Below are 57,671 nucleotides of genomic sequence, written 5' to 3' on the forward strand. Positions count from 1 at the left end.
CAGCTTGTTGCTCAGATTGTTCTTTGTCTGTGAAATTTAGAATGATGCTTATTATGTATTATAGATATGAAAGGAGAGAGTAGCGTGAGGAGTTTAAGGTGAGTACTAGACAGCATTTTTTTAGGTATATTATCCCTGCTGGACTTTTTGAATCAAACGTGAGGTGATGAGAACACCGGATTCATAGGCTTTATCCCACTGGCTGGCTCTTGGACCTGCAACATTGAGCACCCTAACCTGGTGGGTTTCCAGAAAACGGAACAAATCTTCGAGAGTATTTTCAATAAAAAAAGGAGATACCTGAAATAGGAAAACAGGATGATGATTTGATTTAGCAATGGAGTAGGTGAGCAAGCTGCCTCCTGTTAGCTTGTGGTTATACAGGATGAGCGTTGCATTGGCGCTTTCAATATTCTGACGGGTACGATCGTCATAATAAAGGCTGTGAGTTTCCTGCAAAGGATAGCGTGCCGGAATCGGGCCATCTTCAGCTCTTCGTCCTGCAGGGCACCAGCCTCCACAGTCAAATTTCAGATTCAGGCAAGCATCCAAAGCACCGCGATCGACACCGGTTTGGCCTCCGCTAATTATTTTCTGAAGAATCATCTTCTAAAATAAACAATTGTGGAAAAACAGAATGTTGTTTAGGCTTATTTTAAACCGGCTTTTGTTTGAAATATTCAATCGAGCCATCTTGCGCTTTGTTGCTGACTTTTTCAATTAGAGCTAACCGTTCAGTATCTGATAATTTGACAAATGATTTGGCTAAGTCAATCTTTTCTCGAATGTAGCTTGCTTTCTCCGCCCCGGTTATCAAGGAGCTCACCGGAAGTGACCAAACAAAGTGTAAAGCTTCTTTAATGCTCAGGTAATTGGGAATTAACGGATCATCCGTTTTCCAGTTAGCACGTTCTTTTGTTGCAAAGAATCGACCATCGGCCAAGGTTTTCATGGCAAGTACGCCAATATTATTTTCAAGTAGCAGGGGCATTACTTCCTGGGTAAAGCTGAAATAAGATTGGTCAAGCAAATTGACTGGCATTTGAACGGTGTCAAACGGATTGTTTTCTTGAGTTTGTTCGAGCATGCGCCGATGGGCAAATGGATTTTGATGACCGGTAAAACCGATGTGCCGCACTTGGCCTTTTTCTTTGGCTTTTATTAGAACTTCTAACACGCCATTGCTTAATCGCTCATCAGCATCAGCTGGTGTTGTTAGTGAATGCATCTGCCACAGATCAAGGTAGTCGGTATTCAGTCTGCGTAGCGAATCTTCAAGATGCTGTTGTGCCTCTTTTGCAGTTCGTGCCAAGGTTTTGGTCATTAAAAATACAAGATCCCGGTATTTTGGCATAAGGTATTTTCCATAACGTTTTTCGCTGGTCCCCGGCCCATATTGCTCGGCCGTATCAAAGAAGCGAACGCCTCCTTCCAGCGCCGTTTCAATAACCTCTTGGGCATCTCGCTCACTGGTCCAACCAATATGGTATCCTCCAACTCCAAGCATGGTGACTTGCTGTCCTGTTTTTCCTAACAGTCGTGTTGGAAGAATCTCACCCAAGCGGTCTTGTGCAGCTGATTGTCCATGTAAAAGGGAGGGAACAGAAATAGCCGCGGTCATCGCAGCCATGGTCTTTAGAAAGTCTCGTCTGTCAGTCATGATTTAGTTTTTTTATTCATTGACAAATGGCAAGGTGTTTTTGTTCAGATGATTAGAGCTGTGTGGCAAAATAGAGTCGTTCCGTTTTTGATTCAAATTTTGATGAATGAAAGCGCTTGGATAATTTTCTTGCTTTTCAGCCGTTAAAATTCGAACTTTAAGCTTCTCTAAAATGTGTAAACAAATAACTAAAACCAAGCTTAAGGGTGATATATGATGAACCTGCGACTAAAATTACTTGCACTAACCTTTTTATCGATTATTTCTGTTTCGGCTCAAGATGATTTTATATCCTTATTTAATGGGAAGAATTTGGATGGTTGGGTTGAAAAGAAGGCTCATCGTGACCGCTATTACCATTTCTTTCGGGTCATTGATGGGACGATCATGGCCAATTCTTTGAATAATCCGGAACATGATTATGCCTGGTTATATTCAGAAAAAGAATACAGCGATTTTGAATTGAAGTTTAAGTTCCGGGCATTTAAAACCAGCACCGGAAATAGCGGTGTTCAGGTGCGGTCCCGTTATGATGATGAGGCTTATTGGATGAATGGGCCTCAAATTGATATTCATCCTCCAGGTCCTTGGCGTACGGGGATGATTTGGGATGAAACAAAAGGGAACCAGCGTTGGATTTTTCCCAATATTCCTAAAAATGCCTGGGTGAATGAGTCGATGCAACGCAAGAAATTGATGTTTTACTATGCCGAGGAAACCAACCAGTGGAATGTGATGCGGATTCGATGTGTGGGAACCTCTATTGAAGCTTGGCTCAATGGAATGAAAATTACAAACTACGAAGGAGCTGGCGTGTTGAATGACGAAACACATCGTAGTCTTGGCGTTGGCATGAAAGGGCACATTGCTTTCCAAATTCATGAAAAAGATGCACTGATTCTCCAGCTAAAAGAGATTTTCATTAAAGAGTTGTAAGCGTTTGGGACAGACTTTTTTGTGGATTATCGAGCTAACAGTTCAATAGCTTTAATCAAGCGTGTTTTTGGCTAGCTAGAAAGTTTGTAATCTTTCTAGCTAGTTGATTGCCCGCCTTTTTTGAGTGATGTCGTGTGAGCTATTCTGAAAAGGAAATAGATCGTCTTTGGATTGGTTTTTACCTCATCCTATAAGATTGGTGTTTCTATTGGAAGATCCTTGTGATACTTCTTCAAGAAATAGCAGAGTCGGAATCTAGCTCGATTTGGAATGAAAGGATCTTCTTAATCTTTTGCTTCGGATAAGCAGCAAAGGAAAGTTTAGGACATAAAAAAAGCAGGCTGATTAGCCTGCTTCCTTATATTTTGACTGGAAATCCGATTAATAGAACTTCGCACGTTTGTCTTCAATTTCAATGGCATTTCTTTGAGCTTCGTAAGCTTGGTAAGCTGCACGATAACCCATGGCTTGGTTCAAGCGTGATTGCTCAGCCAATACATCTTCGTCTGATCCTTCAGAGATCGAAACAACTTTGGCTAGGTAAACTCCGTTGTTACCTACGATTGGAGCAGAAACCTGATCTTGTTTTAGGTTGGCTACTGTACCAATAACGGCAGGTTCCATGCCTACTGCAGGTATTGAAGTAGAATTGAACGTTAAGCCATTGGCATCTTTCACGTCAACATTCAGTTTTGTTGCTGCAACTTGTAGGTCGTTTCCTTGAATGGCTTCGGCCATCTTAGTTTTTAAAGCTTCACCTTTCTTTTGTTTCTTCACAGCCAACTCAACGCGAGGACGAACTTCTTCAAAGCTAGCAGTTCCTTCTTCGGTTGCTCCGGCCAAGGCCGCAATTACAAAGCTATCACCCAATTCGAAAATAGCAGAACCTTCGTTGTTGTGAAGAATATCTTCCATATCGGCTTGGTAAGCAGCGCGAATTAAAGAACGCGATTGTTCCAAACCTCTAACTTCACGGTCATTTTCACCTACAGTTGCAATCTTTTTAGTCAATTTTTCGTTGGCTATTGCTTCATTGAATGCTTCGTAGTTTTGGTTCTCTGCTACAAATTTACTAGCCAAAGAGTAGACATTTTGGTAGGTTTGAGTACTTGGTTCAACAGCACGTGATAAAATTGCCAAGCGAACATTTTTGACTTCTTTTCCACGTTTTGTTGGTTGAATCAAGTGAACACCAAACTGAGATGTTGTCGTATAAAGTTCATTAACTTCTCCGTTGAAAGCAGCATCTTCGAAAGGTTTTACCATTTGATTTCTTTTGAACCAACCAAGGTCTCCTCCTTTGCGAGCCGAACCTGGATCTTCAGAATACTGCTCAGCCAAGGTTGCAAATTTAGTTCCGTTCTCAATCAATCCTTTCAGGCTGTCGGCTAAGGCCATGGCAGCAGGGTAGCTACCTACAGTTTCTGGCTTAATCAGGATATGACGAGCTTGAACTGAATCTGGCAGGTCTTTGAAATCATCAATTTTTACCAATTGATAAGCGTTGCCTTCTTTGTAAGGGCCATAAACATCACCAACTTTTCCTTCAAAAGCAAAGTCTGCCAAGTTTGCAGGCAGTTCACTTTTCTTTTGGTAAAGGTCTTCGAAGCGAATGTCTGAATTTACGTTTACGTACTGTTCGTTGTCAGCAACGTTGGCAAATTCAGTTTTTACATCTTCAACCCATTTTAGGGTGTTGGCGTCATCAGCTTCTGATGCTTTTACATCGAAGGTAATGTATTCGATGGTGCGGCTTTCCGCTTGTTTGTAATCGTCAAGGTGCTCGTTGTAATAGTCTTTCAGTTCTTTGTCTGTTACCGCAATTGCGCTATCAGGCATGGCGCTAAAAGGCAAACGAACGTACTGCATATTCACTTGGTGATTTTTAGCAGTCAGGCTGTTTTTAGCTTCAGCACTGGTTGTATAAAGTCCTTGGCGAACCAAATTGGTGTATTTGGTTTGAATACGCTCTTCTTTAATTTGTTGCTCAATATATAGCCAATAAGCTTTTTGTTGGGCTGTAGCATTGGTCTCCAACGATTTCAGGAATTGCAGAACAGCAGTTTTATCCACTTGTCCGGTTTGAGGGTTACGGAAAAGTTGTTGGATGATTGGGTGCAGGTTAGATCCCTGAACCATATCGAAAAGCTCATCCGAAGTTACTGTTAAACCTAAATCGTCATAAACTTCGCTCATTACGATTTCACGAACTAAATTTTGCCAAGCTTGCTCACGCACCTGAACCCAAGCGTTATCATCAAGCTGTGTGCTCCCGGTGTTCATTTTGTAAATTTCGGCAATTTCTTCAATCCGCTTTTGGAAATCAGGATACTGCACAGATTCACCATTAATATCGGCCACTTCAAGCTGTTGTGGTCTTAATAATGAACTACCTGAGCGAAGCATGTCACCTAAAATAAAGGCAACCAATGCGAGACCAATAATGATCGCTACCAATAATCCGGCACGATTTCTTATTCTCTGTAGTGTAGCCATTGACTAAATAATTATTGAATTATGATTCTACTTATTTTTTTCGAGCTACGAAGATAGCAATTTTAAGAATTAATCCTTAAGATTCATTTTTTATTTTAGGTGTTGTCCAATATCTTAAGGTTTACCAGCTCGATCTTGGTATTTGTAGCTTTTAATATCTTAAAACGGTAGTGCTCAATGTCTATGACGGTATTTATTTTGGGAATACTCTCGTGATGGAAAAGGATAAATCCAGCAAGCGTTTCAAAATTTTCTTCAACGGGGAATCCGAGGTTGTATTTTTCGTTTAGATCATCCAACTCTATTCGAGCTGAAAGAATGTATTCGTTTTCACTCAGTTTACGTTCTACAAAATCAATGGTGTCGTGCTCATCTTCAATTTCACCAAAAATTTCTTCCAAAATATCTTCGCTGGTAACCATGCCAGAGGTTCCTCCAAATTCATCGACAACAATGGCGATACTGCGGTGTTGCTGGATAAATTTACTCAGCAATTTGCTTGCAGGCATTGTTTCGGGAACAATGAGCACCTTATTTAGGTTTGAGCGGATTGATCCTGGATTGGAGAATATGGTGGAGTGGTGGATGTATCCAATGATATTGTCGATATTATCCTGGTAGAAAAGGATACGGGAATACCCGGTTTCAATGAATTTTTGGATCAATTCATCCATGGACGAATTAACATCCATAACTTCCATTTCGGTTCGAGGAACCATAACTTCTCGCAGCTTGACTTTGGAGAAGTCTAATGCATTTCGAAATAGTTTTACCTCGTTTTCAACTTCTTCCTCGCCAAATGTTTGATCTTCGTTTTGCTCTTTAACAAAGTGATCAAGGTCGACTCGGTTAAAGACTGTTTTTTTGACTTGTTTGCTGTAGGTGGATTTAAAAAACACTTTTAGCAAAGCACTGGAAATTCCCATGGTTAATTTGGTCACCGGGTAAAAAAGAAAGTAGAAAAAGGCCAAAGGGATGGAAAAAAAACGCAAAAAGGTATTGGGATTGATTCGGAATAATGTTTTGGGTAAAAACTCAGCTGTCACCAGAATCAATAAGGTTGAGCTGATGGTTTGTAACAGTAAGACGAGACTGTCAGTCTGAACCCACCGAAAGAAAAAGGGTTCCAGAAGTTTAGCAAAGGCAATCCCGTAAATTACCAAAGCAATATTGTTCCCGACCAACATGGTGGCAATGTATTGCCCCGGATGCTGCGTAAATAGCGATAAAATACGAGCGCTAACAAAATTTTGTTGTTTGTCGAGTTCAAGCCGGAGTTTATTGGCTGAAACGAATGCAATTTCCATCCCGGAAAAAAAAGCTGAAAAGAGAATGGTGACAAAAATCGTGATAATCAGGACTTCCATGGAGTTTTATTCTTCTACTTCGAAATAAAGTGGGCCTCTCGGCTTTTTAATTTGCCAATTGGATAAATTCTGGTCTGACTCAAGGCCAATCCCTGTTAGTACTCCATCTTTACGGATAATTTTGACAAATTGTTCAGAATAAATTTTTCCCTTCTCTTCTTCCCAAATCAACTCTTCTGTTTTTAGCGTGTCTCCTTGAGGGTTGACAGCAACGACATCATTCTGTGCTTCCCAGCGTTGATCTTTTTCGAAGTACCGGGCATAGTTGGATGTGATGCTTGCAATTTGCTCCATCTTTTCATTGTAACGTTGAATGGCTACCCCTTCAGGAAATTCAATGAATGGAGGCTCTGCTTGATCGAAATGAATAAATTTTGGGGTAGTTAACTTGAAGCGAATAATCGATGAGTCAGACTGAATCATTTCATAATTTTCAGCTTCAATGCTTGCCAATTTTTCCCCAGCTGAGAATTCTTTGATCTTCTCAATTTTATTGGCACAAGAAAAGAAAAGCATCGCAATTCCCATTGAGAGAATTGCAATGCTTACTTTTGAATATTGTGTGTGTGCTAACTTACTTCGCACGAGCTTTTGTTGTTTCATTAATCCAGCTACCAATTTTATAGCTTTGTCCATCTTGTAATCCCTGGAAGAACATAGTCTCTTTATCAGGGAAGTAACGTTTGTAAATATTGATCTTTTCGTTTGCCGAAGTAAATACCTCAGGATCTACTCTTTTGGCTTTTTGATAGTAGTCAATAGCTAACCAATACAAAGTCAGGTGCTCGAATTCACTTTCACCATAGTGCTTGCTGTATTGTGCGTAAATGTCGCCAATCAGGATGTAAGAACGGCCAGAATTTGGATTATTGGCAATTGCTTTGCGAGCTAAATTACGAGCTTCCTGGAAGTTGTGTTCTTTAGCAAAAATGAACAAACCTAATTCGTAATAGTATTTAGCTAACAATTCTTTATCTGTTTCTGACTCAATCGCATTTCTATAATATTCTTTGGCACGATCAAATTGATCACGTTTTACGAACAGACGAGCCATGTTGAATGCTGCCTCAGCCGAAGGTTCCATGCTATACAGTTTTTCTGATGCTGAAGCAAATAATTCACTTTCGGTACAGTCTTGACGATCAAGAATACGAAGCATCTTTTTCAGTTCGTCAATATCTTGTGCAATTTCATCAAACTGTGGCTCATAAAGTGCGATTAGTGCTTCACAGTCAGCTGCACCACTGGTTTGGAACAAGCGATCAAGCAATTCTTTCGCAGTCGTGTATTTTTCGCTGTCTGGTTCTTTGCTCAAATAGTTGTTGACAATTTCAGAAGCTGTTTGGTAGTTGGCTGCCACTTTTTCTTTTGGGAATTCACCCATGGCAAATAGACGTCTTGTTGCTTGCATGTATACAACTAATACAGCAACTTCAGTTTCGTTTTTTTCTAACTCAATGGCTTCTTCCAGGTAACCATATCCTTCTTTAAGGATTGATTTAAGTTGATTGTCATCAAGATTTTCATTTCCTAGCTTGTACTTCAATAAATCAGTACCCTGACGTCCACGAACGTAACCTTTTTGGTCAAAGTATTTGATTCGACGGTTATATACAGACATTAACGAGTCAATCATTGCATTTTTCTCATCCCAATTTTCTGTATCATTAACGAATGAGTCATACATGTTAGCTCCATGGATGTATAGGTTAAGTGTCGCTTTTGGGTATTTGCTATACACTTTTCTCCAAGGTGCAAGAGCTGATTTGTAGTCATCCTGTTTGTAAAATTGGTCATACATTGACAGGTTATTCATGAAGTCACGATCTTTAGCCTTAATCAACTCTTGGCTTGTTCTAAGATCAATTCCTCCAGCAACGGTTGGTGTTGCTCCTTTAGCAGGAAGCTCGCCATCAAAACTGAAGTCAATTGAATTACTGGTATTGCCTTCAATGTCCAGTTTGCGGCTATCGTCAATAAACGTAAATTTTAAGTACTTTGACTTATCGCTCGCTTCAATCTCATACTTCCCGTCAAAGCTGGTCATGTATGTGTCGTTCGATTTGTGTGCTTCTACAGTAACCCCGGCAGCAGGTTCCCCTCCCCGGTAAACGGTGCCTTTGATAACTCGTTGTGCAATTGACGCTAAGCTTGTCATTGCTACAAGAGCTACGGTAAGCAAAATAGTTTTGGAAAATAAAGGTTTCATGATCAAGAATATTTTAGTTACACTTTTTTTGATTAGTCAAATTTCTGTTGCATAAACCAGCGATCAGCCAGGTTCAAATATAAACTTATTTTGGTATAGTTTTCACGGATCAAGTTATCTTTAACCGTACCTCGACGACCAAACTCTACAGCCAAATTAATCGTTGATTTAGAACGTGTGACTGGTAATCCTACACCAAAACTCATGCCAGTTTCATTAAGCTGTTGGTTATTAATCTTCAAGTAGGACTTGTCGGTATGTATTCCGGCCCGGTAGCGGATGCGTTTAAAGTAGCTTCTGATGGAAGATCCTTCTGGAATATACTCAGCGCCCAAGCTAAGTCTTGTTTGGTTTGTTAACTCAGGAATTGTGCTTCCGAAGAATTTGGCGTCACTCCATTTTGAGTGATAGAAATCAGCGTTTACTTCGAGTTTGTGAAGTTGCGTATAAGTCACCCCAAAGCCAAAGCTGGTTGGTAGTTGAATGGCGTTCTTGTCATCAACGATTGTACTAATTGAATCGGCAATGGTGTTACTCCCTAGTCTTAAAAGCTTTTGCTGGTTGAGTGAATGGAAGGCTGTAAAATCAGATTTTTTCTCAAAGGTTGCTCCCAGAGTTAGGTGTTTATCGTTTTGCAATGGGATATTGTATTGCATCCCTAGTAAGTAGGCAAAGTCTCTTAAGCGAGTACGTTCCACCTCTTGAAAAGTGTATTGCGAAGCATCGTCCAGAAAATGGATGGAGTTGTTCTGGTCAAGCGTTCCGAAGAGGTAATATACATTTGCTCCAACAGACAAGGATTCGTTGATATTGAATCCGGCGCCAATATAAGCCTTGGAAATTGTTCCAGTTCCGAAGTAGTCCGACTGGACTCTGCCGACTCCGGGAAGTTCTTCTACAACCGATATTTCATAGCCTTTATCTGCAAAAGGAGTGATTCCCATAGTTGCAGCAGCCCACCGTGTAATTGGGAAACTGAAAGAAAAGTAGCGGAAGTTGACATCGTTAGTGGTATACTTTGAATTGGCGGATTTGTACTCAGAAAAGCGTCCGTCTGCTCCAAATTCAAAGATGAAAGACATACTGTCAACGGCAGCATAGGATGCTGGGTTGGCGGTGTTGATTTGCAGTTGATGTCTGCTACCTAATGATGCACCTCCCATGCCAGCAAAACGCCCGTATGAGTAAGAATGAAGATCTCCTAACCCAAAACGAGAAAATGGTGACGAAGTGTTGTTATTTTGCGCGAACGAAGTCAATCCAATTAGAACGAATAATCCGCTGATGAAAATTCCGTTAAGTCTCTTTAACATTGTATTCCAGAATTCTGTTTAAACCGATGAGCGTTAAATTAAAGTTTACAAAGATGGAATTTTTTAACTTCTTATCAAAGAATTTAGCATCACCGCCAGTAATAATGATTTCTAAATTTTCGTAAATAGTGTTAAAGTATTCGATGTATTGTTGTACCTCGAATAATAATCCCATTTGCACCCCTGCCTGAATGGCTGTTGAGGTGTTCGAACCAAGCATTGGAAAATCGTCTGAACTTTCAACCAAAGGTAACTTCCCTGTAAAATGACTTAAAGCTTTAAAACGCGTGCTTAAGCCTGGAGAAATATTGCCGCCTAAATACTCGTTATTGGCTGTCACCAACTCGTAAGTAATGGCTGTTCCGGCATCAATTACCAAAACATTTTTTCCTGGAAAAATTTCGGTAGCTCCAACAGCTGCTGCCAAACGATCCTTTCCCAAGGTGTCTGGTGTTTCATACCGATTGATCAAAGGAACTGGCGTACTAGCATCAAGTTCAATAAAGTACTTGAAGGATTTTTGTAGAAATTGCTTGAGTTCTTTCGGATACTCGCGAACCGAGGAAAGAATCGCATGGTTTAGGTCGGCATGCTCATCGAGCAGTAGCTGCAGGTGTGCAACATTCAGCTCGTCCAATGGCACATTGAACATGAGGTCCCGTTCATTAAACAGGGCCAGTTTGATGCGACTGTTGCCGATGTCGATAACTAAATTCATGCGAGACGTTCTCTTGTTTTTATTCTTCCAGTCGTTGGCTGATGTCCATCGCCTGAACGGAATGCGTAAGTGCGCCAATGGAGATGTAATCAACACCTGTGGCAGCAACCTCTTTTAAGCGTTCGAGCGTCATGTTTCCGGAAGCTTCTACTTTCGCTTTTCCGTTAATCATTGCTACTGCTTTACTCATGGTTGCATTGTCCATATTGTCAAGCATAATGATGTCGGCTCCGGCATTCAAGGCTTCCTGCACTTGCTCAAGCGTTGTCGTTTCAACCTCGATTTTGATCTCTGCTGGAATTTTGGCCTTAATCTGTTCAACTGCTGGCGTAATTCCTCCGGCGACTTCGATGTGGTTATCTTTAATCATTACCATGTCGAAAAGGCCGATCCGATGGTTGGTTGCACCTCCTGTTTTGACGGCATACTTATCCAGCATTCTGAATCCAGGTAAGGTTTTGCGTGTGTCTAAAATAACCGTCTTGGTATCTTTCACGGCTTCGGCATATTTGCCGGCCATTGTGGCAATACCTGAAAGGCGTTGGAAAAAGTTAAGTGCTGTACGTTCAGCGGTAAGTAAAGCCCGGTACGATGCTTCAAAGCGCACCAAGACGGTGCCATTTGTTACTTTAGCTCCTTCTTCAACCTGAGGTTCCCAAACCAAACTTTGGTCAAGCTGACGGAAAACCATCTCAGCGATAGGAAGTCCGGCAATTACGCCATCAGCTTTAGCTACCATGTAGGCTTTGCGTCGGGTTTCGGCCGGAATTAAATTATCAGTGGTAATATCGCCGATGTTGGCTACATCTTCATCTAAAGCCAACCGGATTAATGTTTCTGCTGCTTGCAGTTCTTTTGAATTCATCATTTTTTGATTGGAATAAAAATGGGTTCTTGATTTTTTTGTTGCACAATGTGCAGTCTAAACTCTGGAGATTCTTGTTGAAAATCTTCGCGGATATGCCCACCCCGGCTTTCTTCCCGGAGAAGAGCCGACTGGGTTATTAGTAAACAAATTGCAGTGATTTGTTTTATCTTGAGTTCATTGTAGTCCGAAATTGTGTTGGGGAGCTTTTTCGCTAGGTCTTGTAATTGAGCGATGGCTTCCGCTAATTTTTTACCTTCCCGAACAATTCCTACATTTTCAGACATTAAGTCTGCAATCTCGTTTTTTACTTCCAGGTAGGCTTGTTCGTTTTTCGGATCATTGGTGAATGGCGCAAAGTCTGTTGTTGCTGGCTTTTTATGACTTCTCTTGGCTGCTTTTTCGCTGGCTCTTTTTCCAAAAACCAGGCATTCCAATAAGGAGTTGCTGGCCAGTCGGTTTGCTCCCATAACCCCCGTTGATGCGACTTCCCCACATGCAAAAAGCCCGGGAATATTGGTCTCGCCGTCCAAGTCTGTTTTTATGCCACCAACCATATAGTGTGCGGCAGGAGCGATCGGGAGCAGATCCGACGTCATGTCATAACCATATTCTTTCAATTGCTTGTAAATGTTTGAAAAGCGCTTCTTTATCTTCTCCGCATCCAAATGTTTTAAAGACAAATAAAGGTGTGGCGTTTTCAGCTTCTGCATTTGACGATAAATTGAAAAAGCGACGATGTCTCGCGGAGCAAGCTCAGCCAACGGGTGTACCTCTTTCATAAAGCGCTCTCCTTCGGTATTTAACATCCAGGCTCCTTCTCCGCGAACAGCTTCACTGATCAAAAAGGCATCTTTGTCTTTTAAATACAGCGCTGACGGATGGAATTGAATAAACTCCATATCGGCCAATTGCGCTCCGGCCTCATAAGCTAAAGCGATACCATCTCCTGTGGCCGTGTGAGGGTTAGTCGTTCGACTAAAAATCCGAGAGAGTCCGCCAGTTGCCAGAATACTTGCTTTACCCTTAAATACAAGGTTTTTCCCGGATACAAAGTCAATCGCTTGAGCTCCGGTACATTCACCCTCTTCAATAAGCAGTTGGGTAACAGCCGTATATTCAAAAGAGGTAATGTTGGGCTGCTTTTGAACCTGTTCCAACATAAAACAGGTAAGTGCTTTTCCTGTGGCATCTCCTCCGGCATGCAGAATGCGGCGTTTGCTATGCCCACCTTCCAATCCTAAAACAAACTCATTGTTTTGCTTGTCGAACTGCATTCCAAGCTCAATCAACTCCAAAATTCGGTCTTTTCCTTCGTTGACCAGAATTTCTACCGGGTCTTTTTCGCAAAGCCCTCGCCCTGCAACCATTGTGTCGTCAAAGTGAAGCTTGGGGGAGTCCGCTGCAGAGATGGCTCCGGCAATACCGCCTTGAGCGTAATAAGAATTACTGGTGTCGAGTTGTGATTTGGTGATAATTGCTACTGTTCCGTATTTGGAAGCATGATAAGCAGCCGACAAGCCTGCCAGGCCACTGCCAATTATAATGGTGTCGAAATTTAAAACTTGCATCGAAATGGAAATTCGTGTCAAAATTACGAGGAGCAAAGGTAACTAAAACTGCTATACTGCATACGATTAATTCGTTGTTTTTGTAATGGATTTAAATGACTTTTAACCACGGAAATTATTTTTGTGTATTTAGAAATATTTACATTCTAAGTTTTTTGCGATTGTAATTATATTCGGATATTGCATACCATTGGAAGGTGAAGTCTCATTTTTTTGAGTTTGGTAATGTATTGTTGGGATGTTCACTATCCAGAAACAGCATTAAACCATTGGTTGTGTCTGAAGTCAAAGAAAAGATCGATTATTTTTGCCCTGATCACGAGAAAGAATACGGCTGGTTGTTACAATCCCGCTTGTTGGGCGTTTTGTAGAGAGAAGTAGACCGTTTGCTCAAGAATCACGAAATAACTTGAATCACGACTGAAATAACTTAACTAGAAACTATGAATTGGAGAAAAATTACGTTTGTTGTAGTTGCCCTAATTATTTTACTCGGAGGCTCTGCAGCACTGTCAAAGTTGTTTATATCAATGAAGCCGGAGCCACCCAGTAGACCTGAGTCAGAGGTGAAGCGTTACGTTGCTGCCGAGCAAGTGAAATACCAAAAGATAACATCAGAAGTGAGGGCTGAGGGCCGAGTGATTTCTGGCAACGAAGTGTTGTTGGTTGCTGAGGCGGCAGGAAAAATAGAGCAAGGAGATGTTCCGCTAAAAAAAGGGGCTTCTTTTAAAAAAGGACAGCATCTGGCAACGATTTATAAAGATGAGGCCGAGTTGGCTTTAAAAAGTAAGAAAAGCATCTTTTTAAACCGGCTGACCAATATTTTACCCGACCTAAAGATTGACTTCCCTGATCATTATGAGACTTTTCTGACCTTTTTTGATAAAATTGAATTGAGTCAGTCTTTGCCTGATTTGCCCGATTATGAAAGTGAGAAACTGAAAGTTTTCTTAGCCAGCCAGGGCATTCTGAATGATTTTTATAGCATTCGTCAGGATGAGAAGAAACTGGAGCGCCACTCGATGTATGCTCCTTTTAACGGAACTTTTACTCAAGTAAATTATGAGGTTGGGGGCTATGCCAATACGGGCGGACAAATTGCTCGAATGATTCGGACCGACTTATTGGAGTTGGAAGTTCCGGTGGAAAATAGCTTTTCCAGATGGATTAAAATAGGAGATCGGGTTACCGCTCAAAAAGGAACTCGCAGTGCTCAGGGAATTGTTGTTCGAAAGGCAGCTTTTGTTGATGAAGATACCCAATCGCGAAGCATTTTTGTGAAAATTGATTCGAATTCAGGATCGGAAATGCTTCCCGGAGAATACTGGCCGGTGGTTTTTCCAGGTTTTCCAATCGAGGATGCGATGGAGATACCTCGAAGTGCGGTCTTTAATTCGAATACCGTTTTTACAGTAGAAAATGGGTTCCTGAAAAAGCGTTTGATTGAGGTGATTAAAGTTAACCCATCAACCTTAATTTTTGAGGGATTGGAAGAAGGTACCTATGTGGTTACTGAGGCGCTAATCAACGTGAAAGAACGTACGCCAGTAGAAATTCTGGAAAATCAATCGAATGTGAACTCAGAAAAAGAGGAAGATGAAAAAAATAGTTGAGATTTTTGTACGCTTTCCCTTTTATGCTAATCTGATCATTGTCTTTCTTGTCGTTGTCGGTGGCTTAAGTATGGTTACTATGAAGAAGTCTTTCTTTCCCGAAAGGCCTTCGAGGAACATTTATGTTTCGGTGTTTTATCCCGGAGCTTCGCCGGTTGAAATGGAAGAAGGGGTGACTTCTCGTATTGAAGAAGCAGTAAGAGGAATTCCCGGAATTTATGAGATCACATCGACTTCATCGGAAAATTCAACGCGAGTTCAAATTGAGATTACTGGTGATATTGATATTGATGAGACCCTGATTGAGGTGAAGAATGCTGTTGATGGGATTTCGTCATTTCCAACAGCAGCCGAGCGGCCAATCGTTTATAAGCAACGGACGACCTCAAGAGCTATGTTTTTGCGTATGTCGGGAGATGTCGATCTAATGACCCTGAAAGAGTATGCCCAGCAAGTAGAAGAGGAGTTGTTAGCTTCTGGAAGAGTAAGCCAAGTGGGGATTTATGGTTTTCCTCAGTTGGAGATATCGGTAGAGTCAACGGAGCAAAATTTATTGCGCTATGGGCTGACGTTTACCGATTTGCAAAATGCGATTTCAGCGAATAACCGAGATATCTCGGGAGGCGAAATTCGTTCGATGGAGGAGGAGTTGATTATTCGTATGCGCTCGCGAAGTGCCGATCCTAATAAGATTGGAGATATTGTTTTGCGCGCCAATACCGATGGTAGTTTGATTCGGATTCGTGATGTAGCCGAGGTAAAAAAGAAGTTTGCTGATACGCCGGTGAAGAGTTTGTTGAAAGGGAAGCCGGTGATTACCATTAGCATTTCGAAATTGATTGTTGAAGACCTGGAAGATATTGACAATTACGTTCGTGAGTATGTTGATCAATTTAACGCCGAACATCCTGGCGTTGAAGTTGGGATTACCTTCTCCTTTTTAGAACTACTTCAGAGTCGATTGAAATTACTTTACACCAATGGGCTGCAAGGGTTAATTTTGGTGGTAATTGCTCTTGCCCTGATGTTAAGCACTCGGTTGTCCTTGTGGGTAGCCTGGGGGATTCCATCTTCTTTTTTGGCCATGTTTATTGTGGCTAACCTGATGGGGGTTACAATCAATATGATTTCGCTTTTCGGAATGATTCTGGTGATTGGTATTTTGGTGGATGATGGCATTGTGATCGGTGAAAATATTTTTCAACATTTCGAGATGGGAAAAAGCCCGATGCGCGCAGCAATTGACGGTACCGTTGAGGTGATTCCTGCAGTCATAACTTCGGTAACGACAACTATGGTTGCTTTTTCTCCGCTGTTTTTCATTACGGGTCGAATGGAAATGATGTATGAGATGGCCTTTATTGTTTGTGCCAGCTTATTCTTTTCGTTATTCGAGGCCTTCCTCGTTTTACCGGCTCACATCGGTAATCATGGCGTGTTAAGCGAGCGGACGATCAATGCAAAGGCAAAAGGATTCCGAAAATATGTAGAAAAAGTCTTCGATTGGCTGCGAAATTATGCTTACGACCGGGTTTTGAAACTCATTGTTCAGTGGCGATATCTTGTGCTGGGAGTTCCTTTGGGGATGATTTTAATAACAATTGGCTTACTGGGAGGACAGATTATTAAAACCACCTTTTTCCCGCGGATGGAGTTTGACTCATTCAATATTAATCTTGCTTTTACCCCCGGTCAGGGCGAGCGGCAAACCATGGCTTTCCTTACTCGTTTTGAGGATGCTGTTTGGGAAGTAAATGATGAGCTGAAAGAAGAGTATCAAGATTCCGTAGATATCATCGAAAACGCTTTTCTAAATCTGGGAACTGCTTTTGATGGGCAGGAAACAGGTGCCCATGCAGGGAACATCAATGTATTTCCTCGTAACTCAGAAGAAACGGGCATAAGTACTTATGAGATTATCAATCGGGTAACCAAAAAGGTAGGTCCAGTGCTGGAGGCTGAGAAATTTACCATTGGGGCTCGGGGACGTTTTGGCGATCCGGTATCCATTAGCTTGCTTTCAAGAAATATAAAAGAATTGGAAGCGGGCCGGGATTTTCTAATGGCGAAGTTGGAGGAAATGCCTCAATTAAAGGATGTGGTTGATAACAATGCCTTGGGAAAACAAGAAGTGCGTCTGAAGTTGAAGCCCATCGCTTATATGTTAGGACTTACTGAATCTTCAATTGCCAACCAGGTTCGACAAGGATTTTACGGTGGGCAGGCACAGCGGATTCAGGAAGGGCGTGATGAACTACGGATCTGGGTGCGTTATCCGCGCGAGGATCGGGAAACTATTGGGCAAATGGAACGCATGAAAATTAAAACAGTTGCCGGAGAATATCCGCTGGCCGAGCTGGTGGATTATCACTTGGAACGTGGCCCTGTGAATATTCAGCGTTTCAATGGAAAACGAGAAATTCGGGTAAGCGCTGAAATGGTTGATCCGGATGCTTCTGTAACCGAAGTGTTGGAGTTGATAGGAGCCAATGTAATTCCAGAACTGGAAGCTTTATTGCCCGGCATTGATATTGAATATCAGGGGCAGCAAAAAGAAAGCCAACGAAATATGAGTGATATGATTATCTACTTCCCGTTGGCATTCATGGTTATTGTTTTTATCCTGATGATTAACTTTAAGTCCTTTGAACAGCCCTTGCTAATTCTGATTATGATTCCGTTGGCAGTTTTGGGTTCTATTTGGGGGCATGGGATTCATGGCAAGCCGGTTTCTATTTTGAGTTTGTGGGGAATTGTAGCCCTAACTGGGGTGATTGTGAATGATGCGGTGGTCTTTTTAGCCAAGTATAATTTGTTGATTGCAGAAGGCCGAAAAGTGCGCGAAGCCATCATTGAAGCAGGAAAGAATCGTTTGCGTCCGATTATTTTGACAACATTGACAACCTCTTTTGGGCTGTTTCCTCTAATTCTGGAAAAGAGCTTTCAGGCGCAGTTCCTCATTCCGATGGCCATATCATTGGTTTACGGTGTCGCATTTGGAACTTTGTTTATCTTGCTTTTCTTCCCCGCATTAATTATGGTGCTAAATGATGTTCGACGCGTAGTCCGTCAGTTGTGGACTGGACGTAAGTTTGAGCCCGAAGAGGTTGAAATCGCGTATTTGCATAGTTTACGGAAACTCGACAATGGAGACAAAAAGGAAGATCATCATGAGGGACATTCAAAATAGAAGAAAGATGTATTTTAATCAAGATAAAATAGTCATGTTAGGCCGAATGAGTAAGTTGCTTTTATTGTTCTTGTTGGTCGGATTCAGTGTGCAAGGACAAAATTTGCTTAGCTTGGAAGAGGCAATTGCTAAGTCGTTGGAGAACAATTACGATATCACTTTAATTCGTCGGAATCAGCAAATTGCTGAAATACGTAACAATTGGGGGACTGCGGGACGCTATCCTTATATCTCGGCTTCTTTGGGAGCTGACTATTCCCTTAACGATAACTCCAATGACGACTTCATTCAGAATCGGTACTCTGGGGGCGTTACTGTTAACTGGACTCTGTTTGACGGTTTTGCCGTGAATATCAGTAAACAACGCTTGGTTGAATTGGAGGACTTATCCCAACAAAATACGGCTATTGTGGTTGAAGGAACGATCCAAGCTGTTGTCTTAGCCTACTATGCTGTTTTGTTGGAAAAGGAGCGTTTGGATGTTTTGAAGGAGGTGATGTTGCTGTCCGAAGATCGTTTTGATCGGGTTGATCAGCGCCGGGAATTTGGCTCGGCGGTTACATTCGATGTGTTGCAGGCCCAGAATGCCTTCCTGTCTGATAAGACCAGCTTTTTAAATCAAGAAGTAGCTTATAAAAATGCTTTACGAGATCTGAAGTTTTTGATGGCGGATAATGGCTCAGTGAGTTATGAATTGAATGGAACTTTTGAAGCGATTCCGGTTGAGTATAAGCTAAGTGATTTGCATGGGCAAATGGCAGCTAACAACAAGAGTTTGAAGAATCAGTATATTAATCAGAACTTGTTGGAGAATGCAGTTCTGGAGGCAAAGAGCGCTTACTATCCTAGCTTGAGCTTTGCTGGAGGAGCAACGCATACCCGAACCGGGAATGATTATGAAAGTAGTGGAATATCTTGGGCTAATGTGAATAACATGTATGGAAACTTCACCCTAAGTTATAACCTGTTTAGTGGAGGGAATCGGAAGCGCGCTGTACAAATTGCCAAAATTGAAGAAAGCAATGGAGAGGTGGAACTGACCCAGATGAAGCATGAGCTTTCAAACAAAATGGACAACCTGTATGAGCTTTACCTGGTTCGCAAGGAGTTGCTTGGTATTGCCAATGAGAATATGGAAACGGCTCGTCTTAACTATCAAATAGCTCAAGAAAAGTTTGAAAATGGGGCAATCAACTCCTTCAATTTTCGGGATGTACAGTTGATTTACCTGAATGCATCTTTACAAAAGTTACAGGCCGTTTACAATTTTATCGATACACATACGGCATTGTTGCGGATGGCAGGAACCATCATTCAGCAATATGAATAAGTGATTTCGAGGATGGAAAGAACTAAGGCCTGGCTTTTTTGCCGGGCCTTAGTTCTTATTGTTTTGTGCAGAAGTGCTTAGTGGTTGTTAAAGAGCTTGTTGTGTTTGATTTTCTTTGCCCTCTTGAATCAGTATGCCCAGTGCCACTGCAAGGCCAGTAAATGTAAGTCCCCAGCCGAAGCTGATTAGTTGCCATGCAGTAGAGGTCTTGGTTTGAAATTCGGAGAACTCAGACCAGACAGCCAAAGTCATATAGCAGCTAATGAGCATAAGTGAAATGCCCAATAGCCAATTTAAAACAGGAAGCTGAAACAGTAGCTGAACAAGTAAAATCGGAACTAGAAGGCTGGTGAAAAGAACTTCAAATGTTAATGGTTCCTGAGTTAGTGTGATGTTCAGAATTAGGGCAAAACTTGCGATGAAGCAGAAAATGTGACTAAAAGATACGTTCGGGATGAACGTATTTTACAATTGCTGTTTTCATAAATAAAGTTTTAGCTTATTTGTAAAACGTGTCTTTGCAGAATCGTATTGTCTTTTCTGATTGATTTTTAGAAGTTATAAAGATAGAATGGTATTCCAAACGTCTGGATGAACCGGTATTCCTTTCTGTTGATTTTCGGATCGGGTTTTAAGTACGTGCTGTCCTGGATAGCGAAGCGTGGTCTCAGGAGATATCTTGTCTGCTGCTAAAAAATCGTTTAAAATGTGCTGAATGCTTTGCTCTAATGTTGGAAAATTTTGAAGTTGTGATAGACGGATGGCAATAAATACCTGCGAGACAGAATATTCATCGTGCTTTTGATTCGTTATTTGAGCTGTTGATAGCCCGGCGGAAAGAATGGTGGCAAGCAGGTCGAGCATAAGTGAAAGTCCGGCACCTTTCCAATAGCCAATAGGAAGTGGTCGCCCCGATTTTATAATGTCTCCTGGATTGGAGCTCAGCTCTCCTAGCTCGTTAAATCCTCCTGGTAAGGGGAGTTGTTCTCCAGCCTGATGAGTCGCCTCCAGCTTGCCGTAAGAGTATTGCGATAAAGCCATATCAAGTACAATCGCTTCGTTTTGATGGGGAATGGCAATAACCAACGGATTATTGCCCAGCTTGCACTGGGTAGCTCCCCACGCTGGCAGGTTGGCAATTGTGTTGGTCCAACCAATAAATGCATAGCCTTTTGAGGCACAGTGCCAGCCGTAAGTTCCTCCCCGCATCCAGTGGTTCGTGTTGGCAAGGGCAACTAAGCCCAAACCATGCTTGTTGGCTAATTCCATGGCTCGGTCGGCTGCAATAAGTGCATTGGTTGGCCCGGGGCCCAATTGTCCATCCCATTGTTCAAGGCAGCCCGAGCTGGAAATGTTTTGTGCTTCGGCCTTGGGATTGATGTAGGCTTTTTGGGTGTACTCAATAAAACGGGGAAAGCGATTGATGCCGTGTGAATAAACGCCATCCAGACTATTGTTTGTAAAAATGGATGCGCATGCCTTTGCCTTTTCTTCAGGGAAATGGTGTTGCCGCAAAATCCGAAGAAATTGAGAATACATTTCGTCAAAGGAGATCCGAATGGGTGAATTTGCTGGCATCTTTAACTGTTTTATTGTGCAAAGTCGACAGCAGCTTGCGCATGAATTTGCGTCGTGTTAAACAACGGAAGCTCACAGTCTTCGGGGGTTATAAGCAGTGGGATCTCAGTACAACCCAATACAATTCCTTCGGCGCCCTCGGCTTGTAGTTGTTGAATAATTTGCAGAAAACGGCTTTTCGTTTCTGGAAGAAATTGATTCTGTAACAACTCTTCAGAAATACGTTGGTGAATGAAGTTTCGGTCTTCTTCTCCTGGAATGAGTGTTTCAATGCCTTGTTCGGCCAGCTTTTCTTTATAGAAATCCATTTCCATGGTATAGCTTGTGCCTAGCAATCCAACTTTTTTCAGTCCTGAGCTGACAATTGAATTGGCCGTTTCTTCGCCGATGTGGATCAGCGGAACACGTAAAGCCTGTTGAATATCTTCGGCATATTGGTGGGCGGTGTTTGCTCCAAGAAGCAAGCAGTCGGCACCAGCACCTTCCAGTTTCAAGGCGGCATGCTTCATGGTGAGCATAACCGAGAGCTTGTCTCCTTTTTGATTAAGAGCATCAATTTCGCCGTAATTCAACGAGTAAATCAGAATGCGGGCTGCCTGCAGGCCTCCTTTTTTTTGGTTCATCAATTGATTGATTAGCCGGTAATATTCCATTGTTGAAACCCAGCCGGTTCCACCTACAAGTCCTATTGTCTTCATTCGTTTTATTTTTCAGTGCTTGTTGGTTCTGCACTTGTAAGCTGATTGAAAAACATACAAGTGTAATTATACAAGCGAATGAGAATTGAATTATATTCTTAATGTTTGAAAGTTGAATGCCTTGCCTGTTAATCGCTCGTGAATTTTCGCGGGCATTAGCGGATATGAAAGTATGAAATAGCTAGGAGAAATACAATTGCCTTGCTCCTTGTCAAAAGAATATTTGATCTGTTAAGACATAAAAAAAGGGCTGCCGTGGCAACCCTTTCATTTATGCAGTAAGCATGCTTTTTTACATCTCTTTGATTTTGATGTTTTTGAACCAAACATCGTCACCGTGATCTTGCAATCCAAAGTAACCTTCTTTAGCAACATCAGCCCAGTTTTCGTTCAATCCAGGGAATTTACTATCGGCAACCAAGTTGTTCCAATCATCAGTCCACAAGTGATATTCTACAACCACTTCACCGTTTTGCTTGTGAACAACAGTGCCTTTGTAGCTGATAATTTCAATGCTGTTCCACTGTCCTGCAGGTTTTGTATTTTGTGGTTTGGCAGGAATTAAGTCGTACAACGAACCGGCCATGCGGTTGCCATCTTTTCCAAGCATTGCATCAGGGTGACGTTCGTTATCCAGTACTTGCATTTCAGGTGCTGTTTTCCAGATAGGCCAATCTTCTTTTTCTTGTCCCAGGTAGAAAATACCAGAGTTACCACCTTCTGAAATTTTCCAATCCAATTTTAAATGGAAGTTAGAGAATTTTTTGTCATAAATGATGTCTCCACCATCTTCAGCTCCGGCTTCTCCTTCTCCTGAACCTTTACACATTAATGTGCCATCAACAATTTGCCAACCGGCGGGGAAATGATCTTTGTTTACACCACGCCAACCTTCGCTGGTTTTTCCGTCAAACAAAAGAATCCATCCCGCTCCTTTTTCGGCAGCACTCAACGCATTGTCAGGGACTACTTCTTCAACTTTTGCTGTTTTTTCTTCTTTGGTTTCATCGGTTTTTTTGGTGCCGGAATTACATGCAGTCGCAAATGATAATACAGCGGCAAATAGTAGCAAATAAACTCTTCTCATTGGTAATTAAATTTTAGGTTACGGATTTAAATGTAATTGTTTTACAATTAGTCGGTACGAATTTAATAAAAAAACTTGGGTATTTCCAGTATTGAAGGCGTATAACCACAGGGGGTTAAACAAAAAGAAAATGCTTTTAGGTATTTTGTAAAAGGAGTGATGAAAGGGGAAGAAAAGGCTTTAATGAAACCATGTATTTCTTTTGTTCATTTTAATGATCGTTCTCGGGGAACTGATTGAAGGATAGTCGTTGTAGTCAACGTCCTGTTTTTCATTTTTTTGACAATTTAGATGAAGATCTTATTGATTTATTTTATACAAAAAAGAATATCTTTTAGTAATTTCGGATAGATATTAATTAAACTGGTCACGTGCGAGTGGCACTTTCAAAAAAATATTTTATATGAGTAATCCAAAACCAAAGCGAATTGGAATTTTGACAGCCGGAGGCGATTGTCCTGGCTTGAATGCCGCCATCAGAGGGGTTGGTAAAACAGCAATAGTTGATTACGGAATGGATGTGATTGGATTTACTGCTGGTTACACGGGTCTGATAGAGAAGGATTTTGTTGAGCTGAAGGAGTCCCATTTATCGGGAATTCTGACTTTAGGAGGGACTATACTCGGAACGTCAAGGGAAAAGCCCTATAAGTTTGTGAAAGAAGGTGACAGCGACAAACCTGCTTTGATTAAGAAGAATTATCAGGATTTGGGGCTGGATGCCGTTGTGTGTATTGGAGGAAATGGAACCATGAAAACAGCCCATCGCTTGCAGCAGGAAGGATTGAATGTCGTTGGTATTCCCAAAACGATTGATAATGATGTGTGGGGAACTGACGTAACGTTTGGTTTTGACTCCGCAGTTCATATTGCAACTGAAGCGATTGACCGGCTTCATACAACAGCAAACTCGCACCAACGGGTGATGATTATTGAGGTGATGGGGCATCATGCCGGGTGGATTGCTCTGTATGCTGGAATGGCCGGTGGAGGTGATATTGTTCTGATTCCGGAAGTCGAATACAATATCCGTTCAATTTGTAAGAAGATTGAAGAGCGTTACGAAAGCAAAAAGCCTTATTCCATCGTTGTGGTGGCTGAGGGAATCAATCACCCTAAGAAAGTTTCAGCCGCTGCGCATATTGGAGAAGCCATTCAAACCTATACTGGTATTGAAACCCGTGAGACCGTGTTGGGTTATGTCCAACGGGGAGGAAGCCCAACTCCAATGGACCGGATTTTGGCAACTCGCTATGGCGCGTATGCTGCTCAGTGCATTGCTGAAGAGAATTATGGAACCATGGTGGCGATTCGGAATAACTTTTTGACAACTGTTCCATTAGAGGAAGTGGGCGGTAAGCTTAGCTTAGTTGAGCCGGAGAATCCACTAATTCAAAAAGCTCGAAAAATGGGCATGGCATTTGGCGACGAGTACGACTTAATGTGAAAACGAGAACATTAGATATACAAAAAATCCCTGTTTCAACAGGGATTTTTTTATAGTGTTTTTTTGTCGTTTTAAACTTTTTCTACCGAAGCATTAAATCGAAAGCCGATACCATGCAGGTTGATAATTTTGATACTTGGATCACTTTTGAGGTATTTCCTTAATCGAGAAATAAATACATCTAAACTGCGACCTAAGTAATAATCGTCCGATCCCCAGACATTTTTCAGAATATCGGATCGGCTAAGTACCGAATTCGAATTTTCACAAAAGTATTTAAGTAGTTCAGCTTCTTTGTATGTTAGAGTACGTTTTTCGTCACCATTTTGAAGGGTGAGATTGTCAAATAGAAAATCGAACTGACCAATTTTGCATCGGTTTAATTCTTCGGACTCAATGGCGTCGGTGTGGCTGCGTTTCAGGAAAACTTTGATTCGAAGCAACAATTCTTCCATGCTGAATGGCTTGGTAATATAATCGTCTCCGCCAATTGTAAAACCATTGATTTTATCTTCGGTCATCGCTTTAGCGGTTAGAAAAAGAATCGGGATTGACTGATTTTTTTCACGGATCTTTTTGGCTAGCGAAAAACCATCGAGCTTGGGAAGCATCACATCCAATAAGCACAAGTCAAAAGCATGCTTGGAAAACGTGTCAAACGCTTGTACGCCATCTTCTGCGGCCTGAACTTCGTATCCTGCTTCTTCAAGATTGTCTCGAATGATGAAATTCAAAGTTTTATCGTCTTCAACCAAAAGAATTTTTTTTCCGGTAAGTTCCATAGTTATTTGGGAATTGTTATCGTAAATATACTTCCTTTTGGGGAATTATCAGCAACTTCAATTTTCCAGTGGTGGCGCTCAATAATCTTACGAACGTAATCGAGCCCCAGTCCAAAACCTTTGACATTGTGGATATCGCCGGTAGGAACCCGGAAAAAGCGGCTAAACACTTTTTTGTGAAACTCCTTCGGGATTCCAATGCCATTGTCTGCAAAACTAATTTGAAGCTCTTTTTTTGTTTCAGATAGCTTGATCTGAACGTGTGGATTTTCATCACAATATTTAAAGGCATTGTCCAGAATGTTAAAAATAACATTTGAGAAATGCAGGGTGTCCGCCTTTAAATTCCAAGCTTTTACCGTGCTTTCAAAATCAATGTCGTAGGCATGCCCGTTTTGACTGGTCTTGAAATCTTCAATGCTTTTCTGGATGAAATGATTGAGTTCAATATCCTGGTAATCGAGCTGCAATTGTTGTTTTTCGATACTGGCCATTTGCAGCACTTTATCAACTTGAAGGGACAGCCTTTGGGTTTGCTCTCCAATGATGGTGACATACTTTTGCAAGCGTTTTGGGTGTTTAATAATGGCTGGATCCTGAATGACTTTGGACGATAAGTCAATGGAAGCGATGGGGGTTTTGAATTCGTGGGTCAGGTTGTTGATAAAGTTCTTTTGAATTTCACTCAACCGTCGTTGCTTAAAAATAACGTACAAAGTGTAGCCAAAAAATAAAATGACAATCAACAAAAATCCATTGACCACATACCAGGCGTGTACTTGGCTGCTGTAATATTTGGAACGGTTGGGAAAGGAAACCCCGAAATAGTAAGTATACTTTTCGCACACTGGTAAACCACAGTGTTTGGCTTTGGTTGATGTTTTGTAGTGTTTTTCAAAAAGTGCCTCTTCTGTTGTGCACTCGTCAGATTGCTTGCTAACCAGGGAAGTACTTCTTATGGTGTCATTTATTTCAGTGACATACTTCCCGTGCATCATGCCATCACTTTCACAATCGTAAATTGCAAATTCGAAGTCAATTTTCAGGTTGTGATTTTTGAACTCTTTAATTAAAAAATGTTCGAGTAAATCCGGGTGAATGTCTTCGTTTACATTGACCACATAATAGTTATTCGAAATTTGATCAACCGCATTGGGGAGATCGCTTTTTGAATTTTTACCAGGAAGGTTCTGGTTGTACAAAGCAAGCCGGTAAGCAACCGCATTTAGTGCTTGCGTGGTTGATTCATGAAACTTTTTTTCATTGAGATCAACCGTATTTTTAAGAAAGAAAAATTGAATTAAAATGATTCCTAAGACCGAGAAGGTCGCTAGAATGATCACGTATCTTATTGTGTTCCGTCCCATGTTTAAAATCCTTACGTGCTTGGCAACCACGAAACTACTGATTCTTTTGGAATGCTGCGTTTTGTTAACAACTCATTAACAAAAGTTAGTGATGCATTAACATCAACGGAAATCAAGCTTTTATAGTTTTGTTTTTACTTAGTGATTTCATTATTGAAATCTTATCTTTGATTAAACAAATCAAATTTTTATAAACTTCATCTTGTCATGAGAAAATTCTATGTTTTACTGATTTTAGTGGCTGTTGCCTTTAACTATAGCATCGGACAAACAGTAAAAGCAAAAATTGATTTTGAAAGCCTTGAGCATGATTTTGGGACTTTCAAGGAAGAGCAAGGCTCTCAGTCTTACAGCTTTAAATTTACAAACAATGGCGCTTCGCCATTAATTTTAAATAACGTGCGCGCTGCTTGTGGCTGTACTACACCACAATGGACGAAAGAGCCTGTCGCACCGGGACAAAGTGGATTTATTAAAGTAAGTTACAACCCTCGTAACCGGCCAGGACCATTCAATAAAACAGTAACAGTAACATCTAATGCTGAAAATACAACCGTTGTTTTACGTATTAAAGGAGTTGTAGAGCAACGCGAAAAGACTTTGGCTGAGAAATACCCTCGTGAAATTGGACCGTTGCGTGCAAAAACGAACCATCTTTCATTTGTTAAGATCGCTGAAAATGATGTTAAAACTGAAGAGCTGGAAGTGATTAATGATTCAGGCGAGTCGGTTAAGGTTGATTTTAAAACACCTCCGGGACATTTGACCGTGAAAGCAGAACCCGCAACAATTCCTGCGAAAGGAAAAGGAAAGATTATTGTAACCTACGATGCCGGAAAAATAAATTCTTATGGATTTATGATGCATCGAATCTACCTAACGCTGAACGGAGAGTCGAACTACCGTAATTCAATTGGAATTTCGGCGACCATTGAAGAGGATTTTTCAGCATTGACTCCCGAGGAGTTGGCTAGTGCTCCGGTTGTTTCGTTTGACGAGAAGGCCTACGACTTTGGCGATATCAACCAAGGAGACGAAGTGGAGCATACATTTACCATCAAAAATAGCGGGAAACGCGATTTGATTATTCGTCGGGTAAAAACATCTTGTGGATGTACAGCGGTTACGCCTGAGAAAAAAATTATTTCAGCTAATGAAAGTGTGCCGTTGAAAGTGAAGTTTAACTCGCGTGGAAAACGCGGGCGGCAGAACAAATCGATAACAGTGATTACGAATGACCCGAAAAATCCAACAACAATTTTGCGGGTTTCAACTAATATTAAAAGCGCCGGATAACAACAAATATTCAAATGAATTTGAAGCCGCTTCATGTTTTTTGGAGCGGCTTATTTTTTAGTTATTCAACGAAACTTTAACTTCGTACAAAATTTTTCGAAATGATAGGAGATAAGAGTCATAAACACGTTGAGAACGACGATCAATATAAAGGATTGAATGTAAATGAAGGGGTAGCGCAACCCAATACATTTAATGAAGATTCAATCAAGCGTTTTTTAAAAAACAAGCGAAAAAAGTTGCTGACTCCCGATGCTTATGTTGAGGGAATTCTAAACGGAAACATTACCACCCTGAGCCAAGCGGTAACTTTAGTCGAAAGTGCCAAAAAAGAGCACCAGGAAATAGCGCAGGAAATTATCACCAAATGTTTGCCGTATAGTGGCAAGTCGCTACGGATCGGGATTACTGGAGTGCCGGGAGTTGGAAAAAGTACCTTCATCGAGTCGATGGGAAAATACATCACCAAGCGCGGAGGCAAGTTAGCTGTCTTGGCGATTGACCCCAGTAGTGAACGGTCCAAAGGAAGTATTTTGGGAGATAAAACCCGGATGGAAGAGTTGTCGTCTGATCCGAATGCTTACATTCGGCCTTCGCCATCAGCTGGTTCTTTGGGAGGCGTAGCCCGGAAAACCCGCGAAACCATTGTGTTGTGTGAAGCAGCCGGTTTTGATACCATTTTTATTGAAACGGTGGGAGTTGGGCAAAGTGAAACAATGGTGCATTCCATGGTTGACTTTTTCTTACTTTTGATGTTGGCCGGTGCTGGTGACGAGCTGCAGGGAATTAAGCGGGGAATTATGGAAATGGCTGATGCCATCACCATCAATAAGGCAGATGGCAATAATATTGAGAAGGCCGAGATGGCACGCGTTCAATATAAAAATGCCTTACACCTGTTTCCGCCAACCGACTCTGGCTGGAATCCAAAGGTTTTGACTTGTTCTGCATTCCATCATATTGGCATCGATAAAATTTGGGACACCATTCAAGGCTATGTCGACTTAGTGAAAAAAAATGGTTATTTTCAGCACAAGCGAAACGAGCAGTCTAAGTTCTGGATGTATGAGACCATTAACGATCGTTTGAAGTCAGATTTTTATCAGAACGATGCGCTTAAAACGATGACCAAAGGGTTTGAGCAAAAGGTGTTGGGCGAAGAAATGAGTTCTTTTGTTGCTGCCCGCGAATTATTGGATTTTTATTATCAATCACAAAAAAATAACAAATGAGAAATTTAAGCTTGTTAACTCTTGTCGTGCTGTTTTTTGCTGCCTGCCAGAGTAACTCAACCCAGTACAAGGTAAGTGGAACGGTTGCCGGACTGGATTCAGGTATCGTTTATTTGGTGAAAACCGAAAACGGACGACCAGTAACAACAGATACAACAGATTTGGTCAACGGTGAATTTAGCTTCGAGGGCAGTATTGCAGTACCAGAATTATATTATTTGAGATTGAATGCTCAGGATTACTTCGGTCGGTTCTTCCTCGAAAATGATAAAATTGAGGTAACAGCAAATATTGACAGCCTTCAAAATACGGAAATTACCGGTTCTCCTTCAAACGATGTGTTTAATAAATACCTGGATGAAGTGCAGGTAATGAATGAAAAGATGCAGGAGTATCAGCAACAATATGCTGCAGCACGGGCATCAGGTAATGAAGATGAGGTTAAGCGTATCGAATTCGACGCTAAAGCAACCAATGATAACATGGCTGTATTTGCCAAGAATTTTGTGCGAGAAAATAATACCTCTGTTGTTGCTCCTTTTATTTTGTTGACTCAGCTTTCACAACAATTGCAATATGTCGATCTAAAAGAATTGTATGACTTGTTTCCGGCAGAATTGTCAGAGTCTCTTTATATGAAGGAATTAACAAAAATTATTGAAACGAAAGGGCGCACGGCTGTTGGTGTTCAGGCACCAGAGTTTACCATGAATGATGTTGATGGTACTCCAGTCAGTCTTTCTTCTTTTAAAGGAAAATATTTGTTGATTGACTTTTGGGCATCGTGGTGTGGACCATGTCGTCGTGAAAACCCGAATGTGGTTGAAGCATACCAAAAGTACAAAGACAAAGGCTTTGATATTTTGGGAGTTTCTTTAGATCGTGACAAGAGTGCCTGGTTGAAAGGAATTGAGGAAGATCAGTTGACTTGGACTCATGTGTCAGATCTGAAATACTGGCAAAATGAAGTGGCTCAGCTGTACGGTGTCAGCGCGATCCCTCACTCGGTATTGTTAGATAAGGATGGTAAAATCATTGCCAAGAACCTTCGAGGCGAAGATCTGCACAAGAAATTAGAAGAGTTATTAAATTAATTACCGCATATGAAAACCGGCAAAGCAGCCGGTTTTTTTATCGCCTGTCGTGTCCGTTCAGAAATGACATGCAGGAGAAAACTGTTTTGAAAACTTTTTAGCTTTTAAGCTGTTTGTAAAATCGACAAATCAAATTCAGTTAATCAATCATTATGAGTTACGATGTAATAGTAATAGGTAGTGGTCCTGGTGGCTATGTAGCTGCTATTCGGGCTGCTCAATTGGGTTTTAAAGTTGGAGTTGTTGAAAAAGAAAATATTGGAGGAGTCTGCCTGAACTGGGGATGCATTCCAACCAAATCCTTATTGAAAAGTGCTCAGGCTCTTGAGTATGCGAAGCATGCTGCTGATTATGGTGTGAGTATTTCCGGAGAAGTAAAAGCCGATTTTGAAGCCATGGTTAAGCGAAGCCGCGATGTTGCCGGTGGAATGAGCCAGGGAATTCAGTTCTTGTTCAAAAAGAATAAAATTGAAGCAATCAACGGTTACGGCCGCCTAAAAGCAAAAGGAACAGTTGAAGTGGAAGACGACAAAGGCGAGAAAAAAAGCTACTCGGCCAAACACATTATTTTGGCTACAGGAGCACGTTCACGTCAGTTGCCTAACTTGCCACAGGATGGAAAGAAAATTATTGGCTATCGCGAAGCGATGACTTTACCGAAGCAGCCTAAATCAATGGTTGTTGTTGGTTCTGGTGCCATTGGTAGCGAGTTTGCCAACTTTTACCACAACATTGGAACTGCAGTAACTTTGGTGGAGTACATGCCAACTGTAGTGCCAAACGAGGATGAAGAAGTAGCCAAAACATTGGAGCGTTCATTTAAGAAAGCGAAAATGAAGGTGATGACCAATGCTTCAGTGGAGTCGGTGGATACCAAAGGAAAAACTTGCAAGGTGCAGGTGAAAACCAAAAAAGGTGAAGAGACTATCGAAGCAGAAGTGGTGCTGTCGGCTGTTGGTATTGCTCCAAACATCGAAAATATCGGGCTTGAAGAGCTTGGTGTTGAGGTGGAAAATGGCAAAGTAAAAGTCGATGACTTTTACCGTACCAATGTTGAGGGCGTTTATGCTATCGGCGATATTGTTCACGGACCAGCTTTAGCACACGTTGCTTCGGCTGAGGGAATTACCTGCGTTGAGAAAATTGCAGGACAAAATCCTGATCCGGTTGATTATGGTAATATCCCGGGATGTACGTATACCAGTCCGGAAGTTTCATCAGTGGGGCTGACCGAGAAGAAAGCCAAAGAAGCTGGTTATGAAATTAAGGTTGGTAAATTTCCTTACACAGCTAGTGGTAAAGCCAAAGCTGCCGGACAGCCTGAAGGTTTTGTGAAACTTATTTTTGATGCCAAATATGGTGAGTTATTGGGTGCCCACATGATTGGTGGTAACGTGACTGAGATGATCGCAGAAATGGTGGTTGCCAAGAAATTGGAAATCACAGGACACGAACTGATTAAGACCATTCACCCTCACCCAACAATGAGCGAAGCAATCATGGAAGCAGCGGCTGCGGCTTACGATGAGGTAATCCACTTGTAATAAAATGCCTACTGAATAGATACTTCAGTAACGAGTTGAGATAAATCAAAAAACCGTTCCGAAATTTCGGAACGGTTTTTTTGTTTTTTATCCTTCAGTCGTTTTCCGATTGAAGGAGGCTATCGTAACTTATTTCGATAAGGTCTTAAAAATTAAGTTATTGTCTTAATACCTGAATTTCTCCACCTGTTCCTAATTTAATAATGCTTGATGGACTTTTAGGGCTGTGGTCATCCTGCCGGTACTCAACTACATAGTCAACAGCATCGATAATTTCCGAACTGATTTCATCGAAAAAGGCAGGGGAAGGCTCTCCGCTGATATTAGCAGAGGTGCTCACGAGTGGCTTTTTGAAACGTTGAATCAGCTGTTGAGTAAAAGCCTCGCTGGTCAACCGAATTCCAATACTTCCATCTTCTGCAACCAGGTTTTTGGCTAAATTTTTAGCACCCGAGTAGATAATGGTCATTGGCTTTTCGGTCACTTCAATTAAATCGTAAGCAATTTCGGGGACTTCCTCCACGTACCGTTCCAGCGCATTGATGTTTTCAAGGAGAACGAGCATGCTTTTGGAGTCTTCCCGTTTTTTGAGCTGATAGATGCGGCGAACAGCTTCTTCATTGGTGGCATCGCAGCCAATTCCCCAAATGGTATCAGTCGGGTAAAGAATGATTCCGCCTTGTTGCAGCACTTCAAGTGCCTTTTTAATGTCGTTATGCATGATATACTTTTTGATATAATTTCATGAGTTGGGTGGCGTAGGCTTCGGGGGTGAAGCGTTGCGCATTTTGAAATCCCTTTTCAATAAGTTGGTTCCGGTAATCTTCGTCATTCAGTATTTGCTTAATCCCAGCGCTTAGCTCGTTGTAGTTGGGGGGCTTGATGTAGTGGGCTCCCTCGCCACCTGCTTCGGGTAGGCTGCTTACACTGGAGGTAATTACCGGGCATCCTGAGGCTTGTGCCTCAGCCACTGGTAAGCCAAAACCTTCAAACACCGAAGGGTAGATCATCACACTGGCAAGTTGGTACAGCAGGCTCAACTCCTGATCATTGATTTGGTGCAGGAAGATCAGTCGCTTGTTCAGCTTTTCAACTAAGGGCTGAAGGCTGTCGAGGTAGCTTGTTTTTTGCCCCACGATGACCAAGGGAGTATCTCCGGGGAGTTGCTCCATGGCCTTCAAAATACAAAAGAGGTTTTTTCGAGCTTCGATGGTCCCAACAGTCAGCAAAAACTTGCTGGGCAGCTGGTACTTTTCGCGAACCTGCTGGCGGGCTTCCTCGCTCCCTTGCTGAAAAAACAAGGGGTTGATGCTTTGGTAAATCACTTTGATCTTTTTGGAAGGAAGGTCAAAATAATCCACCAAGTCATGCTTGGTTTGCTTGCTGATGGCAATGATCTTGTCCGATGCGTGACAGGCATGCTGTACTTTCCGCAAGTAGATCTTCCGGTCAGCAGGTTTATAAAGCTCGGGGAAACGCATAAAAATGAGATCGTGTATGGTGACGATACTTTTGATGCCCGATTTCTCAATGCCAATCGGTAGCTCGTGGCTTAAGCCATGGTACAAATCCAGCTGAGCTTGCTGCGCTAAATCCGAGATGCGATAAGTGCGCCAAAAAGGTTTTAAAGCACGCCACCAGAAGTTGTTGGGCATAACAATAACCGAGTTTTGTGGTGACTGAAAGCGCTCAGGATTTTGCTTTGGTGTAAATAAATAGTATTGGTTGTCAGCATAAAAACTGGAGAGCGACTGAATCGTATTTCGACTGTAATTGCCAAGCCCCGATTTATTCAGGAAAGCGCGTTTGGCATCGAAACCAATTTTTAAGTGTTTGTTCATTCCCTAAAATTACAAAATCAGAATTAACCAAGTGCACACCTTTTGTTAATAAAAAGCCGAAAATGAAGTCATTTTCGGCTTGATAATTATCGTGTATTGATTTGTCTATTCAAATTGGTTGGCTGCATCAAAGTCGAGTGTTGCAAACAAGTCATCCATGGTTTCAGCACGTCTGATTTCCACAACATCGCCATTCTCGCGAAGTAAAAGTTCGGCCGAACGCAATTTACCATTGTAGTTGAAGCCCATGGAATGACCGTGTGCTCCGGTGTCGTGAATGACAACCAAGTCTTCAGGTTCAATTTCCGGCAACAAACGGTTGATGGCAAATTTATCGTTGTTTTCGCAAAGCGATCCGGTTACATCGTACAGATGCTTGTGGGGATTGCCCTCTTTTCCCATCACGGTAACATGATGATAAGCTCCGTACAACGCCGGACGCATCAGGTTGGCCATGCATGAGTCAAGCCCTGCATATTTCTTATAGGTTTCTTTGATGTGCAATACTCTGGATACCAGAAAACCGAATGGGCCAGTAATGGCGCGTCCCGATTCAAAGAATATTTTTAGCGGATCAAGGCCGTTGCCAACGATTAGCTTTTCGTATAAAGCTTTGATTCCTGCGCTAACACGATCCAGATCAACTGGCTTGTGCTCGCTTTTGTAGGGGATGCCAATGCCACCACCTAGGTTGGCAAATTCAAAGCGGATATCCAGTTCTTTGGCAATATCAACAATGACATCAAAAATGATCTCAGCTGTTTCAATAAAGTAGTCAGCGTCCAGTTCGTTGGAGGCTACCATGGTATGGATTCCAAAGCGCTTAACGCCTTTTTCTTTCAGTATTTTATAGCCTTCAAACAATTGTTCCCGGGTGAATCCGTATTTTGAATCTTCGGGATTGCCAATGATGATGTTTCCACCTTTCAAGGTTCCCGGGTTGTAACGGAAGCTAACAAGCTCAGGAAGTCCGGCATGTTTTTCAAGATATTCAATGTGCTTGATGTCATCCAGATTGATGATGGCTCCCAGCTCTTTTGCTTTTTGGAATTCGTAAGCCGGAGTATCGTTTGAGGTGAACATGATTTCCTCCCCGCGCATGCCCAGCTTTTCAGCTAGCAACAACTCAGCCATTGAGCTACAGTCGATGCCGAAGCCTTGTTTGCGAAGCAGTTTCATGAGGAAGGGGTTTGGAGCAGCCTTAATGGCATAGTACTCTTTAAAACCTTCGTTCCACGAAAAAGCATCGGTAAACTTTTTGGCATAATCGAGCATCCCTTTTTCATCGTAAATATGAAATGGCGTAGGGTGTTTTTCAGTAATCTGTTCTAATTTTTCTTTGTCAAAAGGTAATTTTTTCTCCCGCATAGATTATTCTGTTTTATGGAAAAACAAAGATAGCACTTTGCCAGAATTATTTAGAATAAATCTGCTTAGTAAGCTTCCAATTAACGAACAGTTGATGTCAATTTTGCTGATAAATCCCAAATAATCCTTGGAAATTGAAAATTGTGAAGCCTGTTTGCTTTCGGTTGTGAATTTGTTGAGCAAAAGAAAACCATTGAGAACAGTCCGGGATGGATTGTTGCCAATGGTCTTTTGTTCTTTATCATTTTGAAACGAGAAACAGGCACGAAAGTGCTTTAAATAAGCTTGATGACTTGAAGTCTAAAACTCAGCAATGATAGTTATCAACAATTTGTTAATATCCTTCGGTCGTTTTCATTTTTTTTGTGGAATGCCTATTGGTATGCGCTTAGCTTAAGTCTTGCAATAACTCGGGGCTGAGGTAGCCTGAGGCAATTTCACGAACTTCGCCGGTCATTTGAATTTCCCAGTCTTCAGCAATTTCCAGCTTCAATTGTCCGCCAGGCATTTTTAGAGTTAGCTTACGGTCGGTCAGCCCTTTTTTAACCATCACGGCGGCTACGGCACTCGACGAGCTTCCGGAAGCCAGGGTGTAGCCGGCGCCACGCTCCCAAATGCGGATCTCTACTTCGTTGCGCGAAAGCACTTTGGCAAACTGCAGGTTAATGCGGTTCGGAAATTTGGGATGATTTTCAATCTCTGAGCCATATTTCAGAATCTCCTCATCGTCCAGTTCGTCTTTCAAAATAATGCAATGGGGATTGCCCACCGATACGCAGTTAATTTGGTAGCTGCGGTCTTTCAGTTGCAGCTCTTCATCGAGGCACTCGACCTGTTCGCTGATAACCGGAACTTTGGCCGATTCAAAAATGGCTTTTCCCATATCGACCTTAATTAGGCGTGCTTTGTCGTTCTCCGTTTCAATCACTTCGGCATAAACAAGCCCGCCCAGCGTGTCGATGCTGAACGATTTGCTTTTGGTGAATCCGTAGTCATACAAATATTTAGCAAAAATCCGTAGTCCGTTACCACTTTTTTCGGCTTCCGAGCCATCAGGATTGAGGATGCGCAGGCCAAAGTCAGCTTTGTCGCTGTCAACCAGCAGCAAAATGCCATCGGAACCAATGCCATAGTGGACATCGCAAACCGTTTGAATGTTTTTTTCATTCATTTCAAAGCTAATGTCCTTGCTATTCATGACGATATAGTCGTTTCCTAACCCGTGTGTCTTTACAAAAAAGTTTTTCATGGTATGTGAGTTGAATGTTTCAGCAAAAGTAAGAACTGTTTTTTGATCTGTTTATTTTTCACAACAGCCTTTTCATGAAATATTCTTCCATGGCGGAATAAGGAGTGCCAGTTCCGAGCTTATCGTCATCGCGAGCAACGAGAAGCGATCTCTCCATCCTGTTTCTGGTCTTCGTTTCCCTTTTATTCTCTTTGCTCTCTGCCCCAACGGGGCTTAAACATCAGCCTAAGGCAACGCCTTGGGGTTTCGGTCAGTAATAGATGATCGGCGCAGCTACCAAATTGAAAGAAGTTAGAAGGCAAGCATGCGACGAATGCGGTATCGTGTTTTTTATCCTCTTTCGCTGGCGCAGAGTTGTAATCAGAGTTATTGTCGACAACTCTCCCCAAGCCCGCTTCGCAGGCTTTGCCTCGCTCTCTTCTCATAGCAGTTAGCTTACGAAAAAGCCTGCAAATACTATCTTTTCTCCTCCTTTTTAGCAAGGAGGAGTGGCATCAGCTTGCTGATGTCGAGGTGGTTCGCTTTCCTTTATCAGTGTGAGGTTCCATTCCTTCCTAACATCTCCGCTCGCATTAAACCAATTTGTCCTTTTGGCTTGATCCAAAAGAACGAAAAGATCAAGACTGACGATGCTTTTGAATGAAAACCACGGATCAGTCACTCCCCGAAAACCAACTCCTCCCGTTGGTCGTCAAACAGGTTTTTCTTAGCGAGTGCCTACGCGAATTCCTTCTCTTGTTTTCAGGATCAAAACCCTCGTAGGTCAATCCTTTCATCGATAATTTGAATTCGTGTCTTCATTGAGTTTAGCGTCTTCCTGAACTTGTTTCAGGATCTGTCAGAGCTTTTGCTCTAATTTTATTTGAAACGCGATCTGACGATCTGATCCGTTTTCCGATCCCCTTTTTCCGGTTTCCCCTTTGTTCTTTTCCTGCAAAAAATCTTGTCCTTTTGGCTTGATCCAAAAGAACGAAAAGATCAAGACTGACGATGCTTTTGAATGAAAACCACGGATCAGTCACTCCCCGAAAAACAACTCCTCCCGCTGGTCGTCAAACAGGTTTTTCTTAGCGATTGCCTACGCGAATTCCTTCCCTTGTTTTCGGGATCAAAACCCTCGTAGGTCAATCCTTTCATCGATAATTCGAATCCGTGTCTTCATTGAGTTTAGCGTCTTCCTGAACTTGTTTCAGGATCTGCCAGTGAGTTGCTCCGGTTTTATTTGAGAAGCGATCTGCCCATCCCGTTTCCAGTCTCCGTTTTCCTTTTTTCCTCTCTGCTCTTCGCTCTTAGCCCTCTGCTCTAAGCCCTCTGCAGCCCAATTATTGCCCCAACAGGGCTAAACTATCAGCCCAGATCAGCCTCTTATGTCCTCAAATTCCTTGTTGGTAAAGAGCTTGACTTACTTGGTTTAATCATTTTCAGCTCTTTCAGGCAACATAATTTGGTAAATGTGCTTACCAGAGAGGTTAATGACCTTACCAGACAGGTAAATGAGTCTACCAGAGAGGTAAATGTGCTTACCAGAGAAGTAAATGTGTTTACCAGAGTGGTCGATGCCCTCAAAAAGGAGGTAGACACTCGTACCAATCAGGTTGGCAAGCTTACCGAGCGAGTAGATGTTGTTACCAAGCAATTTGGGAGGAATTCCTTCGAAAAAAAAACGTTTTGGTTATTCAGTAGTATATGTTGTTTTCTTAGGAGGGGTAGGAATTAATGATTTATCAGGTCTGTCTAATTTCTTCCCCAAAACGCTTAGTTTTGCAAGATTGTAGGAGGACCAGATGAGCACAACAAAATTACATGTACTATACTTTAGCGCGACAGGAACAAGTCGGAAAATTGTTCGGGCCATTGCTTCAGGCATGGGTGAGGTGGATCGCGAGTTAGACTTAACCTTATTGAAAGACCGTCAGCAGTCCCATCGGTTTACCGATCAGGATGTGGTGGTCGTTGGCGTTCCGGTTTATGCCGGGCGAGTGCCGGTGTTGCTGAGTAATTACTTTCAGCAGTTGCAGGGGCAGGATACGCCGGTGGTTTTGGTGGTGGTGTATGGCAACCGCGATTACGACGATGCCTTGCTGGAACTGAAAGACCTGTTTGAAACCAATGGCTTTCGGGGAATTGCTGCCGGAGCATTTGTTGGAGAGCATTCCTACTCTTCGAAGGTGGCTACCGCTCGCCCCGATGCAGATGACCTGGAAACGGCACGGGCCTTTGGCGAAGAAATCAGGCAGAAGTTGGCTGCTAATGAGCATGGGCATTTGCTCGAAGTAAAGGGAAATTACCCTTACAAGGAATTGGTCGCGATGCCGCCAATGGCTCCCGAAACCAATGCATTGTGCACCAATTGTGGCTTATGTGCCGAGCATTGCCCTACCGAAGCCATTGACTTTAACGACTGCCGCCAGGTGGATGCTTCGTCCTGTATTCGCTGCTGCAGCTGCGTTAAACGCTGCCCGCTTGATGCCAAGTCGTTTCAGCATGAGCGGATTGTAGGAATCACCCACTACCTGGTCGATCATTTCAGTGCTATCAGGAAAGAACCGGAGACCTTTTTGTAGACAGTGAACAAAACTTGTTGCTGGGCGGTTGGGAGCATTACCAAATCGTAAAATCCGAACAGGCATTTAGGCTATGAACAGTCAATTTTGTACCTTTGTGCGCCTGAATTTGAACAATTTTAAAGAAAATAACTATAAAAACTAAAGAATTGATATGGCATTGATTAATGAGCATTATCTGAAATTGCAAGCGGGATACTTATTCCCCGAGATTGGACGACGCGTGAGCGAATTTGCGGCAGCCAACCCCGATAAGAAGATTATCCGCATGGGCATTGGCGATGTGACCCAACCGTTGGTTCCTACCGTGCTAAAAGCATTTCATGAAGGCGTTGATGAGCAAGGTACCGCTGCTACATTTAAAGGCTATGGACCAGAGCAAGGTTACGAATTCCTGCGTAAGGCAATCGCCGAAAATGCTTATCAGGCCAACGGCATCGATATTCCGGCTGATGATATTATCGTGTCAGACGGCTCGAAATGTGATACCGGAAATATTCAGGAAATTTTTGGCGCCGACAATAAAATTGCCATTTGCGACCCGGTTTACCCAGTATATGCCGACACTACGGTGATGTCTGGAAAAACAGGAACTTGCCAGGCCAATGGTTACTACGAAGGAGTGATTTACATGCCTTGTACCGAAGAGAATGGCTTTACCCCTGAGTTGCCTACTGAGCGTCCTGACCTGATTTTCCTTTGCTACCCGAACAACCCAACGGGAACCGTGGCCAGCAAAGAAGAGTTGACCAAGTGGGTGAACTATGCACGCGAAAACAAATGCATCATCTTGTTCGACGCGGCTTACGAAGCATTTATTACCGATCCGGCTATTCCTCGTTCGATTTACGAAATTGAAGGAGCGAAAGATGTGGCCATCGAATTCCGCAGTTTCTCAAAAACAGCTGGATTTACCGGAACACGTTGTGCATTTACGGTTATTCCTGAAGAAGTGAAAGCTTACGACAGCGAAGGCAATGCTCACTCAGTGAAAAAATTGTGGTTACGCCGTCATTCAACCAAGTTCAATGGCGTATCGTACCCAGTGCAAAAAGCAGCAGCAGCGGTTTACACGCCAGAAGGCAAGAAAGAAGTAGAAGAAGTGATTGCTTACTACTTGGAAAACGCTCGTATCATGCGCGAAGCATTGAAAGAAATTGGTTACACGGTGTATGGCGGTGTAAACGCTCCTTACGTATGGGTGAAAACCAAAGGCGGAATGAGCTCTTGGGATTTCTTCGACAAAGTGTTGAACGAAGCAAACGTAGTGGGTACTCCTGGTTCTGGCTTTGGACCAGCGGGAGAAGGATACTTCCGCTTTTCAGCTTTCGCAGGCCGTGACAATGTCTTGGAAGCAATGGAGCGCATCAAAAACTTGAGCTAAGCAGCAGTTGTTTGATGCTGACTTAAAATAAAACAGCAAGCCCCGGTAAGTTTCTTATCGGGGCTTTTTGTTCCCGAGAGAGCAAAGGGCAGAGAGCAGAGAGCATGGGGCGAAGAGTCATGGCAGCTTGGCTTAAACAGAGGTGGGGTGTTGGCTGTTGCTAAAAGAGATAAAGAATGTTAAAAGCTTTTAAGCTTTGTTTACAGCGAAGGCCAGAAAGCGTATAAATGCTATTTTTGTTAACTCCAAGGCTTTGACAGCGAAGATTGATGGACGGTGTTGTAAGAAAAAGTACTTTTGGCGCATCCTTTTGCGGCTTTTCGCGATCTATAAAGAATAGTGGATAAACGTAGCGCAAATGCAAAGGAGACGTCAAAGGGGTGTGGGGGAGAATAAGTCAGGTGGCGGACGAGGACTAACTAATAATAAGCAGATGAAGAGACTGATTATTTTAATCGTATGCATAGGATTGCTTCCGGTTTCCAAGGTGTTGGGGCAGGACTTGGCAGATATTGATCCGATCCTGATTCACCTGAAAGGGCAAATCCTGAATCGTGAAGATGGGTTGCCGGTTCCTTATGTGCATGTGGTCAACATGCGTACGCACGGCGGAACAACAACCAACTACCAGGGAACATTTTCTATGGAAATGCTTAATGTAGATAGTCTGGCAATCTCAGCCATGGGCTTTATGAAAGAGTATATTCACGTTCCTCCCAAGCATAATCCCGACAGTGTATTGACGATTTGGGTGCGCCCGGTGCGCTTTGCCATTGGTGAAGTTGAAGTAAAAGGCAAGTCCAATGCAATGGATATGGAAGGGATTTCAACTGGAAAACCAGTGGATATTGATCCGGAACTCCGGGGAGATGCATTCAATACAAAACCACCTTGGTATGCCGCTGTTTTTGCCCCGGCCTCATTCATTCAGTATCATACCAGTCGCCGCGAACGGGAAAAGCGGGAAGTGCGCAAAGCAATGATTTCCGAAAAGCGTTGGGCTTACCTTTCTCAGTACTACAACAAAGATCTGGTGATGGAGCTAACAGGCCTGGAGGAAGCCGAAGCTGATACATTCATGATTTACTTCAACTCTAAAGGGATGCTGAACCAGGTGAATAATGATTACGAAGTTCGCGAAGCCATTCTGGAGCAGTTTGAGGAGTACACGAAGGAGAAAGAATTGGCCGAGTAGCAGAAAACTAAGAGCATAGGGCATAGAGCTAAGAGCGAAGAGCAGGGAGGAAAAAAGGAAAATGGAAACGGGAAACGGGATGGATAGATTGTTTCACTTGTGTAATAGTCTTAGAATATGACATCTCTACTTTACCGTTAGTTGAAAAAGCGCGTAGAATGGAAAATTTGGCCAGGGCCAGCGATGGCTGGTGAGTGTTCGGTGAATTCGTTTTTGTTAAGCCGGTTTTCTTGTTTCGGAAGCATATCTATTCTAATCTTCCGATCTTCTAATCTTCTAACTTTCCAAATAGTATGTCTATCTGAATTCTTTTTACGAACTTTGCAGCGATTGAAATCAAATTATGACAAAAAAGAATTTTACGGAAGGACGCCAGTTTTCAGATCAGAAGAAAACGGATCAGGAATCCCACAGTGGATCAGGGAAAAAGCTACAGGTACTAAAAAAAATGGATCGGGAGATTCGTTTGAATAAATTTATAGCCAATGCCGGTATTTGCTCCCGTCGTGATGCGGATCAGTTGATTGAGAAAGGGGACATTAAGGTGAATGGCGAGGTGGTCACCAGCCTGGGACATAAAGTGACAACCAAAGATGAGGTTACTTACAAAGGGAAAGTGATTAGCGCTGAGCGGAAAGTATATGTCTTGCTGAATAAACCCAAAGGCTTTGTAACCACTATGGATGATCCGCATGCGGAGAAAAAAGTGATTTCGTTGGTGAAGCACGCTTGCCAGGAACGGATTTATCCGGTTGGACGCTTGGATAAGGACACCACCGGACTGTTGTTGTTTACCAACGATGGCGAGTTGGCGGCCAAGCTGACACACCCCAGTTACGAGAAAAAGAAAATTTACCACGTTTTTCTAGATAAAGATTTTACCCGCGAAGATATGGAGCAGGTAAAGCAAGGACTTGAACTTGAAGATGGATTTATTGCAGCCGACGCGATCAGCTATGTGATTGCAGATGATAAGCGTCAGGTAGGCATCGAAATTCACTCAGGAAAGAACCGTATTGTACGACGGATTTTTGCTCATTTGGGCTACCGGGTGATTCGTTTGGACCGCGTGGTGTTTGCCGGTTTGACGAAGAAAAATGTACCTCGTGGAAAGTGGCGCTTCCTGACCGATAAGGAAGTTGGGTTTTTAAAAATGAGTTAATGTAATTATTCGCACAAGTCCAGACTAATACCATTACTTTGGAAAAGGAATTTGTTCAGATCATATCACAAAATCAGGGAATTATACATAAGGTATGCTCCATTTATTGTGATTCGGAGGAGGATCGCCGCGATCTGTTCCAGGAAATCCTGGCACAGCTGTGGAAATCTTTTCCTTCATTTCGGAACGAAGCCAAATTTACAACCTGGATGTATCGTGTTGCGCTGAATACAGCTATAACCAGTTTTAAAAAAGATAAGCGAAAACCGGATCAAAGCAATCTGGAGATCGAGAACTTTCAGTTGGCCGTCGAAGAGTACGATCATGAAACGGAAGAGCAGATTAAACTACTCTACAAGGCGATTGCCAACCTAAGTGGGATTGAAAAATCCATTGTGCTGTTGTACCTCGAAAACAAAAAATACGAGGAAATTGCGGAAATAACCGGAATCACTCAGAACTATGTGCGTGTTAAGATGAACCGGATTAAAAAGAAGTTGAAAAAATACATGGACAGTTAAATCCAGCGAAATGGAACTGAAAGATTTAAAATCGGCTTGGAGCAAGTTTTCATCCAGCGATGCCAACCGGCATCAGTTGGGAGAGGAGGCGATTTATGACTTGCTGCGAAAACGGACAAAGAGTTTGATGGAGCGGATCGACCGCAACATCAAAATTGGCTTTGGAGTCTTGTTGCTCCTGACCTTGTTCTTTGGGCTGGACGATTACCTGTTTACGCCCCTTGCTACTTCCGATTATGAATCTACGCCTCTTTGGATTCAGTTGATGGAGTGGTCTGGCATCCTGTTCATTGTTGGTTCTTTCATTTATTTCTGGATAAGTTATCGTTCGGCTACAAAAGATTACTCGCAAAGCAATGATTTATCGCGGGTACTAAACTCCATGATCCGTATTTTGTATGCTTATCAACGTTTGTTTTTCCTCGCTCTGGGGATTTTGCTCTTGGTGCTTAGTATCAGCTTTGTAACCGGTATGGTGATGGGCGTTGAGCTAAAAGCCATTGAGTTGGGAACGGATGTTGGAGAGGTAGGAAGCTCACCCCGAATGGTTCGCAGCATCCTGATTGGGATAGCTGGGTTGTTGGTGATTATCAGCTTGCTTTTCGTGGCTTTTCGTTGGGGATTCCGCAAGCTTTATGGCAACTATATCAGTAAGTTAAAAGATACACGCAAAGAACTGGATGAGATTGAATAAGAAGGTCAGGCTAAAAATCGCATGGTTGGTTTGGTTTAGCTTGGCTGTTGTTCAGCTTTCAGCTCAAACCCTTAGTCTTCGTGTTGTTGAGGCTGACTCTTCCCGTCCGTTACCTTTTGTCAATATTCTTTTTGATTTTCAAAACCGAGGAACCACCACCAATATTGATGGTTATTTTACGGTTAATGCAGCTGAGGTTGACAGCATTGGCTTATCGTATGTTGGTTATAATTCGATGCGCTTGGCTGTAAGTCAATTGAGTGATGGAGCTCAAGTTCGTATGGAGCAAAAAAACAATTGGCTGGATGAGATTCAGGTGGTTCCGGGCGATAACCCGGCCGATGCGGTCATGCAGCGGGTGGTTCAGAACCGGGAGATCCACCGACCCCGAAATTTAGACTCCTACCAATACCAGGCTTACAATAAGTTGACCTTTATGCTGTCGGATGAAACGCGCGAACGTTTTTTTGAAACTGTAGGAGGAGCAAGCGATTCCAGCAAGCAAAGACTTCGGGAATTAATTGATCAGCAGTATCTTTTTTTAATGGAGTCGGTGAGCCGGAAGGTGTATCAAAAACCTCAGAAAGAGAAGGAAGTGGTGATTGCCAGCCGGGTTTCGGGTTTGGAGGATCCATCATTCTTTTTGTTGGCCACCCAGTTACAATCGTTTACGTTTTACCAGGACTACATTCGCTTGTTTGAAAAGGAGTTTTTATCACCTATCTCGCAAAACTCGTGGAACAAATACCTGTTTCAACTGGAAGAAACTTTAAATACTCCCGATGGCGATAGCTTGTTTGTCATTCGCTTTCAACCTCGAAAAAATAGAAACTTTGATGGAGTCAAAGGGGTGCTGACGATCAGTTCAGACGGGTACGCCATTGAATCTCTTCGGGCCGAAGCTGCCGAAAACACCAGCAGGAATGTGGCTTTGTCCATCGAGCAGGTGTATGATCAGCTGCCCACCGGTGAGTGGTTCCCGAAAGCTTTGAATTCGGAAATCCTGTTTTCAGGGGTGAACTTGCCGGGAAGCGGACTGCCTGCGCAAGCTGTGAAAATGAAAGCCTTGGGGAAAAGTTACTTGATGAATCGGGAGGTGAATGTCCCGATTGCCAATCAACAGTTGAAAGGGCCATCGCTGAGTGTTGATCCTTCAGCCACGCGTCAGCCGGATGATCAATGGAACAAGTACCGTTCGGTACCTCTTTCGCAACAAGACTCTTCCATTTATTGGTTCACAGATAGCTTGGGGCAACGAATTAACCTCGATGCGAAAATGAAAGCCGTTGAATCAATGGCTAGCTGGCGCTTTCCGATTGGTAAAGTTGATGTGTTGATGGATCGGCTTGCAGGTATGAATAAGTTTGAAGGCCTGCAATTGGGGATGGCGCTGGAAACCAACCCTCGCTTGAGCCGAACGCTTCGTTTGGGAAGTTATTGGCGCTACGGTTTTAGCGATGATCAAGCTAAATATGGTGGCTCGGTTCATTATCGGGTTGACTCCGTGAGTAACACCCATGTGTTTGCAACTTATGAAAATGATGTGCGGGAAGATGGGGTTTTCGATTTCTTGGAGCAGCCCAAACCGTTTATTTCCCAGCAACTGGACGATTGGTTTCGACGTCATTTCTCCTATCACGAGACCTACCAGCTTGGTGTTGAGGGAAGGCTTTTCCCATCCTTGCTGATGCAGGGCTTCTTGAAGCATTATCGGTTGAAGGATCCTACTTTCGTTCGTTTGCCATTGTTGCCACAGCCTCAGGATTATATGCTAATTGGAGGGCAATTGCGGATGACTTTCAAAGAGCGGCTGTTCCGAAAAAGGGGCGAAATTTATTCGTTGGGTGGGCGCTATCCGGTATTGAACTTGCATTATGAGCGCTCGTTAAAAAGATGGTCTGATCGGCCGTTGCGGATTCTGGAAATGAAGTTATCCGACTCGTATCGCTTAAGAAACCTGGGGGAGTTTGAGGCGATTATCTTGGCTTCGTTGCGAAATTCAGGAGGTGTTGCTAATTTGCTGGCTAGTCCGCCAGCTTCAAGTTCACGCTTACTTTCGTTTTACAACGACGAGTCTTTTGCCACCATGCAAGCCAATGAGTTTGTTGCCGATCGTTTTATTGCTTTGTTCTGGCGACACAACTTTGGCTCTTTACTTTTCAAATATCGAAAGTTACGTCCGGATATTTCCTTGGCATTCAATGCTGGAATTGGATCTACTGAATACGATGGGCAAGTTGGCTTTGACGAGCGCTTTTTGTCGCCCCGTAAAGGGTATTTCGAAGCCGGACTGCTACTGTCTAAATTAATTCGCTTGGGGCTGTTTAACTTCGGAGGAGGTGCTTTTTATCGCTTAGGTGCTTACCAATTTGATTCGTTTGGCGATAATCTGGCCCTGAAGTTTACGATTGACCTTGCGATTTAATGTGGAATTTACACTGTAATTTTGTTTGATAATAAGGAGTTTAACCGGCTTGGAAGCTTCTGGAAGAGTAATTAGCTTAGAATAAGCTTAGCTTAATGAAAATTAACGACTTGATTTTTAACAACTAAAAGGATATTGTTATCTTTGCCGAGCTTTTTAAAAAGGAGAATTGTTTCATGACACATAAATCAGGATTTGTCAATATTGTCGGGAACCCCAATGTGGGGAAATCAACCATTATGAATGCGTTGGTTGGTGAGCGTTTGTCGATTATTACCAAGAAAATGCAAACCACACGTCACCGGATTAAGGGAATTGTAAGTGGCGATGATTTTCAGATCGTTTATTCGGACACGCCCGGAATTTTGAAGCCCAACTACAAGCTTCAGGAGTCAATGATGAAGTTTGTTAATACCGCCCTGATTGACGCCGATGTGATTTTGTATGTCACTGATGTGGTTGAACAGCCGGATAAAAATGCAGAGTACCTGGAGAAGATCAGGAAGTCGAATGCTCCGGTTATTGTGTTGATTAACAAGATTGACCTATCCACGCAAGGTGATGTTATGAAGCTATACGAATACTGGAAAGACCTGCTTCCGGCAGCTGATATTTATGCCATATCGGCTACTGAGAAGTTTAATATTGGTCCTATTTTCGACCGCATTTTGGAGCTGCTGCCTGAAGCACCTCCCTATTTCCCGAAAGATGAGCTGACCGATCGGAATGATCGTTTCTTTGTCTCCGAAATTATCCGGGAGAAAATTTTGCTTTACTACCAAAAGGAGGTTCCTTATTCGGTAGAAGTTGAAGTGGAGGAGTTTAAAGAAGAAGATAAGCTGCTTCGTTTGCGCTGTGTAATCAATGTAGCGCGCGATAGCCAGAAGGGAATTATAATTGGGCACCAAGGAGCCGCTTTGAAGAAAGTTGGCACCCAGGCCAGGAAGGATATGGAAGAGTTTTTCCAGAAAAAAGTGTTCATGGAATTGTATGTAAAAGTTGCCAAAGACTGGCGTGATAAAGATCGCATGTTGGGTAACTTTGGGTACGACTTTCAGTAAAAGCTACAGGCTGAATGCTTTTTTTGAAACAGTCTTGGAAGATTAACAGGTATAAGAAAACGTAGAAATTGAAATTTAGCAACAATGAGTAATATCGTCGCAATTGTAGGAAGACCAAACGTAGGGAAATCAACCTTGTTTAACCGATTGATAGAGAGTCGTAAGGCTATTGTTGATGGGGTGTCAGGGGTAACCCGTGACCGTAACTATGGCAAGTCTGTTTGGAATGGGAAAGAATTTTCGGTTATCGATACCGGCGGTTATGTTGTTAATTCAGAAGATGTTTTCGAGGAAGAAATTCGGAAGCAAGTTCACTTGGCGATTGATGAGGCTGACGTTATTTTGTTTACTGTTGATGTTGAGGGGGGAATAACCGATTTAGATCAGGAAGTGGCAGCCATCTTAAGGCGTGTAAAGAAGCCGGTGTTTTTAGCTGTTAATAAGGTCGACAACAATCAGCGGATTTTGGATGCTCCGGAATTTTATGGCTTGGGCTTGGGGGAGTTGTATTGTATTTCAGCCATGAATGGTAGTGGTACTGGCGATTTACTGGATGCCTTGGTTAGTAGCTTTCCTAAAAAAGAAGCTGTTGAGGTAGAAGAAGGAATTCCTCGTTTTGCCGTTGTTGGCCGTCCAAATGTTGGTAAATCTTCATTCATCAATGCCTTGACTGGTGTTGACCGGAATATTGTGACCGATATTGCCGGAACAACCCGTGATTCCATCAATACCCGTTACACCAAATATGGCCATGATTTCTACTTGGTCGATACGGCAGGTTTACGTAAAAAAGCACGGGTAAATGAAGATTTGGAGTTCTACTCTGTTTTGCGTTCTGTGCGCTCCATCGAAGAGTCTGATGTGTGTATGTTGTTAATTGACGCAACGCGCGGCATCGAGGGACAGGACATCAATATTTTTAACCTGATGATTCGTAACCGCAAAGGTGTGGTAATCTTGGTTAACAAGTGGGACCTGATTGAAAAAGATACTCATTCGGTGAAGAAATTTACCGAACAAATACAAGAGCGAATTGCTCCGTTTGTCGATGTGCCCATCCTTTTTATGTCGGCACTAACCAAGCAGCGTATTTTCAAAGCTTTGGAAATCGCCATTGAAGTGTATGAAAATCGTCAGCAAAAGCTAAAAACTTCAAAATTAAACGAAGTGTTGCTTGAGGCTATTGAAAAGTACCCGCCACCATCGGTGAAGGGGAAATACATCAAAATTAAGTATGTAACTCAGTTGCCAAGCCCAACGCCTTCGTTTGCCTTATTTGCAAACCTACCTCAGTACATTAAAGATCCTTATAGAAGGTACATTGAGAATCAGTTACGCGATAATTTTAATTTTTCAGGAGTGCCTTTGCAAATCTTTTTCCGTAAGAAATAGCAAACGGTTCGCTTAACATTAAGGCATCATTAACATAGTCTGATATCGTATGCTGTAGAGCATATTTCTTGTTTAATCACCTATTTTTGCGCGCTGATAAAAAAAGCGTGTATGAAGTTTGAATTTAAGTTTATTGACAAGAAGCAGGGAAGTATAAAGGACGATGTATTGTCTGGATTAACAGTTGCTTTGGCTTTGGTGCCTGAAGCGGTTGCTTTCGCTTTTGTTGCCGGAGTTTCTCCCATCGTTGGTTTATATGGAGCCTTTATGATGGGGCTGGTGACCTCAATTTTCGGCGGACGCCCAGGAATGATCTCCGGGGCAACTGGAGCGATGGCTGTGGTCATGGTGAGTTTGATTAAACAAGGCAATGAGATGGGGGCTCCTGGCGAAATGATGGGCTTGCAGTATTTGTTTGCAACCTTAATTTTGGTTGGGATCATTCAGATGAGTGCTGGCTTCTTCAAATTAGGAAAATTTATTCGCTTGGTGCCTCATTCTGTGATGATGGGCTTCGTTAATGGACTAGCCATTGTTATCTTTCTTTCTCAGCTCAATATGTTTAAATCTGGTGGTGAATGGCTGAGTGGAGGACCACTCTTTACCATGCTGGGCTTGGTGGCAGGCACCATGCTGATTATGATTGTACTGCCCAAAATCAGTAAAGCCATCCCGGCTGCCTTAGTCGGTATTTTGGTTATTTCGGGCATTGTTATTTTGGGTGGTATCGAAACGGAAACCGTAAAAAGCTTTATTCAGGCTGGTGGTGGAAGTGGTATTAAAGCGGGCTTACCCAGCTTTGATGTGCCCATGATTCCACTTACGCTGGAAACCTTGAAATTTATTTTCCCTTATGCGTTGATTTTAGCATCAGTAGGATTGATTGAATCCCTGATGACCCTAAACCTGGTTGATGAGCTAACCGAAACTCGCGGAAGCGGGAACCGGGAATGTGTCGCTCAGGGAGCTGCCAATATGGTTAACGGCTTCTTTGGAGGTATGGGCGGTTGTGCCATGATCGGACAAAGTATTATCAACATCAAATCAGGAGGACGTCACCGACTCTCAGGAATAGTGGCTTCCATTGCTCTGCTGGTGTTTATTTTATTTGCTTCTTCATACATCGAAATGGTGCCGATTGCGGCTCTGGTAGGTGTCATGTTTATGGTTGTAATTGGCACATTTGCCTGGAGTACCTTCAATGTGATGAATAAAATTCCGGTGTCCGATTTAATTGTCATCATCCTGGTTACGGTGCTTACGGTAATTTTTGACTTGGCTATTGCAGTATTGGCCGGAGTGATTGTTTCTGCTTTGGTTTTTGCCTGGGAAAACGCTTTGCGCATTCGTGCACGTAAGAGCACCGATGAGCATGGAATTAAGCACTACGAAATTTATGGGCCTTTGTTCTTTGGTTCAACAACCTTGTTTAATAGTAAGTTTGATGTTCAGAATGATCCAGCGGAAGTAATCATCGATTTTAAAGAATCACGTATAATGGATCAATCAGCGATTGAGGCGATTAATAAATTGGCTGAACGCTACCAAAAAGAAGGGAAAACCATTCACCTAAGACACTTAAGTATAGACTGTATTAAATTGATTCGCAAGGCCGAGAAGATTTGCGATGTCAATATTGTAGAAGATCCAAACTACTTTGTTGCTATTGATAACTATAAACGCATGTTGAGTTAACGGTACATGCAAAACGTAATACTATTTGTAAAAGAAAAGCCCGGTTTTAGCCGGGCTTTCTTGTTGGGCGCTGTCAGCGCTATTTTTTTTTCTTATTGATCAGCAGTCTTTTGGGTTCCGGTAAGTACGCCGGAAACACTCCAGTGGCTGAAACTGCTTCCAGCATTTTCACCTTGGTCAATCACAACCTGTATTTTGTGTTTTCCTGGTTTTAAATCTTTTAAAGGAACTAAATCAGGAGGAGTTAAAGTTGCCGGACACCAGTTTGAACGGCTCAAATCACTCGATGAGAGTCCGTTGCCAAAGTTCCCTGATGCAGGGTTGGAAAAGCGATAGGTTGCACAGTCTGTTCTCCATGGAACAACTTTGTAAATCGCTTCACCATCAATGAAAATTTGGTTCAGTTTTGGGTTGAACTCATCGCCACCGCCCCAGCCACCATGACCGGTAGAAGTATAAAGGAGTTGTAGGTTTTCAATATCTTCAGGAACTTCAAACTCAACTTCAAGCGTGTCGTTTCCGAACAGACGTCCGTAGTTTTGACCAGACATTTCCATGATGTTGATGGTGTAAAACAAGGGCTGGATGTAATGTTCTGGGGCTTTCTCGTCGCCAAACCCAGGGAAGAAGTTAAACTCCAGGTTTACTTTGTGTCCACCACGATCGTAGTTGCCGATGAAAACACCTACCCAAATTTCGTCCTGGTCATTTGGGATCAGTTCGGTAACCTCTTGGTTGTAGGTTGCCTGTAGTTCCCAAGGGTAGTTGTTAATTACCCGTCGGGTGTTGAAGTGACCTATTCCAAACGAGGTAAAAAAGCGCATAATTTCAGTAGGCGTGTTGTAGTCTGTTGTGCTAACAAAACCTTGGTATTCGCCACCATTATTGTCAACAAAAACAGGCACTTGGTCCAATCCGTGTTGAAGCGCACTTAACATGGTGTTTTTGTCGGTTGTTCCGGGAAGCACAAAGACCGAACCTGTCCGGTCGTAAGCATCGCCATTTGACCAGCTGGTTAACTTGGCGTGGATGCTTCCTCCTTTTTTCCATATTTCAGGGAGGGTAATTTTTTTGACAATGACACTTCCTTTAGAAAACCGGTAAGTTTTGTTGGCTTCCAAAGGCTCATCTTTTACAATTTCGATTGAAGGATCAAAGTTGATCATTTCATCTTCGAAGATCGGCATCGAAGTGTAACGCGATTTAATTTTCAGTTCTTCCAGTTCACTGGCCGAAACTTCTTTAGCCTCAGTTAAAGGGTAGCTGGGGATCGAATCGCGCGAAATCTTCTCAATTTCACTGGCAACCAAAGTCCGGTTTCCATTAAACGTTACTTTCAAAACGAGTGACTCGTTATTGGGTAAATAAGCCTGATAAGGTCCTCCTTTTGCTCCGGCTTTATCGGTGTACCAAACTTCAATTTTGTTGGAGAATGCTGAAAAGCTGGCGTAGTTACAGGTGTAGCCTAATAACTCTTCTTGTTGATTACCAGCTGTTGGCTGAGGTAAAGAGTCGAACGGAGTTAATGTTGAAAACAACTCGTTTTCGTAATTCAGGATGGTTACTGTCTTTAATTGGTTGTAATCAATGAAGCTTCTGATTTTGGCATCGTCTTCCGATAGGTAGGCAACACCATCGTAGTAACGAAGCGTAAGACCTCGTCCAGGAGCTGGTTTCCCATTTTGCACCGAGTTGTAGGTCACTTGGTAAGCTTTTCCTTTGCTTCTAGCTTCTACTTGTCCTGCAAAGAGAATAAATAGTAATAGTAATGAGGTAATAAATGGTTTCATTTGCATAAAATGAGATTAAAAATAAAAACTGGTCAACAAGTGTGTTGACAAAAAACAGGGCTTTCCGGTAGTCCGGAAAGCCGCAAAAATAGAGAATTGCAATGAAATCTCCCTATGCAAACTAGGAGAACTGTCTTTGTTTTGAAAAACAGTTGGTTAGTCTTGCAAAAATTGATTGAGAAGTCCACCGGATTCTTTTCGTTGGTTGCCACCACGAGGAGATAACTCCGCAATGAGCTTGCGGATTGGCATGGATTGCAGCCAGACTTTTCCTGTTCCTCTAAGGGTTGCTAAAAACAGTCCTTCGCCACCAAAGACCATGGAGCGTAAGCCTCCAGCTTGTTCCACGCTAAAATCAATAGATGGTTCGTAAGCGACAATACAGCCTGTATCAACGCGCAATACTTCATTATTCAGTTGACGCTCAATCACTGTCCCTCCGGCATGAATGAAAGCATTGCCGTCGCCATTAAGCTCTTGCATGATGAATCCCTCGCCTCCAAAGAAGCCGGCTCCTAGACGTTTGTTAAAGGTAATGCTGATTTTTGTGCCTAAGGCAGCGCATAGAAAGGCATCTTTCTGCACGATGATGCGGCCTCCCATTTGGTCAAGTTTTAAGGGAATAATGGAGCCTGGATAAGGAGCTGAGAAAGCAACATGCTTTTTCCCCCACCCCTGGTTCGAAAAGTGTGTTAAAAAGAGGGATTCTCCTGTGATTATGCGTGAGCCTGCCGACAGCAGTTTATCGAAAAATCCAGCTCTGGGATTGGAGCCATCGCCAAGCTTGGCTTCAAAGCTAATGCCATCTTCCATGTAAATCATGGCTCCGGCTTCGGCAATGACTGTTTCTCCCGGGTCCAGTTCAACTTCAACTAGCTGCACATCGTGCCCAACAATTTTGTAGTCAATTTCGTGTGATTGCATATATCTAAAAGTTTATGAATTTATTTCTGCTTTTAAAGTTACAAATTGAATGGAATGGAACGGTAGCTTTTCGATAAACTACCTGTTTTTTCAGGTAAACTAATCTTCGAGGGCTTGCTGGTGTGCTTCGTTGATACTGGCATTGAGTTCGAACCCAATCAGAAGGATCAGCGACATCAGGTAGAAGAGTAACAGCAAGGCTAACAAGGTACCGATGGACCCATAAAGCTTATTGTATTGGCTAAAATTGGATATGTAATAGCCAAAGCCAATGACTGTAAAAATACTTAGTATGGTGGCTAATGTTCCCCCTGGAGAGATAAAGCGCCACTTGGTTTTTTTGGCTGGGGCGAAGTAGTATAAGAAGGCAAACGCAAAGAAAAACAGCGCAATGGTGATAATCCACTTACCAAAAGTTAATAAATAGTACGTGAAGTCATCATTGAGTAATCCTTTTTGCGCCATATAGTCAATCGCAAATTGTCCTCCGGTAATCAGGGCGATGGTAATTGTTAGCAGAAATGAGAAAATAAAGAGCAGCATAACTGCAATTACGCGTTGTCCTAGCCAAGTTCTTCGTTTAAAGGTGTGTAGCGAGGCGTCAAACGCACTCATCATGCTGGCAAAACCATTGGTGGAGAAGATCAATGCCATAAAAAAACCCAGCGATAACAATCCTCCTTGTGGTTTTTTTATAATCTGTTCGATCGTACCTTCGATCATTCCAAAAAGGCTCTGCGGAACCAATTCCTTGATCAGTGAAAATAATTCTTCCTGAAAATTATCGATTGGGATAATGGGGATCAAGGTAAACAGGAAAATGATAGCTGGCGGCAAGGCTAAAAAAAAGCTAAAAGCAATAGCTGATGCCCTGGTCGTTATCGAGCCTTTGACAATGCTTCGCCAAAAGAATAAGCCAACATCATAAAGGGCAATATCGTCAAAGCCGGGCAGACTTACTTTTCTTGCCCAAATTAAAAGTTTGAGAAAGAAACGTTTAATCTTATGGCTTCGTTTGCTGAGTCCCATTCAGCTTATTGTTTTTCTATCCGCAACTGATGAATGTATGCTTTTGCCCCTTTTTCTTTCAACAGAAAATATACTCTGAATACGCCTGTTTTTGTACTCAGGTTACCAATGGCATAGCGTGCACCTTCTTTCCCTCCTTGGTGAATGATGGAAAAACGTTGGGGACTGTTTGCACTAAAGAAAGAGGAAACAATTTGGCGTGCCTGATCTTTACTGTACACATCATCTTTGTCAAGAACCACCAATTCGATATTATCATTGAAATAGTTGGACAGGGTAGATGCATTTCCTGTTTTTAAACTCACGATCACCTCTTCAGGTACTTGAGCTGTTCCAGCCAGGCTTATCAGGCAAAAGACAAATGCCGGAATTATAGTTTTTATCCAAAGATTTTTCATCTTATTTGTTTTAAACGCCCTGCTATACTGCATAAACTGTACCAAATGATGGTGGCGAATGCAACAGGATACTTAACTTTGTAAAGTTAACAAATTTCAGCTGAGAATACAGAAACGCTTAGTTTCCTTGTATTATTCCCTTTTGAGGGACTATTTCCCTGATGAAATGTTAATCTTTATCGTTAACTTTCGATTATAGAAACGAAAATAATGAAAAGAAGATTGCTTGTTGCATTTTAGGGAAAATCTTTTCAGTAGCAGCTTTAAAAAAAATCGGTACATGAAGATAAAATTGGTTGTTGTCGGGAAAACAGATCTTTCTTATTTACAAGAAGGAATTCAAGTCTATCATAAACGAATTCCTTATTACTTACCATTTGATTATGTGATTATTCCGGATTTGAAGAATACCCGTAAGCTCTCAGAGGGGCAGCAAAAAGAAAAAGAGGGTGAGCTGATTTTAGGACAGATAAAGCCTGGAGATGAGCTGATTTTACTGGATGAACGAGGGCAAAACTTTCGGTCAACAGAATTTGCACGGTTTTTGGAGAAGAAGATGCTTGGTGGTGTTAAGACTTTGGTTTTTGTCATTGGAGGGCCTTACGGATTTTCGCAGGAAGTTTATCAGAAGGCCTGTGGAAAGGTGAGTTTGTCTAAAATGACGTTTTCGCATCAGTTAATTCGTCTGATTTTTAGCGAACAGCTTTATCGTGCACTTACCATCATAAAAGGAGAACCTTATCATCATGAATAAGGAAGAGGCAACCAGTAAGGTCCCGAATTTTTAGGTTTCATAAACTTTAAAAAAGTAGCAATCAAAACTCAAGGCTCAAAAGCTCAGTATGGAATGGATTAAAAAATACAGTTACCTGATTCTTTCACTATTGTTGTTTGTCTTTGCCTTTGTGCAAGAACACCATTTGCTTTATCATAATCCGGAAAATGAGTTGGTTGAGAAATTTGAGTTTCAGTTGCACAAGCAAAAGGAGTTGTTGAATGAGAAACTGGATGGGATTGAAAAGGTCATCGCTGATTCGACATTTGATGGGAATTACCAAGCTAGCTTGATCGACTATTCTGAGCTGTACCACAATCAGGGATTGGGTTTTGTGGTACTGGAAAAGAATGAACTTATTTACTGGTCGCATAATCATTTTGCCTTTACGAGCCGGTATTCCAGCAAAATGGCAAACCAAGAGCTTTTGGCTCTACCCAATGGGACTTACTTGGGGATTAGCCGACAAGTTGATTCGCTTAATATTATCGGGCTTATTCATATTAAGGATGTTTACGGCATCGAAAACCAGTTTATCAACAATCAGTTTGTAAAACCTTTTAAGCTGCCCGATAGCTTTGTCATTCAACGGGAGAAGTCAGAGTATAATTTGCCCGTTCGTGATGAGGAAGGGAATTACCTGTTTTCGGTAATGCCTTCAGGAAAGATAAAATGTACAAAAGCTCAACTACTTGTTCCTGCGGGCTTGTTTGCCTTGGCATTTATTTTTCTGCTGTTTTTTGTTCGTCGCGTGTTTAAAGATTTTCGACATGAAGATTTTCTTACTCGTGTAATTATTCTGGCTTTGGGACTTCTCGGTTTTTACTGGTTTCATGTGTTATTCCGCATTCCGCAGATGATTGATGCATTTGAATTGTTTGGCCCTTCCTTGTATGCCTATTCTTTTTGGTTACCATCCTTAGGCGATTTGTTGGTTTTAGCAGTTCTGATCTTCTTTTGGAGTCTTAATTTTTCTAAAGATTTTACTTACTCCAAACGACCCAAATGGGTGGAGCTGGCTTTAGTATATGGCTTTAGCCTATTTATGTACTTGTTGACGAATTATTTAATTGAAAACTTAATTCAAAACAGCAGTATTTCCTTCCAGTTGAATCGGATTGACGATATTGATCAATACAGTGTTGTGGGGTACTGTATTGTTGCTTTGCTCTTCTTTTCGGCTTTCTTAATCAACCTCAAAATTGTTGAATTGAGCGAGCGGTACTTTTCACGAACTTGGTTTTTACGAGTTCATCTTTTGCTGATTGCTGTTTTTGTTGGCTTAGTTTTGATTGTGAGTAATGGATATTTGTATATGGTTGGCCTGTTTCTGTTAACCAACTTTTCGGTCGTTGCGCTTCAAAACACTCAGTTTAAACGATATTCACTTTCTTACCTGATTTACTTTGTTTCGTTGTTTGCATTTTTCTCGCTCATCAGTATTCAACATTACAATAAGCTTCGGCGGGTTGAGAGCCAAAAGCTGATGACGGTAACCCTGAATTCGGAGCATGATCCGGCTGCTGAAATATTTTTGACAGAGATTCAGGAAGAATTGAACGTTGATTCAATCATCCCTTATCTTTTATCAACAACTTATGATGAGCTGGAGAATTATATTGAACGACAGTATTTTGGTGGATATTTTCGAAAATACGATGTTGATATCATCTTGTGTCGAGGGTCAGATAGTTTGTTGTTAGAAAACGAAAATGAGTGGGTTCCCTGTTTCCCGTTTTTTGAGGAAATGATTTCGGAGTCTGGGACACGGATTCCGGGAACCAATTTCTACTTCATGGATAACCTTAATGGGCGAATTTCCTATATGGGGCAAATTTTCTATCCTCTGTCAGCCGAGTCGATAGGAACATCTGTCTTTTTTGAGCTAAACTCCCGCCTATTGCCTGAAGGTGCAGGTTTCCCGGAGTTGCTTCTCGACAAGTCAATGGCTAAACCTGATCGTTATCGCCACTTTTCCTATGCGAAATACTTCGAGAAAGAATTGGTGCATTTGAGTGGTGACTACCAATACAATTACTATGTGGATAGTTATGATATTCAAAATGATACGGACGAGTTTGTGTTAAAAAAGTGGGATGATCACGACCATTTGATTCATAATCTGGGAAATGGAAATTACATTGTTGTAAGTTCTAAGTCGTTTGAGTTACTGGATTACCTGATTTCTTTTCCTTACTTGTTTGTCTTCTATTTCATTTTTATTCTGGTTGTTGTCTTTGGAGGAAATCCATCGTATCGGAAAAAGGCCATGGTTTTCGATTTGAAGTTCAAGATACAGGCTTCCATCATTACGGTGGTGTTGCTTTCACTGTTTGTTGTGGCCGGTGGAACCATTTTTTATAATATTCAGGAATATGAAAATAAGCACCAGGATGACCTGAATGAGAAGATGAAGTCGATTGCCGAGGAAATTGACATGCGTTTGAGCGATGTGGGTGAGATATCGCCGGATTTAGTCGATTGGTTGTGGCGTGAACTGAATAAACTCTCCATCATCTTCCGGACAGACATTAACATTTTTGGAGTGAATGGCGAGTTAATTGCTTCATCCAGGCCCGAGATTTATCTTCGGGGGATTATTTCGAACCGGGTGAATACTGAAGCCTATTATGAGTTGATTGAAAATTATCAGGTGAATTATTCCCAACCAGAGAAGATTGGAAATCTTTCGTACCTGTCGGTTTATGAACCGATTATTAACAATATGGGCGATTATCTTGGTTTTATCAACTTGCCTTACTTTACCAGAGGAGATGAGCTGAAACAGGAAATTTCTACCTTCATTGTGGC

44 protein-coding genes (1 of these 44 cut by a window edge) are annotated in these 57,671 nt (G+C 42.2%); 21 read left to right on the top strand and 23 right to left on the bottom strand.

Features of this window, described 5'->3' with window-relative positions:
* Window positions 1–129 precede the first annotated feature (129 nt).
* On the bottom strand, window positions 130–606 hold the full coding sequence (locus BM156_RS06385) for a putative molybdenum carrier protein (RefSeq protein ID WP_212733437.1): 477 nt from the start codon (window positions 604–606) through the stop codon (window positions 130–132).
* 49 nt (window positions 607–655) lie between these two features.
* The gene (locus BM156_RS06390; RefSeq protein WP_093919004.1) at window positions 656–1,660 is read right to left on the bottom strand and encodes an aldo/keto reductase; all 1,005 of its coding nucleotides are present in this window, start codon (window positions 1,658–1,660) and stop codon (window positions 656–658) included.
* Window positions 1,661–1,873: 213 nt separating this feature from the next.
* Here BM156_RS06390 and BM156_RS06395 point away from each other — a divergent pair, with 213 nt between their 5' ends.
* Window positions 1,874–2,596 carry a 3-keto-disaccharide hydrolase gene (locus BM156_RS06395; RefSeq protein ID WP_093919005.1) on the top strand — a complete coding sequence of 241 codons (723 nt, stop codon included), beginning with the start codon at window positions 1,874–1,876 and terminating at the stop codon, window positions 2,594–2,596.
* A gap of 381 nt (window positions 2,597–2,977) precedes the next feature.
* Here BM156_RS06395 and BM156_RS20900 read toward each other — a convergent pair whose 3' ends face one another.
* The 8 genes from BM156_RS20900 to nadB all read right to left on the bottom strand — a co-directional run bounded on the left by BM156_RS20900 (window position 2,978) and on the right by nadB (window position 13,135).
* Window positions 2,978–5,092: a peptidylprolyl isomerase gene (locus BM156_RS20900; RefSeq protein ID WP_093919006.1), complete on the bottom strand. Its 2,115-nt coding sequence runs from the start codon at window positions 5,090–5,092 to the stop codon at window positions 2,978–2,980.
* Between the two features lie 95 nt (window positions 5,093–5,187).
* Window positions 5,188–6,459, bottom strand: coding sequence for a hemolysin family protein (locus BM156_RS06405; protein ID WP_093919007.1), 1,272 nt, complete (start codon window positions 6,457–6,459; stop codon window positions 5,188–5,190).
* 6 nt (window positions 6,460–6,465) lie between these two features.
* Window positions 6,466–7,062 carry an LPS export ABC transporter periplasmic protein LptC gene (gene lptC, locus BM156_RS06410; RefSeq protein ID WP_170846879.1) on the bottom strand — a complete coding sequence of 199 codons (597 nt, stop codon included), beginning with the start codon at window positions 7,060–7,062 and terminating at the stop codon, window positions 6,466–6,468.
* Window positions 7,034–8,668: a tetratricopeptide repeat protein gene (locus BM156_RS06415; protein WP_093919009.1), complete on the bottom strand. Its 1,635-nt coding sequence runs from the start codon at window positions 8,666–8,668 to the stop codon at window positions 7,034–7,036. Before BM156_RS06415 ends, lptC begins: the two co-directional genes overlap by 29 nt.
* Window positions 8,669–8,700: 32 nt before the next feature.
* On the bottom strand, window positions 8,701–9,981 hold the full coding sequence (locus tag BM156_RS06420) for a BamG family beta-barrel-assembly machinery protein (protein ID WP_093919010.1): 1,281 nt from the start codon (window positions 9,979–9,981) through the stop codon (window positions 8,701–8,703).
* Complete coding sequence (locus BM156_RS06425; protein WP_093919011.1) at window positions 9,965–10,699, bottom strand: type III pantothenate kinase; 735 nt, start codon at window positions 10,697–10,699, stop codon at window positions 9,965–9,967. The genes BM156_RS06420 and BM156_RS06425 overlap by 17 nt, the downstream gene beginning before the upstream one ends.
* Before the next feature lie 19 nt (window positions 10,700–10,718).
* Window positions 10,719–11,567: a carboxylating nicotinate-nucleotide diphosphorylase gene (gene nadC, locus BM156_RS06430; protein WP_208111648.1), complete on the bottom strand. Its 849-nt coding sequence runs from the start codon at window positions 11,565–11,567 to the stop codon at window positions 10,719–10,721.
* On the bottom strand, window positions 11,564–13,135 hold the full coding sequence (nadB, locus tag BM156_RS06435; RefSeq protein ID WP_093919012.1) for an L-aspartate oxidase: 1,572 nt from the start codon (window positions 13,133–13,135) through the stop codon (window positions 11,564–11,566). Before nadB ends, nadC begins: the two co-directional genes overlap by 4 nt.
* A gap of 443 nt (window positions 13,136–13,578) precedes the next feature.
* On the opposite strand from nadB, the gene BM156_RS06440 reads away from it, so the two are divergent.
* From BM156_RS06440 to BM156_RS06450, 3 genes are read left to right on the top strand one after another with little or no spacing between them, the layout of a single operon-like run.
* The gene (locus BM156_RS06440; protein ID WP_093919013.1) at window positions 13,579–14,748 is read left to right on the top strand and encodes an efflux RND transporter periplasmic adaptor subunit; all 1,170 of its coding nucleotides are present in this window, start codon (window positions 13,579–13,581) and stop codon (window positions 14,746–14,748) included.
* Window positions 14,732–17,938 carry an efflux RND transporter permease subunit gene (locus tag BM156_RS06445; protein WP_093919014.1) on the top strand — a complete coding sequence of 1,069 codons (3,207 nt, stop codon included), beginning with the start codon at window positions 14,732–14,734 and terminating at the stop codon, window positions 17,936–17,938. The genes BM156_RS06440 and BM156_RS06445 overlap by 17 nt, the downstream gene beginning before the upstream one ends.
* Before the next feature lie 7 nt (window positions 17,939–17,945).
* Entirely contained in the window at window positions 17,946–19,268 is a 1,323-nt protein-coding gene (locus BM156_RS06450; RefSeq protein WP_170846880.1) for a TolC family protein, read from the top strand.
* Between the two features lie 558 nt (window positions 19,269–19,826).
* Here BM156_RS06450 and yiaK read toward each other — a convergent pair.
* From yiaK to BM156_RS06470, 3 genes are all read right to left on the bottom strand, one after another.
* Window positions 19,827–20,846 carry a 3-dehydro-L-gulonate 2-dehydrogenase gene (gene yiaK, locus BM156_RS06460; RefSeq protein ID WP_093919017.1) on the bottom strand — a complete coding sequence of 340 codons (1,020 nt, stop codon included), beginning with the start codon at window positions 20,844–20,846 and terminating at the stop codon, window positions 19,827–19,829.
* A gap of 11 nt (window positions 20,847–20,857) precedes the next feature.
* Window positions 20,858–21,544 carry an aspartate/glutamate racemase family protein gene (locus BM156_RS06465; RefSeq protein ID WP_093919018.1) on the bottom strand — a complete coding sequence of 229 codons (687 nt, stop codon included), beginning with the start codon at window positions 21,542–21,544 and terminating at the stop codon, window positions 20,858–20,860.
* Between the two features lie 292 nt (window positions 21,545–21,836).
* On the bottom strand, window positions 21,837–22,631 hold the full coding sequence (locus BM156_RS06470; RefSeq protein WP_093919019.1) for a 3-keto-disaccharide hydrolase: 795 nt from the start codon (window positions 22,629–22,631) through the stop codon (window positions 21,837–21,839).
* A 403-nt stretch (window positions 22,632–23,034) separates the two neighbouring features.
* Here BM156_RS06470 and BM156_RS06475 point away from each other — a divergent pair, with 403 nt between their 5' ends.
* Window positions 23,035–24,078 carry an ATP-dependent 6-phosphofructokinase gene (locus BM156_RS06475; protein ID WP_093919020.1) on the top strand — a complete coding sequence of 348 codons (1,044 nt, stop codon included), beginning with the start codon at window positions 23,035–23,037 and terminating at the stop codon, window positions 24,076–24,078.
* A gap of 71 nt (window positions 24,079–24,149) precedes the next feature.
* Here the strand turns inward: BM156_RS06475 and BM156_RS06480 are convergent, their stop codons facing one another.
* Together BM156_RS06480 and BM156_RS06485 are read right to left on the bottom strand one after the other, a co-directional pair.
* Window positions 24,150–24,860 (bottom strand): response regulator transcription factor, encoded by a 711-nt coding sequence (locus BM156_RS06480; RefSeq protein WP_093919021.1) that lies wholly within the window; start codon window positions 24,858–24,860, stop codon window positions 24,150–24,152.
* A gap of 2 nt (window positions 24,861–24,862) precedes the next feature.
* Window positions 24,863–26,227 (bottom strand): sensor histidine kinase, encoded by a 1,365-nt coding sequence (locus tag BM156_RS06485; protein ID WP_093919022.1) that lies wholly within the window; start codon window positions 26,225–26,227, stop codon window positions 24,863–24,865.
* 207 nt (window positions 26,228–26,434) lie between these two features.
* Between BM156_RS06485 and BM156_RS06490 the strand changes: the two genes are divergently transcribed.
* From BM156_RS06490 to lpdA, 4 genes are all read left to right on the top strand, one after another.
* The gene (locus tag BM156_RS06490) at window positions 26,435–27,523 is read left to right on the top strand and encodes a DUF1573 domain-containing protein (protein WP_093919023.1); all 1,089 of its coding nucleotides are present in this window, start codon (window positions 26,435–26,437) and stop codon (window positions 27,521–27,523) included.
* Window positions 27,524–27,624: 101 nt separating this feature from the next.
* On the top strand, window positions 27,625–28,755 hold the full coding sequence (gene meaB / locus BM156_RS06495) for a methylmalonyl Co-A mutase-associated GTPase MeaB (protein ID WP_093919024.1): 1,131 nt from the start codon (window positions 27,625–27,627) through the stop codon (window positions 28,753–28,755).
* Complete coding sequence (locus BM156_RS06500; RefSeq protein ID WP_093919025.1) at window positions 28,752–29,849, top strand: TlpA disulfide reductase family protein; 1,098 nt, start codon at window positions 28,752–28,754, stop codon at window positions 29,847–29,849. Before meaB ends, BM156_RS06500 begins: the two co-directional genes overlap by 4 nt.
* Window positions 29,850–30,001: 152 nt before the next feature.
* On the top strand, window positions 30,002–31,393 hold the full coding sequence (gene lpdA, locus BM156_RS06505; RefSeq protein ID WP_093919026.1) for a dihydrolipoyl dehydrogenase: 1,392 nt from the start codon (window positions 30,002–30,004) through the stop codon (window positions 31,391–31,393).
* Window positions 31,394–31,550: 157 nt separating this feature from the next.
* Here the strand turns inward: lpdA and BM156_RS06510 are convergent, their stop codons facing one another.
* From BM156_RS06510 to dapF, 4 genes are all read right to left on the bottom strand, one after another.
* Complete coding sequence (locus tag BM156_RS06510; protein WP_093919027.1) at window positions 31,551–32,114, bottom strand: L-threonylcarbamoyladenylate synthase; 564 nt, start codon at window positions 32,112–32,114, stop codon at window positions 31,551–31,553.
* Entirely contained in the window at window positions 32,107–33,234 is a 1,128-nt protein-coding gene (locus BM156_RS06515) for a glycosyltransferase family 4 protein (protein ID WP_093919028.1), read from the bottom strand. Before BM156_RS06515 ends, BM156_RS06510 begins: the two co-directional genes overlap by 8 nt.
* A 105-nt stretch (window positions 33,235–33,339) precedes the next feature.
* Window positions 33,340–34,602, bottom strand: a complete 1,263-nt coding sequence (locus tag BM156_RS06520; protein ID WP_093919029.1) for a diaminopimelate decarboxylase — start codon at window positions 34,600–34,602, stop codon at window positions 33,340–33,342.
* Window positions 34,603–34,990: 388 nt separating this feature from the next.
* Window positions 34,991–35,851 carry a diaminopimelate epimerase gene (dapF, locus tag BM156_RS06525; RefSeq protein WP_093919030.1) on the bottom strand — a complete coding sequence of 287 codons (861 nt, stop codon included), beginning with the start codon at window positions 35,849–35,851 and terminating at the stop codon, window positions 34,991–34,993.
* 1,784 nt (window positions 35,852–37,635) lie between these two features.
* On the opposite strand from dapF, the gene BM156_RS06535 reads away from it, so the two are divergent.
* The 10 genes from BM156_RS06535 to BM156_RS06580 all read left to right on the top strand — a co-directional run bounded on the left by BM156_RS06535 (window position 37,636) and on the right by BM156_RS06580 (window position 49,944).
* The gene (locus BM156_RS06535; RefSeq protein WP_093919032.1) at window positions 37,636–38,415 is read left to right on the top strand and encodes an EFR1 family ferrodoxin; all 780 of its coding nucleotides are present in this window, start codon (window positions 37,636–37,638) and stop codon (window positions 38,413–38,415) included.
* Between the two features lie 154 nt (window positions 38,416–38,569).
* A complete protein-coding gene (locus BM156_RS06540; RefSeq protein ID WP_093919033.1) occupies window positions 38,570–39,799 on the top strand; it encodes an LL-diaminopimelate aminotransferase in 1,230 nt (409 codons plus the stop codon).
* A 358-nt stretch (window positions 39,800–40,157) separates the two neighbouring features.
* Window positions 40,158–40,994 (top strand): carboxypeptidase-like regulatory domain-containing protein, encoded by an 837-nt coding sequence (locus BM156_RS06545; RefSeq protein WP_139218224.1) that lies wholly within the window; start codon window positions 40,158–40,160, stop codon window positions 40,992–40,994.
* A gap of 343 nt (window positions 40,995–41,337) precedes the next feature.
* Window positions 41,338–42,156 carry a pseudouridine synthase gene (locus tag BM156_RS06550; RefSeq protein ID WP_093919035.1) on the top strand — a complete coding sequence of 273 codons (819 nt, stop codon included), beginning with the start codon at window positions 41,338–41,340 and terminating at the stop codon, window positions 42,154–42,156.
* Window positions 42,157–42,194: 38 nt separating this feature from the next.
* Window positions 42,195–42,677 (top strand): RNA polymerase sigma factor, encoded by a 483-nt coding sequence (locus tag BM156_RS06555; RefSeq protein WP_093919036.1) that lies wholly within the window; start codon window positions 42,195–42,197, stop codon window positions 42,675–42,677.
* A gap of 10 nt (window positions 42,678–42,687) precedes the next feature.
* Window positions 42,688–43,371 carry a hypothetical protein gene (locus tag BM156_RS06560; RefSeq protein ID WP_093919037.1) on the top strand — a complete coding sequence of 228 codons (684 nt, stop codon included), beginning with the start codon at window positions 42,688–42,690 and terminating at the stop codon, window positions 43,369–43,371.
* Window positions 43,358–45,796 carry a DUF5686 family protein gene (locus tag BM156_RS06565; RefSeq protein WP_093919038.1) on the top strand — a complete coding sequence of 813 codons (2,439 nt, stop codon included), beginning with the start codon at window positions 43,358–43,360 and terminating at the stop codon, window positions 45,794–45,796. The genes BM156_RS06560 and BM156_RS06565 overlap by 14 nt, the downstream gene beginning before the upstream one ends.
* Window positions 45,797–45,972: 176 nt before the next feature.
* Entirely contained in the window at window positions 45,973–46,857 is an 885-nt protein-coding gene (gene era, locus BM156_RS06570; RefSeq protein WP_093919039.1) for a GTPase Era, read from the top strand.
* A gap of 84 nt (window positions 46,858–46,941) precedes the next feature.
* Window positions 46,942–48,249: a ribosome biogenesis GTPase Der gene (der, locus tag BM156_RS06575; RefSeq protein WP_093919040.1), complete on the top strand. Its 1,308-nt coding sequence runs from the start codon at window positions 46,942–46,944 to the stop codon at window positions 48,247–48,249.
* 111 nt (window positions 48,250–48,360) lie between these two features.
* Window positions 48,361–49,944, top strand: coding sequence for a SulP family inorganic anion transporter (locus BM156_RS06580; RefSeq protein ID WP_093919041.1), 1,584 nt, complete (start codon window positions 48,361–48,363; stop codon window positions 49,942–49,944).
* 92 nt (window positions 49,945–50,036) lie between these two features.
* Here BM156_RS06580 and BM156_RS06585 read toward each other — a convergent pair whose 3' ends face one another.
* The 4 genes from BM156_RS06585 to BM156_RS06600 form a co-directional block, all read right to left on the bottom strand.
* Window positions 50,037–51,740, bottom strand: coding sequence for a PNGase F N-terminal domain-containing protein (locus BM156_RS06585; protein WP_093919042.1), 1,704 nt, complete (start codon window positions 51,738–51,740; stop codon window positions 50,037–50,039).
* 150 nt (window positions 51,741–51,890) lie between these two features.
* Window positions 51,891–52,658 carry a TIGR00266 family protein gene (locus BM156_RS06590; RefSeq protein ID WP_093919043.1) on the bottom strand — a complete coding sequence of 256 codons (768 nt, stop codon included), beginning with the start codon at window positions 52,656–52,658 and terminating at the stop codon, window positions 51,891–51,893.
* Window positions 52,659–52,757: 99 nt separating this feature from the next.
* Entirely contained in the window at window positions 52,758–53,687 is a 930-nt protein-coding gene (locus tag BM156_RS06595) for a YihY/virulence factor BrkB family protein (protein ID WP_093919044.1), read from the bottom strand.
* A 5-nt stretch (window positions 53,688–53,692) separates the two neighbouring features.
* On the bottom strand, window positions 53,693–54,085 hold the full coding sequence (locus tag BM156_RS06600) for a DUF4783 domain-containing protein (RefSeq protein ID WP_170846881.1): 393 nt from the start codon (window positions 54,083–54,085) through the stop codon (window positions 53,693–53,695).
* 280 nt (window positions 54,086–54,365) lie between these two features.
* Between BM156_RS06600 and rlmH the strand changes: the two genes are divergently transcribed.
* Window positions 54,366–54,839 carry a 23S rRNA (pseudouridine(1915)-N(3))-methyltransferase RlmH gene (gene rlmH / locus BM156_RS06605; protein WP_093919046.1) on the top strand — a complete coding sequence of 158 codons (474 nt, stop codon included), beginning with the start codon at window positions 54,366–54,368 and terminating at the stop codon, window positions 54,837–54,839.
* Between the two features lie 88 nt (window positions 54,840–54,927).
* A protein-coding gene (locus BM156_RS06610) for an MFS domain-containing histidine kinase (RefSeq protein WP_093919047.1) crosses the window boundary here: on the top strand, window positions 54,928–57,671 show its 5' portion. It continues 916 nt past the right edge of the window; 2,744 of the gene's 3,660 nt are visible here — the first part of the coding sequence; its start codon is at window positions 54,928–54,930; its stop codon lies beyond the right edge, outside the window.

The organism is Sunxiuqinia elliptica, assembly GCF_900113005.1.
GTDB classification, from domain to species: domain Bacteria; phylum Bacteroidota; class Bacteroidia; order Bacteroidales; family Prolixibacteraceae; genus Sunxiuqinia; species Sunxiuqinia elliptica.

Bases quoted from the DNA above. Each gene is read 5' to 3' on its own strand.
- BM156_RS06385 (WP_212733437.1), bottom strand. From the start codon at position 606: ATGATTCTTCAGAAAATAATTAGCGGAGGCCAAACCGGTGTCGATCGC.
- BM156_RS06390 (WP_093919004.1), bottom strand. From the start codon at position 1,660: ATGACTGACAGACGAGACTTTCTAAAGACCATGGCTGCGATGACCGCG.
- BM156_RS06395 (WP_093919005.1), top strand. From the start codon at position 1,874: ATGATGAACCTGCGACTAAAATTACTTGCACTAACCTTTTTATCGATT.
- BM156_RS20900 (WP_093919006.1), bottom strand. From the start codon at position 5,092: ATGGCTACACTACAGAGAATAAGAAATCGTGCCGGATTATTGGTAGCG.
- BM156_RS06405 (WP_093919007.1), bottom strand. From the start codon at position 6,459: ATGGAAGTCCTGATTATCACGATTTTTGTCACCATTCTCTTTTCAGCT.
- lptC (WP_170846879.1), bottom strand. From the start codon at position 7,062: ATGAAACAACAAAAGCTCGTGCGAAGTAAGTTAGCACACACACAATAT.
- BM156_RS06415 (WP_093919009.1), bottom strand. From the start codon at position 8,668: ATGAAACCTTTATTTTCCAAAACTATTTTGCTTACCGTAGCTCTTGTA.
- BM156_RS06420 (WP_093919010.1), bottom strand. From the start codon at position 9,981: ATGTTAAAGAGACTTAACGGAATTTTCATCAGCGGATTATTCGTTCTA.
- BM156_RS06425 (WP_093919011.1), bottom strand. From the start codon at position 10,699: ATGAATTTAGTTATCGACATCGGCAACAGTCGCATCAAACTGGCCCTG.
- nadC (WP_208111648.1), bottom strand. From the start codon at position 11,567: ATGATGAATTCAAAAGAACTGCAAGCAGCAGAAACATTAATCCGGTTG.
- nadB (WP_093919012.1), bottom strand. From the start codon at position 13,135: ATGCAAGTTTTAAATTTCGACACCATTATAATTGGCAGTGGCCTGGCA.
- BM156_RS06440 (WP_093919013.1), top strand. From the start codon at position 13,579: ATGAATTGGAGAAAAATTACGTTTGTTGTAGTTGCCCTAATTATTTTA.
- BM156_RS06445 (WP_093919014.1), top strand. From the start codon at position 14,732: ATGAAAAAAATAGTTGAGATTTTTGTACGCTTTCCCTTTTATGCTAAT.
- BM156_RS06450 (WP_170846880.1), top strand. From the start codon at position 17,946: ATGTATTTTAATCAAGATAAAATAGTCATGTTAGGCCGAATGAGTAAG.
- yiaK (WP_093919017.1), bottom strand. From the start codon at position 20,846: ATGCCAGCAAATTCACCCATTCGGATCTCCTTTGACGAAATGTATTCT.
- BM156_RS06465 (WP_093919018.1), bottom strand. From the start codon at position 21,544: ATGAAGACAATAGGACTTGTAGGTGGAACCGGCTGGGTTTCAACAATG.
- BM156_RS06470 (WP_093919019.1), bottom strand. From the start codon at position 22,631: ATGAGAAGAGTTTATTTGCTACTATTTGCCGCTGTATTATCATTTGCG.
- BM156_RS06475 (WP_093919020.1), top strand. From the start codon at position 23,035: ATGAGTAATCCAAAACCAAAGCGAATTGGAATTTTGACAGCCGGAGGC.
- BM156_RS06480 (WP_093919021.1), bottom strand. From the start codon at position 24,860: ATGGAACTTACCGGAAAAAAAATTCTTTTGGTTGAAGACGATAAAACT.
- BM156_RS06485 (WP_093919022.1), bottom strand. From the start codon at position 26,227: ATGGGACGGAACACAATAAGATACGTGATCATTCTAGCGACCTTCTCG.
- BM156_RS06490 (WP_093919023.1), top strand. From the start codon at position 26,435: ATGAGAAAATTCTATGTTTTACTGATTTTAGTGGCTGTTGCCTTTAAC.
- meaB (WP_093919024.1), top strand. From the start codon at position 27,625: ATGATAGGAGATAAGAGTCATAAACACGTTGAGAACGACGATCAATAT.
- BM156_RS06500 (WP_093919025.1), top strand. From the start codon at position 28,752: ATGAGAAATTTAAGCTTGTTAACTCTTGTCGTGCTGTTTTTTGCTGCC.
- lpdA (WP_093919026.1), top strand. From the start codon at position 30,002: ATGAGTTACGATGTAATAGTAATAGGTAGTGGTCCTGGTGGCTATGTA.
- BM156_RS06510 (WP_093919027.1), bottom strand. From the start codon at position 32,114: ATGCATAACGACATTAAAAAGGCACTTGAAGTGCTGCAACAAGGCGGA.
- BM156_RS06515 (WP_093919028.1), bottom strand. From the start codon at position 33,234: ATGAACAAACACTTAAAAATTGGTTTCGATGCCAAACGCGCTTTCCTG.
- BM156_RS06520 (WP_093919029.1), bottom strand. From the start codon at position 34,602: ATGCGGGAGAAAAAATTACCTTTTGACAAAGAAAAATTAGAACAGATT.
- dapF (WP_093919030.1), bottom strand. From the start codon at position 35,851: ATGAAAAACTTTTTTGTAAAGACACACGGGTTAGGAAACGACTATATC.
- BM156_RS06535 (WP_093919032.1), top strand. From the start codon at position 37,636: ATGAGCACAACAAAATTACATGTACTATACTTTAGCGCGACAGGAACA.
- BM156_RS06540 (WP_093919033.1), top strand. From the start codon at position 38,570: ATGGCATTGATTAATGAGCATTATCTGAAATTGCAAGCGGGATACTTA.
- BM156_RS06545 (WP_139218224.1), top strand. From the start codon at position 40,158: ATGCAAAGGAGACGTCAAAGGGGTGTGGGGGAGAATAAGTCAGGTGGC.
- BM156_RS06550 (WP_093919035.1), top strand. From the start codon at position 41,338: ATGACAAAAAAGAATTTTACGGAAGGACGCCAGTTTTCAGATCAGAAG.
- BM156_RS06560 (WP_093919037.1), top strand. From the start codon at position 42,688: ATGGAACTGAAAGATTTAAAATCGGCTTGGAGCAAGTTTTCATCCAGC.
- BM156_RS06565 (WP_093919038.1), top strand. From the start codon at position 43,358: ATGAGATTGAATAAGAAGGTCAGGCTAAAAATCGCATGGTTGGTTTGG.
- era (WP_093919039.1), top strand. From the start codon at position 45,973: ATGACACATAAATCAGGATTTGTCAATATTGTCGGGAACCCCAATGTG.
- der (WP_093919040.1), top strand. From the start codon at position 46,942: ATGAGTAATATCGTCGCAATTGTAGGAAGACCAAACGTAGGGAAATCA.
- BM156_RS06580 (WP_093919041.1), top strand. From the start codon at position 48,361: ATGAAGTTTGAATTTAAGTTTATTGACAAGAAGCAGGGAAGTATAAAG.
- BM156_RS06585 (WP_093919042.1), bottom strand. From the start codon at position 51,740: ATGCAAATGAAACCATTTATTACCTCATTACTATTACTATTTATTCTC.
- BM156_RS06590 (WP_093919043.1), bottom strand. From the start codon at position 52,658: ATGCAATCACACGAAATTGACTACAAAATTGTTGGGCACGATGTGCAG.
- BM156_RS06595 (WP_093919044.1), bottom strand. From the start codon at position 53,687: ATGGGACTCAGCAAACGAAGCCATAAGATTAAACGTTTCTTTCTCAAA.
- BM156_RS06600 (WP_170846881.1), bottom strand. From the start codon at position 54,085: ATGAAAAATCTTTGGATAAAAACTATAATTCCGGCATTTGTCTTTTGC.
- rlmH (WP_093919046.1), top strand. From the start codon at position 54,366: ATGAAGATAAAATTGGTTGTTGTCGGGAAAACAGATCTTTCTTATTTA.